This is a genomic window from uncultured Dialister sp. (assembly GCA_900314595.1).
Lineage (GTDB): Bacteria > Bacillota > Negativicutes > Veillonellales > Dialisteraceae > Dialister.
This window is the reverse complement of the sequence record OMVW01000003.1, coordinates 57672-115342: the sequence shown is the minus strand read 5'-3', so window position 1 is coordinate 115342 and position 57671 is coordinate 57672. Positions and strand designations below refer to the sequence as shown.

The 57671-nt window shown below is 47.0% G+C and carries 56 protein-coding genes, 1 riboswitch and 1 other annotated feature (2 of these 58 cut by a window edge); of the genes, 49 read left to right on the top strand and 7 right to left on the bottom strand.

Annotated elements, in window-relative coordinates; all coding sequences use genetic code 11:
• On the bottom strand, positions 1 to 151 hold the 5' portion of the coding sequence (locus tag QZN42_RS02400; RefSeq protein ID WP_296954133.1) for a homocysteine S-methyltransferase family protein. Its footprint begins 2231 nt before the window's first position; the window shows 151 of its 2382 coding nt (coding positions 1-151); it begins with the start codon at positions 149 to 151; its stop codon lies off the left edge, out of view.
• Positions 152 to 196: 45 nt separating this feature from the next.
• The gene (locus tag QZN42_RS02395; protein WP_296954132.1) at positions 197 to 859 is read right to left on the bottom strand and encodes a vitamin B12 dependent-methionine synthase activation domain-containing protein; all 663 of its coding nucleotides are present in this window, start codon (positions 857 to 859) and stop codon (positions 197 to 199) included.
• Positions 860 to 893: 34 nt separating this feature from the next.
• Positions 894 to 1135, bottom strand: a binding site (T-box leader).
• Positions 1136 to 1333: 198 nt separating this feature from the next.
• Here QZN42_RS02395 and QZN42_RS02390 point away from each other — a divergent pair.
• The 8 genes from QZN42_RS02390 (at position 1334) to QZN42_RS02355 (ending at position 11792) form a co-directional block, all read left to right on the top strand.
• Positions 1334 to 1801, top strand: coding sequence for a YhcH/YjgK/YiaL family protein (locus QZN42_RS02390; RefSeq protein ID WP_296954131.1), 468 nt, complete (start codon positions 1334 to 1336; stop codon positions 1799 to 1801).
• 169 nt (positions 1802 to 1970) lie between these two features.
• Positions 1971 to 3155: an efflux RND transporter periplasmic adaptor subunit gene (locus QZN42_RS02385; protein WP_296954130.1), complete on the top strand. Its 1185-nt coding sequence runs from the start codon at positions 1971 to 1973 to the stop codon at positions 3153 to 3155.
• Positions 3156 to 3164: 9 nt separating this feature from the next.
• The gene (locus QZN42_RS02380) at positions 3165 to 6302 is read left to right on the top strand and encodes an efflux RND transporter permease subunit (protein WP_296954129.1); all 3138 of its coding nucleotides are present in this window, start codon (positions 3165 to 3167) and stop codon (positions 6300 to 6302) included.
• 95 nt (positions 6303 to 6397) lie between these two features.
• Complete coding sequence (locus tag QZN42_RS02375) at positions 6398 to 6988, top strand: GDSL-type esterase/lipase family protein (protein WP_296954128.1); 591 nt, start codon at positions 6398 to 6400, stop codon at positions 6986 to 6988.
• Between the two features lie 84 nt (positions 6989 to 7072).
• Entirely contained in the window at positions 7073 to 8056 is a 984-nt protein-coding gene (locus QZN42_RS02370) for an NAD-dependent epimerase (RefSeq protein ID WP_296954127.1), read from the top strand.
• Between the two features lie 11 nt (positions 8057 to 8067).
• Complete coding sequence (locus QZN42_RS02365) at positions 8068 to 9240, top strand: glycosyltransferase (RefSeq protein WP_296954126.1); 1173 nt, start codon at positions 8068 to 8070, stop codon at positions 9238 to 9240.
• 18 nt (positions 9241 to 9258) lie between these two features.
• Positions 9259 to 10713 (top strand): D-glycero-beta-D-manno-heptose 1-phosphate adenylyltransferase, encoded by a 1455-nt coding sequence (gene rfaE2, locus QZN42_RS02360; protein ID WP_296954125.1) that lies wholly within the window; start codon positions 9259 to 9261, stop codon positions 10711 to 10713.
• A gap of 2 nt (positions 10714 to 10715) precedes the next feature.
• Complete coding sequence (locus QZN42_RS02355) at positions 10716 to 11792, top strand: glycosyltransferase family 9 protein (RefSeq protein WP_296954124.1); 1077 nt, start codon at positions 10716 to 10718, stop codon at positions 11790 to 11792.
• Positions 11793 to 11913: 121 nt separating this feature from the next.
• Here QZN42_RS02355 and QZN42_RS02350 read toward each other — a convergent pair whose 3' ends face one another.
• Positions 11914 to 13113: an MFS transporter gene (locus tag QZN42_RS02350; RefSeq protein WP_296954123.1), complete on the bottom strand. Its 1200-nt coding sequence runs from the start codon at positions 13111 to 13113 to the stop codon at positions 11914 to 11916.
• Positions 13114 to 13471: 358 nt separating this feature from the next.
• On the opposite strand from QZN42_RS02350, the gene QZN42_RS02345 reads away from it, so the two are divergent.
• Positions 13472 to 14257 (top strand): gamma-glutamyl-gamma-aminobutyrate hydrolase family protein, encoded by a 786-nt coding sequence (locus QZN42_RS02345; RefSeq protein ID WP_296954122.1) that lies wholly within the window; start codon positions 13472 to 13474, stop codon positions 14255 to 14257.
• Between the two features lie 98 nt (positions 14258 to 14355).
• On the opposite strand, the gene QZN42_RS02340 is transcribed toward QZN42_RS02345, so the two are convergent.
• From QZN42_RS02340 to QZN42_RS02330, 3 genes are all read right to left on the bottom strand, one after another.
• Positions 14356 to 15198: a MetQ/NlpA family ABC transporter substrate-binding protein gene (locus QZN42_RS02340; protein ID WP_296954121.1), complete on the bottom strand. Its 843-nt coding sequence runs from the start codon at positions 15196 to 15198 to the stop codon at positions 14356 to 14358.
• A gap of 86 nt (positions 15199 to 15284) precedes the next feature.
• On the bottom strand, positions 15285 to 15938 hold the full coding sequence (locus QZN42_RS02335) for a methionine ABC transporter permease (protein WP_296954120.1): 654 nt from the start codon (positions 15936 to 15938) through the stop codon (positions 15285 to 15287).
• Positions 15919 to 16956: a methionine ABC transporter ATP-binding protein gene (locus tag QZN42_RS02330; protein WP_296954119.1), complete on the bottom strand. Its 1038-nt coding sequence runs from the start codon at positions 16954 to 16956 to the stop codon at positions 15919 to 15921. The genes QZN42_RS02335 and QZN42_RS02330 overlap by 20 nt, the downstream gene beginning before the upstream one ends.
• A 50-nt stretch (positions 16957 to 17006) precedes the next feature.
• Positions 17007 to 17106: riboswitch (SAM riboswitch) on the bottom strand.
• A gap of 286 nt (positions 17107 to 17392) precedes the next feature.
• Here QZN42_RS02330 and QZN42_RS02325 point away from each other — a divergent pair.
• The 25 genes from QZN42_RS02325 to nth all read left to right on the top strand — a co-directional run bounded on the left by QZN42_RS02325 (position 17393) and on the right by nth (position 45357).
• On the top strand, positions 17393 to 17698 hold the full coding sequence (locus QZN42_RS02325; RefSeq protein WP_296954118.1) for a YerC/YecD family TrpR-related protein: 306 nt from the start codon (positions 17393 to 17395) through the stop codon (positions 17696 to 17698).
• The gene (locus QZN42_RS02320) at positions 17695 to 19062 is read left to right on the top strand and encodes a phosphomannomutase (protein WP_296954117.1); all 1368 of its coding nucleotides are present in this window, start codon (positions 17695 to 17697) and stop codon (positions 19060 to 19062) included. The genes QZN42_RS02325 and QZN42_RS02320 overlap by 4 nt, the downstream gene beginning before the upstream one ends.
• A gap of 168 nt (positions 19063 to 19230) precedes the next feature.
• Positions 19231 to 20619, top strand: a complete 1389-nt coding sequence (gene fumC / locus QZN42_RS02315; RefSeq protein WP_296954116.1) for a class II fumarate hydratase — start codon at positions 19231 to 19233, stop codon at positions 20617 to 20619.
• Positions 20620 to 20938: 319 nt separating this feature from the next.
• Positions 20939 to 21829, top strand: coding sequence for a ribokinase (gene rbsK / locus QZN42_RS02310; protein ID WP_296954115.1), 891 nt, complete (start codon positions 20939 to 20941; stop codon positions 21827 to 21829).
• Entirely contained in the window at positions 21817 to 22221 is a 405-nt protein-coding gene (rbsD, locus tag QZN42_RS02305) for a D-ribose pyranase (RefSeq protein WP_296954114.1), read from the top strand. The genes rbsK and rbsD overlap by 13 nt, the downstream gene beginning before the upstream one ends.
• 12 nt (positions 22222 to 22233) lie before the next feature.
• Entirely contained in the window at positions 22234 to 23715 is a 1482-nt protein-coding gene (locus tag QZN42_RS02300) for a sugar ABC transporter ATP-binding protein (RefSeq protein WP_296954113.1), read from the top strand.
• 2 nt (positions 23716 to 23717) lie between these two features.
• On the top strand, positions 23718 to 24656 hold the full coding sequence (gene rbsC, locus QZN42_RS02295) for an ABC transporter permease (RefSeq protein ID WP_296954112.1): 939 nt from the start codon (positions 23718 to 23720) through the stop codon (positions 24654 to 24656).
• A gap of 12 nt (positions 24657 to 24668) precedes the next feature.
• Positions 24669 to 25589, top strand: a complete 921-nt coding sequence (rbsB, locus tag QZN42_RS02290; protein WP_296954111.1) for a ribose ABC transporter substrate-binding protein RbsB — start codon at positions 24669 to 24671, stop codon at positions 25587 to 25589.
• Positions 25590 to 25776: 187 nt separating this feature from the next.
• Positions 25777 to 26685: a UDP-N-acetylmuramate dehydrogenase gene (murB, locus tag QZN42_RS02285; protein WP_296954110.1), complete on the top strand. Its 909-nt coding sequence runs from the start codon at positions 25777 to 25779 to the stop codon at positions 26683 to 26685.
• A gap of 113 nt (positions 26686 to 26798) precedes the next feature.
• Entirely contained in the window at positions 26799 to 27635 is an 837-nt protein-coding gene (locus QZN42_RS02280) for a hypothetical protein (RefSeq protein WP_296954109.1), read from the top strand.
• A gap of 43 nt (positions 27636 to 27678) precedes the next feature.
• Positions 27679 to 28284 (top strand): phosphoribosylanthranilate isomerase, encoded by a 606-nt coding sequence (locus tag QZN42_RS02275; protein WP_296954108.1) that lies wholly within the window; start codon positions 27679 to 27681, stop codon positions 28282 to 28284.
• 526 nt (positions 28285 to 28810) lie between these two features.
• A complete protein-coding gene (locus QZN42_RS02270; RefSeq protein ID WP_296954107.1) occupies positions 28811 to 30094 on the top strand; it encodes an O-acetylhomoserine aminocarboxypropyltransferase/cysteine synthase family protein in 1284 nt (427 codons plus the stop codon).
• A 178-nt stretch (positions 30095 to 30272) separates the two neighbouring features.
• A complete protein-coding gene (gene hslV / locus QZN42_RS02265; protein ID WP_296954106.1) occupies positions 30273 to 30803 on the top strand; it encodes an ATP-dependent protease subunit HslV in 531 nt (176 codons plus the stop codon).
• A complete protein-coding gene (hslU, locus tag QZN42_RS02260; protein ID WP_296954105.1) occupies positions 30803 to 32155 on the top strand; it encodes an ATP-dependent protease ATPase subunit HslU in 1353 nt (450 codons plus the stop codon). Before hslV ends, hslU begins: the two co-directional genes overlap by 1 nt.
• A gap of 181 nt (positions 32156 to 32336) precedes the next feature.
• Positions 32337 to 33326, top strand: a complete 990-nt coding sequence (locus QZN42_RS02255) for a biotin--[acetyl-CoA-carboxylase] ligase (RefSeq protein ID WP_296954104.1) — start codon at positions 32337 to 32339, stop codon at positions 33324 to 33326.
• Positions 33327 to 33416: 90 nt separating this feature from the next.
• Positions 33417 to 33986: a biotin transporter BioY gene (locus tag QZN42_RS02250; RefSeq protein WP_296954103.1), complete on the top strand. Its 570-nt coding sequence runs from the start codon at positions 33417 to 33419 to the stop codon at positions 33984 to 33986.
• Between the two features lie 204 nt (positions 33987 to 34190).
• Entirely contained in the window at positions 34191 to 34970 is a 780-nt protein-coding gene (locus QZN42_RS02245; protein WP_296954102.1) for a type III pantothenate kinase, read from the top strand.
• 214 nt (positions 34971 to 35184) lie between these two features.
• Complete coding sequence (locus QZN42_RS02240) at positions 35185 to 36033, top strand: transporter substrate-binding domain-containing protein (RefSeq protein WP_296954101.1); 849 nt, start codon at positions 35185 to 35187, stop codon at positions 36031 to 36033.
• 203 nt (positions 36034 to 36236) lie between these two features.
• The gene (locus QZN42_RS02235; RefSeq protein ID WP_296954100.1) at positions 36237 to 37103 is read left to right on the top strand and encodes a transporter substrate-binding domain-containing protein; all 867 of its coding nucleotides are present in this window, start codon (positions 36237 to 36239) and stop codon (positions 37101 to 37103) included.
• Between the two features lie 170 nt (positions 37104 to 37273).
• Entirely contained in the window at positions 37274 to 38548 is a 1275-nt protein-coding gene (locus QZN42_RS02230) for a diaminopimelate decarboxylase (protein WP_296954099.1), read from the top strand.
• A 141-nt stretch (positions 38549 to 38689) separates the two neighbouring features.
• Positions 38690 to 39247 carry a gamma carbonic anhydrase family protein gene (locus QZN42_RS02225; RefSeq protein ID WP_296954098.1) on the top strand — a complete coding sequence of 186 codons (558 nt, stop codon included), beginning with the start codon at positions 38690 to 38692 and terminating at the stop codon, positions 39245 to 39247.
• A gap of 193 nt (positions 39248 to 39440) precedes the next feature.
• On the top strand, positions 39441 to 41909 hold the full coding sequence (leuS, locus tag QZN42_RS02220; protein WP_296954097.1) for a leucine--tRNA ligase: 2469 nt from the start codon (positions 39441 to 39443) through the stop codon (positions 41907 to 41909).
• A 127-nt stretch (positions 41910 to 42036) separates the two neighbouring features.
• Positions 42037 to 43686: a nucleoside kinase gene (locus QZN42_RS02215; protein WP_296954096.1), complete on the top strand. Its 1650-nt coding sequence runs from the start codon at positions 42037 to 42039 to the stop codon at positions 43684 to 43686.
• An 85-nt stretch (positions 43687 to 43771) separates the two neighbouring features.
• Positions 43772 to 44680 carry an NAD(P)/FAD-dependent oxidoreductase gene (locus tag QZN42_RS02210; RefSeq protein WP_296954095.1) on the top strand — a complete coding sequence of 303 codons (909 nt, stop codon included), beginning with the start codon at positions 43772 to 43774 and terminating at the stop codon, positions 44678 to 44680.
• Complete coding sequence (gene nth, locus QZN42_RS02205) at positions 44680 to 45357, top strand: endonuclease III (RefSeq protein WP_296954172.1); 678 nt, start codon at positions 44680 to 44682, stop codon at positions 45355 to 45357. The genes QZN42_RS02210 and nth overlap by 1 nt, the downstream gene beginning before the upstream one ends.
• 56 nt (positions 45358 to 45413) lie before the next feature.
• Here nth and QZN42_RS02200 read toward each other — a convergent pair whose 3' ends face one another.
• The gene (locus QZN42_RS02200; protein WP_296954094.1) at positions 45414 to 46388 is read right to left on the bottom strand and encodes a hypothetical protein; all 975 of its coding nucleotides are present in this window, start codon (positions 46386 to 46388) and stop codon (positions 45414 to 45416) included.
• 205 nt (positions 46389 to 46593) lie between these two features.
• Here QZN42_RS02200 and QZN42_RS02195 point away from each other — a divergent pair, with 205 nt between their 5' ends.
• The 15 genes from QZN42_RS02195 to folK all read left to right on the top strand — a co-directional run.
• Positions 46594 to 47148, top strand: coding sequence for an isochorismatase family protein (locus QZN42_RS02195; protein ID WP_296954093.1), 555 nt, complete (start codon positions 46594 to 46596; stop codon positions 47146 to 47148).
• Between the two features lie 9 nt (positions 47149 to 47157).
• Positions 47158 to 48144, top strand: coding sequence for a thiamine-phosphate kinase (gene thiL / locus QZN42_RS02190; protein WP_296954092.1), 987 nt, complete (start codon positions 47158 to 47160; stop codon positions 48142 to 48144).
• A gap of 12 nt (positions 48145 to 48156) precedes the next feature.
• A complete protein-coding gene (gene gpmA, locus QZN42_RS02185) occupies positions 48157 to 48915 on the top strand; it encodes a 2,3-diphosphoglycerate-dependent phosphoglycerate mutase (protein ID WP_296954091.1) in 759 nt (252 codons plus the stop codon).
• Positions 48916 to 48967: 52 nt separating this feature from the next.
• Positions 48968 to 49867, top strand: a complete 900-nt coding sequence (locus QZN42_RS02180; protein WP_296954090.1) for a patatin family protein — start codon at positions 48968 to 48970, stop codon at positions 49865 to 49867.
• Entirely contained in the window at positions 49860 to 50333 is a 474-nt protein-coding gene (gene tsaE / locus QZN42_RS02175) for a tRNA (adenosine(37)-N6)-threonylcarbamoyltransferase complex ATPase subunit type 1 TsaE (protein ID WP_296954089.1), read from the top strand. The genes QZN42_RS02180 and tsaE overlap by 8 nt, the downstream gene beginning before the upstream one ends.
• Positions 50317 to 51009 carry a tRNA (adenosine(37)-N6)-threonylcarbamoyltransferase complex dimerization subunit type 1 TsaB gene (gene tsaB, locus QZN42_RS02170; RefSeq protein ID WP_296954088.1) on the top strand — a complete coding sequence of 231 codons (693 nt, stop codon included), beginning with the start codon at positions 50317 to 50319 and terminating at the stop codon, positions 51007 to 51009. Before tsaE ends, tsaB begins: the two co-directional genes overlap by 17 nt.
• Positions 50982 to 51437, top strand: coding sequence for a ribosomal protein S18-alanine N-acetyltransferase (gene rimI / locus QZN42_RS02165; RefSeq protein WP_296954087.1), 456 nt, complete (start codon positions 50982 to 50984; stop codon positions 51435 to 51437). Before tsaB ends, rimI begins: the two co-directional genes overlap by 28 nt.
• Positions 51438 to 51446: 9 nt before the next feature.
• Positions 51447 to 52469 (top strand): tRNA (adenosine(37)-N6)-threonylcarbamoyltransferase complex transferase subunit TsaD, encoded by a 1023-nt coding sequence (gene tsaD, locus QZN42_RS02160; RefSeq protein WP_296954086.1) that lies wholly within the window; start codon positions 51447 to 51449, stop codon positions 52467 to 52469.
• 38 nt (positions 52470 to 52507) lie between these two features.
• Positions 52508 to 53926, top strand: coding sequence for a sensor histidine kinase (locus tag QZN42_RS02155; protein WP_296954085.1), 1419 nt, complete (start codon positions 52508 to 52510; stop codon positions 53924 to 53926).
• A gap of 1 nt (position 53927) precedes the next feature.
• The gene (locus tag QZN42_RS02150) at positions 53928 to 54518 is read left to right on the top strand and encodes an ANTAR domain-containing response regulator (protein ID WP_296954084.1); all 591 of its coding nucleotides are present in this window, start codon (positions 53928 to 53930) and stop codon (positions 54516 to 54518) included.
• A 57-nt stretch (positions 54519 to 54575) separates the two neighbouring features.
• Positions 54576 to 55241 carry a metal-dependent hydrolase gene (locus QZN42_RS02145; protein ID WP_296954083.1) on the top strand — a complete coding sequence of 222 codons (666 nt, stop codon included), beginning with the start codon at positions 54576 to 54578 and terminating at the stop codon, positions 55239 to 55241.
• 139 nt (positions 55242 to 55380) lie between these two features.
• Complete coding sequence (locus QZN42_RS02140; protein WP_296954082.1) at positions 55381 to 55989, top strand: DUF47 domain-containing protein; 609 nt, start codon at positions 55381 to 55383, stop codon at positions 55987 to 55989.
• Positions 55990 to 56336: 347 nt separating this feature from the next.
• Entirely contained in the window at positions 56337 to 57182 is an 846-nt protein-coding gene (gene folP, locus QZN42_RS02135) for a dihydropteroate synthase (protein WP_296954081.1), read from the top strand.
• Between the two features lie 13 nt (positions 57183 to 57195).
• Positions 57196 to 57555, top strand: coding sequence for a dihydroneopterin aldolase (gene folB / locus QZN42_RS02130; protein WP_296954080.1), 360 nt, complete (start codon positions 57196 to 57198; stop codon positions 57553 to 57555).
• A gap of 49 nt (positions 57556 to 57604) precedes the next feature.
• Positions 57605 to 57671 carry the start of a 2-amino-4-hydroxy-6-hydroxymethyldihydropteridine diphosphokinase gene (gene folK, locus QZN42_RS02125; protein WP_296954079.1) on the top strand. The gene runs 449 nt beyond the window's last position, so the window shows 67 of its 516 coding nt (coding positions 1-67); it begins with the start codon at positions 57605 to 57607; its stop codon lies off the right edge, out of view.

The window sequence follows — 57671 nt, the reverse complement described above, 5'->3', positions numbered from 1 at the left end:
TGGTGATGTAATGGGCTCCGGCTTCCGCATAAGCTTTATGAATGGATTGAACGATTTCAGGATGGCTTATATTGTAATAGTCCGGGCAGCCGCCGGTGGGAAGTCCGGCTTTCTGAAGCATGGTGCCCATGCCTCCGTCAAATAAAATCATACAGATTCTCCTTTATAAAAATATTTTTCTTCTTATTATAGACATTTAATGCCGGAATGGGCAGGTCACAAGGGAACAGGTCCTGCACTTGGCCGGCGCCGGGCGCTGGCTGCATTTGGAAATACCGATAATGGCAGTAACTGATTTTCTTGGAAACAGCATGGAATGGTCCGTTACGGAAATACCGATTTGATCTGTTTCTATGATACGGGCAAACTCTTTTTGTGCCGTAACCGGCCAGTCCCCGTAGCCCGGGGAAAAGCGCCAGGCCGTTTTCTGTCCGTCTTTTTCCGCTTCTTTCTGAATGAGCCGGTCTACCTGGTCTGCCAGATGTTCCGTGGCCGTAGTCGCGGCGGCATCAAGAAGAAGCCCTTCTACATACCGGCCATTTCTGAAAGCATCATCAGAAGCTTTTTCTATTTCATCTCCTACAGTGACAGCCATGACGGCCACGGAGAAAGAGGAAGAAAGGTGATGACGGATGCTGTTTCCTGTAAGCTGGAGAGGCGGTCTGCCCTCTATGAGTCCTTTTTCCGGATCGTAGGGGAGGACTTTCCAAATGCCCTTCGGCTCCGCCAGGGCCAGGGCCTCTTCGATGGCCTCATCCACCATTTCTGTTGGGAAGTCAGGCGCCTTTGGATTCATGCCCGCATAGCGGAGCATTTCTTTTCTGTCAATCATGAACAGTGTTCCATTATAGAAAGGCATACAACCTCCTTTGAAAATAAAAAATCTTTCCTCCCAAAGGGACGAAAGATTCGTGTTACCACCCAATTTTATCTCTTCATTGCTGAAGAAACCTCTATAGGTACGCCGGCAGATGCCTTGATACTTGAGCGCTGTATCGGGCGCACCCGGGAGACTTCATGATTCGGCCATCCCTGCTCGGAGTCCATCTTCTGCAGAATCTTCCGCACCCTTTTTCACCAGACGGGGCTCTCTTTGCCGGTCCTTTCCGCATACTCTTCTCTTCATCGCAAATCTGTGATTAACTGAAACTATACCATAGATTGTGGGCAGTGTCAATTCAGAGGGACAGATAGAAATTCAATTGACAGTGTATGTATAACAGGCATATTCATTCTGGCAGGTGAGCATCTATTACCTCTGAAAAATTGAGGACTTCCTTCAAATTGTGGTATGATAAAAACAAAAACATTTTTCATTATAAGGAGGATCATCATGATTGCCGGTGATATCAACCATCTGGATGCCTATAAAAAACAGATTCCCTCATTTCTTCTGCTTTGCCTCGAGGCGGTGAAAGATTTTCCCTTTGCGGAAAAAAAGGATGGCAAATATGACATTCTTGGCTGCCAGATGTCTGTAGAGTCCCCATGCACGGAACCGAAAGAAGACAGGAAACTGGAAGGTCATAAAAAATTCGTCGACATCCAGTTTGAAATCAAAGGAAATGAGGAGTGGATCGGCGTCCATCCGGCTTCCGGAAAGGAAGAAATCATCGAGGCCCATGAGGACAGGGATCTTTATTTCTTTAAATCCAATGAAAAAGAATCATCCATCTATTTCACCACCGGCCGCTTTGCCATTTTCTTCCCCGCCGATCTTCATCGTCCTCTCTGCATGGGAGAAAAGGGACCAGAAAAACTGCGTAAAGCAGTCGTCAAGGTACCGGTGGACAGGATATAAAAGAGGGGACAGAATTCAAAAAAAATTTTCTATCATTTTGGAGGTATTGTTTTACCATTTATATTGACTTAAAGTCAACTGTTTGCTAAAATAAGTAAGATTAAAAAGAGAGAAAGGTTTCAAGGAGGAAGGGCTGACCTTCCCACTTTCTTTTGCAAGGGGGTACCTTATGAAATATAAGAAGATTGCAGCCGCAGTACTGGCGGCAGGATTGCTGTTTTCCGCCGCTGCCGTGACCGGAGGCTGCGGGTCATCCAAAAACGCCTCTGCTCAGCAGCAGGCCATGAAGGTGACCACATTCAAACCGTTCAGGTCCGATACGCCGATTATGCGTGAATACACCGGGTCCGTACTGGCTCTGCAGGAAGTGCCGGTACGGGCCAAGGTTTCCGGTACGGTAACGGAAAAGTTCATTTCCGGCGGTGAAAGAGTCACAGCCGGCCAGCCTCTTTTCCGTCTGGATACGAGAAACTATCAGTCCACTCTCGCCGCTGCCCAGGCACAGACTGCCCAGGCCGCTGCCAACTATGAAAATGCCAACCGGGATCTGGCCCGCTATGAAAAGCTGATTGCCACCGGCGCCATTTCCCGTCAGGCTTATGACAGCCAGAAGGCGGCTACCGAAGCATACCGGGGAGTCCTCGAAGCTTCTCAGGCCCAGGTGGAAATTGCTTCCCACAACCTGAACGATACCATCGTGACAGCTCCTTTCAGCGGTACCCTTTCCATGGATGACGTAAACGTCGGGACTTTTGCCGCAGCCGGCACGACTCCTCTCGTCACGATTTCCAATTCGGACCCCATTTACGTGCAGTTCGATATGTCTGAAAATGAATACCTCTCCCTGAATAAAGATGGCAATGCCACCGGCAGGCTGGGGGATGCCCTGAAAATCCGCCTTTCCGACGGTTCCATTTATGGACACACCGGCAAGATCGTACAGGTCAATCCGACTTTGACCGGCGGCCAGCTCTCCCTCAAAGCTTCCTTCCCGAACCCGGATAACATCCTTGTCCCGGGCATGTATGCAGCCCTTGTTTCTGATAATGAAATTGCAAAGAATTCCATCCTCGTTCCGACAAAGGCTCTGATCCAGCTCCTGGCCAAGGATATGCTTGACGTCGTAGTCGATGGAAAAGTAGCCCAGAAAGCCGTGAAGCTTGGCGGCACTTATGGTATTTATACCATCATCACCAGTGGTATTGATGAAAACGATGTCATCATCGTAGAAGGCCAGAATAAAGTCCAGGTAGGACAGCCTGTGGATCCAAGTGAAACTACGAAGGAAGCCCTCGAAGCGTCTGCTGCCGATTCCATCAAGGATCAGGGCGGCACCAAGGAATCACAGAAGTAAGGAGGGACTATGGCTAATTTCTTTATTAAACGTCCTATCTTCGCCATCGTTGTGGCACTGGTCATTTCCATTGCCGGTATTCTTTCCTGTTTCAGTCTTCCAATTGACCGTTATCCGAAAATCACGCCTCCCCAGGTTTCCGTAAGAGCAACTTATCCAGGCGCTGATGCAGAAGTCGTGGCCCAGACGGTGGCAGAAGTCATAGAAAAGAACGTCGTCGGTGTCGAAGGTTTCGACAGTATGTCATCCTCCAGTAACTCCACCGGTAACTACTCTTTGACAGTACAGTTCCTGACGGGTACGGACTCCGATATGGCAACAGTCCGTGTACAGAACGGGGTTACCGCATCTGACGCAGGTCTTCCGGAGACAGTTAGAAAGATCGGTGTTACTACCAGAAAGTCCTCTGGCGATATGGCACTCGTAGTCAGCCTGATTTCACCAAATGGTACATACAACGATACGTTCCTTAAAAACTATTTCAGTATCAACTACCTGGATGAGTTGAAATCTATTCCCGGTGTCGGCACGGTTCAGGAATTCGGTTCCGATTATGCCATGCGTGTATGGCTCGACCCGACCCGGATGGCCCAGAACAATATGACTGCCGGCGAAGTCATTGCAGCCATCACGAACCAGAACCAGCAGATTGCAGCCGGTCATATCGGTGCGGCTCCGGTCACCAAGGATCAGCCTTTCCAGTATGTCATCACCGCCAAAGGCCGTCTCGTGACGGAAGCGGAATTCGGGGATATCGTTCTTCGGACCAACAGTGACGGCAGCCTTCTTCATCTGAAAGATGTGGCCAGAATCCAGCTGGCGGCAAAGGGATTTGACTTTATCGCCCGTGCCGGTGAAAAAGAAGCCGCTACCGTTGCTTTCTCCCTGACCGATGATGCCAATGCCGTAGAAACCATCGGTGCCATCAAGGCAAAACTGGCAGAAGATGCCAAGACTTTCCCCGATGACATGACTTACGTCATCAATGCGGATAATACGGATTTCATCTTCGCCTCTATCAATGAAGTTATTCATACTTTCGTAGAAGCTCTCGTTATCGTAGCAATCATTGTATATATCTTCCTGCAGAACTGGCGCTCTACCATCATCCCGATGATTGCCGTACCGGTATCTTTGCTGGGTACCATTGCAGCTTTCAACGTCCTTGGTTTTACAATCAATACACTGACCCTCTTTGCCATGGTTCTGGCAATCGGGCTGGTCGTCGATGATGCTATCGTCGTCATTGAAGCCGTGGAATATGAAATGCGGTATAACAATCTGCAGCCGAGAGAAGCCACTGTCGCAGCTATGGCGAAGGTACAGAGCCCGGTAATCGGCGTCGCCGTCGTTCTGGCTGCCGTATTCGTGCCAGTTGCTTTCCTGGGCGGCATTATGGGTATCCTGTATAAACAGTTCGCCTTGACCATTGCGGTTTCCGTACTGCTTTCTGCATTTACCGCACTTTCCCTGACCCCGGCTCTCTGCGCCGGCCTCCTGAAACCGGCAAAGAAGAAAGCCGACAAAGGTCGGTTTGACCGCATGTGGGACAAGTTCAATGATGGCTTTGATCATATGATTGAAGTGTATGGTGCTATCCTTGAAAAACTGGCTCATGCCATTGTGTTCCCAATTGGTACCCTGGTAGTCCTCTTCGTGCTCGCAGTTTTCATGTTTATCAAACTGCCGACCGCATTTATTCCACAGGAAGATAACGGGTATTTCCTGAATGCATTCTCCCTGCCCGAAGGCTCTGCCAACGTCCGTACGGCCCAGTATGTCACGGAATTCCTTAATTTCATGAAGGAAGATCCTGCTGTAGATACGACCCAGGGTGTTGTAGGTTTTGATATTCTTTCCGATGGACAGAAACCAAATGCCGGCCTGTCTTTCATCAAGCTGAAACCCTGGGATGACCGCAAGGCTCCAAGTGAACAGATCAATGCCGTCATGGCCAAGGGCTTTGCCTTCAATGCCACCCATCCTGGCGTATCCCTGATGCCTCTGAACCCGTCTCCAATTCCGGGCCTTGGCAACTCCGGCGGTTTCTCTCTGTACATTCAGAATAAGAACGGCGATTCCAACGAAAACATGCAGGCCATTATCGGTGAATTCCTGGCTGCTGCCAACCAGCGTCCTGAAATCCAGATGGCTTACACCACGTTCCGTATGGATACTCCTTCTTATAATTTCAATATTGACCGTGAAAAAGCAGCCAAGAATGGTGTCAACGTGGGCGATATCTTCACAGCCCTTCAGACTTACTATGGTTCTATCCAGGTCAACGATTTTACCACTTTCGGCCGTAACTACAAGGTTATCGTTCAGGCAGACACGGAATACCGTATGAGCGTGAATGACAACAAGTTCCTTACCGTTCGTGACAATAATGGCAATATGGTTCCGATTTCCAACTTCATTACCCCGAAGAGATCGAATGCCGTAGCTGTCATTACCCGTTATAACAACTTCCCGGCTGTCAAGATTGGCGGTAACCAGGCAGATGGTTATTCCTCTGGCCAGGCACTGGATGCGCTGGAAGAAGTGGCGAAGCAGACTCTTCCAAATGGTTATTCTTATGCTTTCGCTGAATCTTCTGCACAGGAACGCGAAGCCGGCGGCAAGACAGTTTATGCACTGGCCTTCGGTATGCTCTTCGTATTCCTGTCCCTGGCAGCTCTCTACGAAAGCTGGAAAGTCCCATTCTCCGTCATCCTTGGTATCCCGACCGGGTTCTTTGGAGCCTGCCTTGGTGCCTTTGCCTTCAATGTGTATAACGATATTTATTTCCAGATTGGTCTTCTCACTATCATCGGTCTGGCCGCAAAGAACGCCATCCTGATCGTCGAATATGCGAAAGTCCGTACCGACGCAGGAATGGAAGTCGTCAAAGCATCCATTGAAGCATCGAAGATTCGTCTCCGCCCGATCCTGATGACCTCCTTTGCCTTCATCCTTGGTAACGTACCGTTGGCCCTCTCTACGGGCGCAGGTTCCAATTCTCGTTCCGAAATGGGTATTGCCGTTGTATTCGGTGTGCTCTCTGCCACCTTCTTCCAGGTATTCATTGTACCTATGCTTTACATCGTCATTGAACGAATCCATGGGTTCAAGAAACCAAGAAAGAATATAACAGTGGAAGAATAATCAAAGAACAGCTTCTCTCCGGAGAGGCTGTTTTTTTATGGAAACAGATATGAAAAAGTTCTTTCTGTGATATGATGGACATGAGGTGAAGGGTTATGACTAAAAGCTGGAATCAAAAGGAAATTAAAATCATCCACTGCTTTGGAGACAGCCTGACGGCGGGCTTTGGCGTCCTTCCCGGACAGGGATGGGTGGAACTGCTGGATAAAAGAATACAGGGAATCTCTTTCTATAACCATGGTGCCTGCGGGACAGGGGTGAGGGATATTTTTGACCTCATGGAAGGTTTTACGACCCGCCCGGGGAAAGCGGAAGGATTCTTTTTCATGGGCGGGACCAATGATATCCTTTGTGGTCTCCGCCTTGACGTACTGGAAAGAATTGTAGAGATAGAAGTTGGAAATATTTCAGAAAAAGTGCCCCTGACTTTGGGCATTCCCATTCCGGCTACGGAGAAAAGCATTTACACCGGCTGGCAGCAGGAAGATTTCTTTGAGGCCAATCAGAAAGATCTTGAGAAGTATGGCGAATTCCTGAGGAGCCTGTCTGCAGAACTTTTCCTTCCTTTCATTGATTTTCAGAAAGCTCTTCCTGCAGATGACCGTTATTATTCGGATGGCATTCATCCAAACCGCACTGGCTATGAACGCATGGCAGACTGCGCGGAAAAGCTTTGGAAATCGTGAGTCCCTTTTTTGAAACGGGTCCCATGGAAGCGGCCGATTTGGTATAATAAGGAATAATATCATTGAATTACAGGAGTGAACCCTATGAAAAAAATTCTTGTCACCGGCGGTGCCGGCTTTATTGGCTATCATCTGAGTAAAAAACTGCTGGAAAAAGGGTATGAAGTCATCGGCTTCGATAATATGAATGATTATTATGATCCGAAACTGAAGGAAGACCGCCTGGCAGACCTGAAGTGCAAAGGGGGCCCCTATACCTTTATCAAAGGCGACCTGGCCGACAAAGAGGCAGTGACTGGAGTTTTTACTGCCTTTCATCCGGATATTGTGGTCAATCTGGCTGCCCAGGCAGGGGTGCGCTACAGCATTGATCATCCCGATTCCTACATCCAGTCCAATATCGTTGGTTTTTTCCATATCCTCGAAGCCTGCCGTCATTACCCTGTGGAAAATCTTCTCTTTGCTTCCAGTTCCTCTGTCTATGGGAATCAGGAAAAAGTTCCTTTCTCTACCGACGATTTCGTGGATCATCCCATCAGTCTTTATGCGGCAACAAAGAAATCGGACGAACTCATGGCCTATACTTATGCCCATCTCTATAAAATCCCGGCCACGGGGCTCCGTTTCTTTACCGTCTATGGACCTTTTGGACGTCCGGATATGGCTTATTTCAAATTTACCAATAAAATTGTGAGAAATGAGACGATTCAGGTCTATAACAACGGCGATATGCTCCGTGACTTCACCTATGTGGATGATATCGTAAACGGCATCTGCTGCATGCTGGAATCTCCGGCAAAGCCGAATCAGGATAGCGATCCTTACAAAGTCTATAATATCGGAAATAATCATCCTGTGCGGCTCATGAAATTCATTGAAATCCTTGAGGATGCCATCGGTAGAAAGGCAAAGAAGGAATTCCTGCCCATGCAGCCCGGCGACGTCTATCAGACCTATGCGGATATCAGCGAACTGGAAAAGGATTTCGGTTTCAAGCCTTCCACTTCGCTGAAAGAGGGACTGTCTCATTTCGCAGCCTGGTATAAAGATTATTACCATGTGAAATAACGGGTGTTACTATGAAGGTATTACTGGCCAACTTGCATAAGTATGTGGGCTACAGCGGCGGTATTGAGCATGTCCTTTCCCGCATGGCTTCTGCCCTGAAAGACAGAAATTATGAAGTTTCCGTCGTCATGGCTGACGAAAAAGAAGGATTTCCTTTCTATCCTCTGCCGGATGGCGTCGAACTGTACAATCTTTTCCATATGAAGGGCATGAAAGCCATCCAAGTCGGCACCTTTGACATGATTATGCGTGAAGTGACCCGCGCCTTCAGTAAGGAAGGGGCAAGAAACAGGAATTATGAAATCCTCCTCAAGGGGAAGAAGGCGCTTCAGAAGGTGCTGGAAGAAACAGAACCGGATGTCATTGTTTCATTCCGCGAACCTACGGGCCGTCTTCTTCTGGATTGTATTTCCACAAAGATTCCTGTGATTTCCATGCTTCATAATGATCCCGATGAAATATTTCTTCATTCCCCGAAAGAAGAAAAAAGCGCATTGAAAAAGAGCCGCTATATTCAGGCCCTCATGCCTTCCTTTATCGGTAAGGCGGAAAAGTATCTGGATTACGACCATTTCGTCTATATCCCCAATGCCGTCAATATCCCGGATCTCGTTGCGGATCCCGGGCAGGACAGGGACGTCCATGTGATTACCAATGTGGGAAGGGTCACGGGACGGACCAAGCGTCAGCATCTTCTGGTAGAGGCTTTCAGCCTCATCGCCAGGGATTCCCCGGACTGGCAGGTCCATATCTGGGGTGATACCTATGACAAGGCTTATGTGACTGCCCTGAAGAGCCTTATTAAGAAGAAAGGCCTCACGGACCGGGTCTTCCTTAAAGGAACGACGAAGGATATGAAGGGCGTTTGGGAAGGGACGGATATCTTTGCCTTCCCCAGCCATCATGAGGGATTCCCGCTGGCTCTTTCTGAAGCCATGGGAGTCGGGATACCGGCAGTGGGCTATAAGTCCTGTTCATCGGTGAATGAACTGATAAAAAGCGACGTAAACGGATATCTTGTAGAGGAAGGACCGGAACCCTTCAGCAAGGCCCTCGCAGCTCTCATGAAGGATGAAGAGCTTCGGAGAAAGCTGGGGAAAGGAGCCAGGGAATCCATGGAGTCTTTCCGCCCGGAAGTGGTGTGGAATTCCTGGGACGAGCTCCTTCAGAAAGCAGCAAAATGAAGAAAGACAGGAGAACCTATGCAGCAGGCTGGTGAAAATTTTTTGAAAAATGAAATCACTCATATCAAGGTTGCCGTCATTGGCGACCTTATGACGGATCGTTATATCACAGGGAAAGTAAACCGTATTTCCCCGGAAGCCCCGGTACCGGTGAATCTTGTCCAGTCACAGAGAGACGTATTAGGCGGGGCTGCCAATACGGCAGCGAACCTGGCGTCTCTTGGCTGCCTTGTCTATGCGGCGGGCATGAAAGGCAATGATGGAGATGGCGCCATTCTGTCTGAACTCCTTCAGAAGGCGGGCATCGATACGTCCGGTATCATTACGGATAATGATTACCATACTACGGCCAAAATCCGTATTCTTGGCGCTCGGCAGCAGATGATGCGGCTGGATTATGAAGAAAAGAAATCGCTCTCGGAAGAGGAAACGGAAAAGCTCCTCGGCTGGCTGGAAAATCTGCTTCGCCAGGGATTGGGCAGCATCGTGATTTCCGATTATGGCAAAGGCATGATTACGGATGCCCTTTCTGAGAAAATCATCAGTCTTGGGAAGAAATATTCGGTTCTTGTACTGGTGGATCCCAAAGGAAGCGACTGGACCAAGTATACCGGAGCCTATGGCATTACGCCCAATATCAAGGAAATATCGGACTGCCTGGGAAGGGACGTGCCCAATGAGGATGAGGCCATCCTGAAAGCGGGACAAGAGGTACGGGAGAAATTCCAGCTCACCCATCTCTTCGTGACCCGTTCGGAAAAGGGCATTACCTGTATTTCCGAAAATAAAGCCATTCATCGCGCTTCCGTGGCCCAGGACGTATTCGATGTGTCCGGCGCAGGAGATACGGTTATGGCAGTCATTGCGGCTTCATCGGCAGCCCAAATGGATATGGAGACCATCCTGGAGCTGGCCAATAAAGCGGCAGGCATTGCGGTTTCCAAAGTCGGAACCTATCAGGTGAAAAGGGATGAACTGATTCAGGCCTGGCTGGGACGGAGGGATGTACGCCTTTCCTACCTGCCACTTTCCCGGGAAGAAGCGGAGGAAAAGGTAAAACGGTGGAAAGCCCATGGGGAAACGGTCGTCTTCACCAACGGCTGTTTCGATATCCTTCACCGGGGGCATATTACCTACCTCCAGCAGGCGGCCTCTCTGGGGCAGCATCTCATCATCGGCCTCAATTCAGACCGCTCTGTGAGGGCTTTGAAGGGTCCCGAAAGACCGGTGAACAATGAAGAAGACCGGAGTTTCATGCTGGCAGCGCTGCGCTGTGTGGATGAAGTGGTCATTTTTGATGAAGATACGCCGGAAGAACTTCTTTCCCATCTGAAACCGGATATCCTTGTCAAGGGCGGGGACTATAAAGTGGAAGAAGTGGCAGGACGGCAGTATGCGGGAAAAGTGGAAATCCTTCCATTCGTGGACGGCTATTCTACCACTTCCCTGATTCATAAGATACGTAAGGAATAGGCATGAGCGATTTAAAAGTACAGGCAGATTTGAGAAATAAGACAATCGTCATCATATACATGCTTTATTTCGGGGATATGGTCTCCATTACCCCTTTCCTTGAAGTGCTCCGGAGGGAAGCAAAGGGATCCAAAATCGTGCTTGTCATGGATGCGAGGTTCCTGGAGTCGGTAAAATACAATCCGGATATCGACGTCCTCATTCCTTTTGACCGTCATGGAAAGGAAAAAGGGCTGGCCGCCACCTGGAAAGTGGGAAAGAAGATCGGCGCTCTTCATCCGGATATCCTTCTCACCCTTCATGGGACTACAAGAAGCACCATGCTGGCCCTCGCCATGCATCCGAAGCACTGGGGCGGGGAAGCTGGTACGCGGATTGATAAGCTTTTTATGGACTGGCCCATGACCATTGAGACTTACAATTCCCATGCCGTGGACAAGTACCTCAAAGTGCTGGAGAGGCTGGGCGTGAAGGATCTTTCTCATCATGGTATGCGGACCTACACGTCTCCGGAATGGGAAAAGAAGGCGGATGAATTTTTTGCTTCTGAAGGTATTACGGAAAATGACCGCCTTGTGGGCCTTTCCGTAGGAAGTTCTACAAAGGAAAAGAACTGGCCGGCGAAAAATTACGGAAAAGTGGCAGACCATTTTGCTGAAAAAGGGCTGATTCCTGTTTTCTTCGGGGTTCCTTCGGAGCGGCCCCTCATCGATGAAGCGGTTTCCGTGATGAAGTCAAAGAAATATATCATTGCGGCCGGCCATTTTTCCATGGGAGAATTCATGGCGGCCGCCGGGCGCTGCAATCTGGCTTTTACGAATGACAGCGGTCCCATGTATGTCTTTGACAGCCGGGGCGTGCCTACGATTGCCATGTTCGGTCCCAGCAATGCGAAATTCCATCATCCCTTGGGGCCCTGTTCGAAAGCCCTTTCTTCCTGTGACATGCCCATGGGACCGGAACATGTGAATAAGACCATTGCATCCGGTAAATATACCCCCATTTCTGAAATTACCGTGAAAGAAGTCATTGAAGCGGGAGAAGAAGCATTAAGAAAGGCAGAAAAGCTGGAAAAATAACGCTTTGGGAGCTTTGTATTTCTGCCATAAAAAAGCAGTGAAGGCTTGCGCTTTCACTGCTTTTTTATGGGGATGAAACTATTTTAAAATGAAGATTTTTGATAGGTTTTGTTATTTTTCATCACTTTTTCTCATCAGGCCGGGCGAAGATGGAAAGGAGTCCTATTTCCAAAGCTCCTACTACGAGGAGTCCCATGGATGTTCCGATGAATTCGATAATCGTGGATACGAGAAGAGATCCAAAAGGAGCACTTCCGAGGAATACAAAGGTATAAAGTCCCATGATGCGTCCCAGGTATTCTTTGGGAGAGGCCATCTGGATGGAGGCATTGCAGTTGATGAGGAAAAGAGTCAGTGAAAAGCCAAGGATACCGAATATGGTGAGAGCAGGAATTTGGAAACTGACGTGACTGACTGCCATAAGAGTAAGACCGCAGGCGATGGCATTTCCAAAAATGAATTTCCGGGAGAACTGGCGGCTCGCCATAGCCGAGAGGACGCCGCAGATCATGGAGCCTGTGCCTGCGGCAAAAAGAATGGATCCGAACCCATTGATACCCGCATGAAGAACTCTGTCTGCAAAGAGAGGCCCATAGGTCCCCAGGTTTAATATCAGGCCGCTCACCAGACCGGCAGCAATGAGGTTTTTGAATATAACGGGATTTTTATGCGCCTGGAGAAGACCTTCCCTGATTTCCTTCAGCGGGTGGCTTTCCGGCTTTTCCTCAACCACCGAATTGACATTCATCCGGGTGTAGGCGATGACGATGGGGATGAGGGAGAGGGCATTGAGGAAGAAAATGGAACTGTAGGAAATATAATTGAGCAGGAATGCGGCAAGCAGCGGTCCGATCATGCGGGTGAGGTTGAAATTGGCAGAATTCAGGCTGATGGCGCTGTGAAGGGCTTTTTTCCCTACCAGTTCCGGCATGAAGGCCATGCGGGCAGGCATATCAAAGGCATCGATGGAACCGACGAAAAAAGCAAAAAACAGAATCCAGAGGTAAGTTTCATTTCCTGTCCAGAGAAGCAGCCCGAGAAGAGCGGCCTGCGCTATGTAGGTGCACTGGGTGCCCAGAAGGATTTTTCTTTTGTTGTGCCGGTCAATCCAGAAGCCTGTAAAAAGAGTAAATAACAGGCTGGGAGCAAACTGGCAGGCTGAAAGAAGGCCTAGAAGGAAAGCAGAATCGGTCATGGTGTACACCAGCCACTGCTGGGCCGTGAGCTGGAGCCAGAAACCAATGAGGGCCACCCACTGGGTGATCCAGAAGATTCTGTAATTTTTTACCGTAAGAGCAGGAAATAGCTGCAATAGACGCATAAGATGGTCCTTTACTATGCAATATAGATTAAACACTAATATTATATCATAGGGGTGTAAAAATGATTTTAGTCGGTTAAATCATTTGTATATCGTTATAGATTAATTTTAGACAGGGAATCATTTGACAAAGGAGTAGAAATCAAATATAATTCAGGCATAGAAATTCATAAAAGCAAAGGCGCTGCTCATGTAGCAGCGTCTTTTGCTTAAAAAGGTCAGTAACGGCGCTGCTCTCCCGGGCAGGTGCCGCTATTTTTTAGGAAGGAAATGGGTTTATAGTTTTTATTTCATTCTGATTTCGGCGGATTGAGCTTCCGGCAGAGGCTTTCCGCCATCGTTACTGGAGGTGCTTACTATGCGAAAGCCAAAGATTGGAGTTATGCCGTTGTGGGATGAAAAGAAGGACAGTATATGGATGCTGCCGGGCTACATGGATGGGGTCCGTGAAGCGGGCGGAATACCAGTCATCCTTCCCCTGCACCTTTCTGAAGAGGATTTTAAAGAGATTCGTGATGATTTTGATGGCTTCCTCTTCACCGGTGGTCCCGATATTTCCCCCGCCCTTTATGGAGAGAAGAAATCCGACCGCTGCGGATATGTATGTGAGGCCAGAGATAAACTGGAAACCATGGTGTTCCGTTACTGCTGGGAACATGATGTACCAGTCCTCGGTATCTGCAGAGGACTCCAGCTGTTCAATGTGATGATGGGAGGCACTCTGTATCAGGATATCCATTCTGAACGTCCGTCTCTTCATGCACTGGAACACAATATGGATTTCTCCTATGACTGGGTGGCTCATCTCAATACCATTATTCCGGGAACTCCGATGCATGACCGTCTGGGCGTGTCCTGCATGGGCGTCAATTCCCTTCATCATCAGGCTATCAAAAAACTGGCTTCCGGGCTCGTTCCTATGGCCTATTCCGAAGATGAGCTGATCGAGGCGGTTTACGCACCGTCCAAAAAATTCCTGTGGGCAGTCCAGTGGCACCCTGAATGCTCCTATGTCTATGATGGTCTGGATATGGCTATTTTTGAAGCATTCACGGAAACGGCCTCTGCATCGTCTACGGACAATATCAAGCCGTTTCTGCCAACCGATTTTTCCTTTTCCGATGGAAGTGAAAAACTGGGCTGAAAATACCATTTCTGATCTGAAGACATTCCGGGAGCATCTGCCAGTAAAAAAAGCAGTCCGCAAAAGCGGGCTGCTTTTCTGTTTCCTGAGCGATTAAATTACTTCCAGGATGGAACGATGGTGCCTTTGTATTTTTCAGCGATGAATTTCTTGACGGAATCAGACTGGTAATACTTGACGAATTTCTGATAGGCCGGCTGATCCTTGTCTTTGTTTCTTGCGGCGATAATCATGACAGCCAGCGGAGTATTTTCATCTTCCCAGAAGAGGCCCTGGTCTTTCGGGGAAAGACCAGCGCTCATGACATAGTTCATGGTGATGACGGAAAGGTCCACATCATCCAGGGATCTTGGCAGCTGGGCAGCTTCAAGTTCTTTGAATTTCAGATGTTTCGGGTTTTCAACCACGTCTGCCGGAGTAGCTTTCATGCCGACTCCTTCTTTCAGCTTCAGGAGACCTGCTTTTTCAAGAAGTTCCAGGCCGCGGCCTTCATTGGTGGGGTCGTTAGGAATGGAAACGACGGCACCGTCCGGAATGGCTTTCAGATCGCGGTATTTGTTGGAATAGATGCCCATGCGCATGAGGATGGCTTTGCCGATGGCTACAAGGTCGGTATTATGCTGTTTGTTGAAATTCTTCAGGAACGGTTCATGCTGGTATACGACGAGATCGATATCGCCATCAGCCAGGGCCTGGTCAGGGGTGATGTAGTCAGAGAATTCCTTGACATTCACTTTGAGTCCGTTCTTTTCGGCTTCTTTTGCAGCGGCTTCAACGACTTCCGCGTGGGGGCCTGCGGTCGCGCCTACGGTGATTTCTTTCTTTTCCTGCGGTGCAGCGGCTGCAGAAGAAGCTGCCGGTTTCTGGCTGGAACCGCAGCCGGTGATGATTGCTGCTGCGGAGAGTGCGCAAAGGCCGGCAATTGCTAATTTTTTCAACATATTAAGACTTCCTTTCTCTTTTGAAAATGAGCCGCATGTAAGGATGCGGTTTATATAAAGAGCGAAACGCTCATTTACATACTGCATTACCGTTTATCCATTTTCTTGGCCAGATTGCTGCCAATGAACTGGATGAGCTGTACTACGATGACCAGAACTACGATGGTAGCAATCATTACATCTGCCTGGAAACGCTGATAACCATAGCGGATGGCCAGATCACCAAGGCCGCCGCCGCCAATGGTACCTGCCATGGCAGATGCACCGATGAGGGATACGATGACTACAGTCAAACTTTCAATAATGGAAGGGAGAGCTTCCGGAATAAGGACTTTCCAGATAATCTGGAGTGGGGAAGCACCCATAGATTCAGCAGCTTCAATAAGACCGGACGGTATTTCACGGATGGATGTTTCTACCATACGTGCTGTATAGGGGATAGCGGCAAGCGTCAAGGGAACGATGGCAGCAGTTGTACCTATGGAGGTCCCTGCAATCAGTCTGGTGAATGGAATGATGGCAACCATGAGGATGATAAATGGAATGGAACGAACCATATTGATAATGAAGGCCAGAGGCTTATTGAGCACCGGACAGGCTAGAATTCCATTCTTTTCAGTGACTACAAGAAGAATACCGAGTGGTATGCCTACAAGAGCGGAAATGAGGGAGGAGAAAACCAGCATGTAAATGGTTTCGGCCAGGGATTTTAAAAGAAGATTAGTTATCACCGCGGACATATCCGATCACCTCGCTTGTAATTGGTAATTCTTTCAGATGGCTGAGAGCATCATTCATGTTTCTTTCATCGCCGTCAATCATAATGATGAGTCGTCCGAAGGATACATTCTGGATATAATCGATGGATCCATAAAGAATGCTGACATCCAGATTATATTTGCGAATAAGATTGGCAATGATTGGCTCATTGGCTACATCGCCGCGGAATTTTAGGGAAACAACAGTCTGGTCGGAGTCAGATTCCTTCTTTGCAGTGATATTCATATGGGAAAGCTGTTCCGGTACATCGGAGGACATAACAGAACCTACGAATTTCTTCAACGTTTCAGTCTGAGGATTTGTGAAGAGATCCACAACAGAACCTTCTTCGATGATTTTCCCTTTTTCAATAACTGCTACCCGTTCTGCTATTTCCTTGATTACTTCCATCTGATGGGTGATGAGGATAATCGTGATGCCCAGTTTTTTATTGATATCTCTCAAAAGGGAGAGAATAGATTTTACGGTTTCCGGATCAAGGGCGCTTGTGGCTTCATCGGAGAGAAGTACATTTGGATTGGAAACAATGGCGCGTGCAATGCCTACACGCTGTTTCTGTCCGCCGGAGAGTTGGGCCGGATATTTGTCTTTATATTCTGTTAAACCTACTACATCAAGGATGTCATCAATCCTTTTTTTCTGCTCAGTTTTTGGTACGCCGGAAAGTTCCAGAGGAAAAGCTACGTTTCCTGCTACAGTGCGATTGGCGAGCAGGTTGAAATGCTGGAAAATCATGCCGATTTTCTTTCGTTCCTCCCGAAGCTGGCTTTTAGAAAGTTTCATCATATCCTTGCCGTTGATGAGTACTTCTCCGGAAGTCGGGGGTTCCAGCATATTGATGCAGCGGACCAGGGTGGATTTGCCGGCACCCGACTGCCCGACGATACCGAAGATTTCTCCGTCTTTAATGGTCAGGTTGATGTCGTCCAGTGCCTTGAAATTGCCATATAATTTCGTTATATGCTTTAATTCAATCATTGCGACTCCTTATAATAAAAAAACCTTCATGAAAGATGAAGGGGATTTTTGCATCATCTTTCGGATAAAATCCGCTGGAATTGGCACCGTTTCCTGAGAATGGTTGCCGTGGTTTCTTAGGGCCAGTCCCTCCGCCACTCATGATGAGTCTATATGAAGATAAACTGCATTTATGCGGTTTAAATTATAGTACTCTTAATAATTAGTAATGTCAATAGATATTTTGAAAAAAGGCGACATTCTTTACGGTTTCCTTAAAAAACAAACGGGTTTTAGAGGAATATAACCGGCACATCCTGTTTTCAAAATTTCTATATAAAATTGATACTTATTAGAATAATAACTCTTTGCACCATTCAGACGCTAATGCTATAATATACTAAAGCAAATGACACCGCCCTGAGAAGGACGGGATTCTTTCATAGAGGAGGTATGTATGAGCGTGAATCAGAGACTGATCAACCCTTTGGCAGATAATCTCTTTGACGGCATTCTTCAACTCAAGACGAGAGAGGAATGCTATGAATTTTTTGAAGACCTCTGCACCATCAACGAACTTCGCGATATGTCCCAGCGCCTGGAAGTAGCCAGAATGCTGGAAGCCGGAGAAAAATATGACCAGATAGAGAAGAAGACCGGTGCCAGCACCGCCACGATTTCCCGGGTGAAACGGTGTCTGAAATATGGCGCTGACGGATATGCCACGGTCCTGAAAAGGCTTGCTGAAAAGGAGGGGAAATGATGGAGCCCCTCAAGCTTTCCCATGAAGGCTTCAAGGCCTATGATATCCGGGGCATTGTGCCCACGGAAGTGAATGAAGAGCTTGCCTACCGTGTAGGCCGCGCCTACGCTTCCCTTTTTCATCCCCGGACGATGTGCATCGGCTGTGATGTCCGTCCAAGTTCAGAAAGTATAAAGGCAGCTGCGGCAAAAGGACTGATGGATGGTGGGGCGGATGTCTATGATATAGGGCTCTGCGGTACGGAAATGATGTACTTCGGTACCTTCTACTATGGCATGGACGGCGGCTTTATGATTACTGCCAGCCATAATCCTTCCAATTATAACGGTATCAAGATCGTCCGCCAGGAAGGCATTCCGGTCAGTGCGGATACGGGTCTGAAGGATATCGAGTGCCTTGCTTTCTCCGGTGATTTTGAAGGTGCACCGTTCAAGGGAAAACTTTTTGCAAAAGAAATCCTGGATGATTATATAGAGACAGTCCTTTCCTTCGTAGACATAGAGAAAATTAAGCCTTTTCATATCGTGGTGAATGGCGGTAATGGCTGTGCCAATGTGGTTTTTGAAAAACTGAAAACCCGGCTGCCCTTCAAATTTACGGAACTCAATATGGAGCCTGACGGATCATTTCCCCATGGTGTTCCAAATCCCATGCTGGAAGAATGCAGGAAGCCTCTGGTGGATGAAGTACTGAAGGAAAAAGCAGATCTCGGTATCGCCTGGGATGGTGACTTTGACCGCTGTTTCTTCATTGATGAAAATGGTCATTTCGTGGAAGGCTACTACATGGTGGGGCTTCTTTCCGAATATTTCCTGAAGAAAAATCCAGGAGAAACCATTGTCCATGATCCCCGCGTATTCTGGTGCACCGGGAAAATCTGCCGGGACCTTGGCGGAAGAGGTGTGGAATCAAAGGGAGGCCATGCCTTTATGAAAGAAACCCTGAGGAAGGTCAAAGCCATTTACGGCGCTGAAAATTCGGCTCATCACTTTTTCCGCGATTTTTCCTACTGCGATTCCGGTATGATTCCCTGGCTCATTGTGACCCAGATTATGAGTGAGAAGGGAAAGCATCTGGGCGAGCTCGTGGCAGCCATGGAAGAAGAATTCCCCTGCAGCGGTGAAATCAATCTGACGGTGAACGACAGCAGGTATGTCATTGAGAAGGTAAGGGAAAAGTACGGGAAGGACGCTGTCCATATCGACCTTACCGATGGCATAGGAGTGGAATTTGACAACTGGCGGTTCAACCTCCGCCCGTCCAACACAGAGCCCCTCATCCGTTTCAATATGGAAACGGAACATGATCGGCCTCTTCTGGAAGAAAAGAAAAAGGAAATAATCGATTTCATCAAATCTTTGTGATTGAAGCGCCGGGGATGATCCCGGCGCTTTTGCGTGGGCCGGAAATACTATGGCAGCCTATAAATATAATCTTTATATTGGCTCTTGAAAAAACGAATACAATACTGTGGGTCTGTGGTAAAATAATAATAGTAGTTCTTGTATCATTTTCTGCAAAGGAGTATGACTATGGAATATCGTATCGAGCATGATTCCCTTGGTGAAGTGAAGGTACCTGCCAACCATATGTGGGGCGCCCAGACCCAGCGGTCTTTTGAAAATTTCAAAATCGGCAATCTGGAAATGCCCCGTGAAATCATCCGGGCTTTTGCCATTCTGAAGAAGAGCGCTGCTGCCGTCAATATGGAAGAAGGCGAGCTGGATCCAGAGAAGGCAAAAGTCATCATGGAAGCCTGCGATGAAATCCTTGATGGCAAATGGCCCAATGAATTCCCGCTGAAAATTTACCAGACCGGTTCCGGTACCCAGAGCAATATGAATATGAACGAAGTAGTTGCTCATATTGCCAATGCAAAATTGGAAAAGGCAGGAAGCTCCAAACGGGTTCATCCGAATGACGACGTCAACCATGGCCAGTCCTCCAATGATACATTCCCCACGGCTTCCCATGTAGCTGCCGTCCAGGTGCTTCATGAAAGACTGTATAAACAGCTGGATGAGCTGATTGCCACCCTTGATCAGAAGAGTGAAGATTTCATGCATATTGTCAAAATCGGCCGTACCCACTGCCAGGATGCCGTGCCCCTTACACTTGGCCAGGAAATTTCCGGCTGGGCTGAAATGCTGAAGAAATCCAAAGCCATGATCCAGCAGGCAGAAACCCATCTCCATGGACTTGCCATTGGTGGGACTGCCGTTGGTACGGGTCTCAATGCGACGAAGGGTTTCGGCGAAAAAGTCGCTGCTGCCATCAGCAAAGAAACGGGAATCGACTTCTACTCCGAACCCAATAAATTCTATGCTTTGACCGGCCGTGACGATTTCGTATTCTGTCATGGTGCTTTGGAAGCCCTGGCTACGGATGCCATGAAGATGGTGGATGATCTCCGCCTCCTCGCCGCAGGCCCCCGCGCAGGCCTTGGAGAACTTTCCATTCCTGCCAATGAACCGGGATCTTCCATCATGCCGGGCAAGGTCAATCCGACCCAGTGTGAAGCGGTGACCATGGTGGCCTGCCGTGTCCATGGCAACCAGGCCTGCATTTCCCTCGCTTCTTCCCAGGGCCGTTTCGAACTGAACGTATATGCGCCGATCATTGCCCATTCCTTCATCCAGTCCGTACGCCTTCTAGGCGATGTGCTCCATTCCTTCGATATCCACTGCGCCGTAGGCATCGAACCGAACCTGGAACGGATCAATGAACTGGTCAATAAATCGCTCATGCTCGTTACCGCTCTTTCCCCACATATCGGCTATGAAAAATCTGCCACCATCGCCAAGACCGCTTTCAAGGACAAGAGTTCCCTCAAGGAAGCTGCTTTGAAGCTTGGCTATGTGACGGAAGAAGAATTCGATGCCTGGGTGGTACCGAAAGACATGACCAATGTAGACAGATAAATAAAAGCAAATATAAAACAGGGTGGATCGAATCCATCCTGTTTTATATTTGCTTTTTGTTTCATGATGGGAAATAAAATATTTTATTTCATGTTTTACATTTCCTTTACAGAACCGGCCTTAACGGGTCCGGTTTTATTTTATATAATAAAAGAAACCTCACTCTTTGGTCATTATAAAGATATTTTATTTCCATTATGTTATATTTTCGTGAAGAAAAAATTGGTCCGTCCCCCATTTGAACCCGTTTTGTGCTAGAATAGTAACGTTCACTTGTTATAAAATAGATAAGATTATATTTTTATATACAGGAGGTTGTATGGGTCATATATCTGTAATCGGCAGCTGCAATATGGACCTTACCGTAGAAGCGGACCGAAGGCCTCTGGCCGGTGAAACCGTCATGGGAAAGAGACTCGTTGTTTCTCCCGGCGGAAAGGGTGCCAACCAGGCCGTCGCCGCATCCAGACTGGGTGAAGAAGTATACATGATTGGATGCGTGGGCAATGATGCTTACGGGAAAGGTATGCTGGAAGCTCTCAGAAACAGCGGGGTAAAGACTGATTATGTATCCGTGCTGGATGATGTGAATACCGGCACGGCCCACATCATTCTCGCTGAAGGGGATAACAGTATCATTGTCCTCAAGGGGGCCAATGACCGGGTGACGAGGAAAGTTGTAGATGATGCTTTTGATACTATCCGGACTTCGGATCTGGTCATGCTGCAGCATGAAATTCCTTTAGATACCATCGGCTATATCATTGACCGATGTTTTGAGGAAAAAGTGCCGGTCATGCTGAATCCGGCTCCTTATATGGACATCCCGTCTGACTGGATTGACAAGGTGACTTACATCACCCCTAATGAGCACGAAGCGGCTCTCATGTTCCATGGTATGGACCGGGATGAAATCCTGAAATCTCATGCGGGCAAAGTCATCATGACCGTGGGAAGCGAAGGCGTGGTTTACGGGGAAGAAAATGAAGTCATTCATGTACCGGGATTTCATGTTTCAGTAGTAGATACGACCGGAGCAGGTGATACTTTTAATGGCGCTTTTGCGGCGGGACGCTGTGATGGCCTTTCCATAAAGGAAGCCATTCGTTTTGCCAATGCTGCTGCAGCGCTTTCTGTCGGAAAGATTGGTGCTCAGGGAGGAATGCCCTGGCGTAAAGAAGTGGAGGAAATGCTTACATGCAGAAAGTAGGAATTCTGAACAGTCATATCGCCAAAGTGCTGGCAGACCTGGGCCATACAGATAAGATCTGCGTCGGTGATTGCGGCCTGCCGGTACCGGCAGGAGTACCGAAGATTGACCTTGCTCTCCGGTTCAGGGAGCCTCTTTTCATTGAAGTGGTTAAAGAGATGGCTAAATACATGCAGATCGAAAAAATCTATCTGGCGCCGGAGACAAAGGAAAAGAATCCGGCCCAGTGGAAGGCGCTGCAGGAAGTCTTCCCGGAAGACAAGGTGGAATGGGTCCTGTTGAAGGATCATGAAGAACTGAAAGCCTGGGAAAAGGACTGTAAAGCGGTGATCCGCACCGGTGAAGTCACTCCTTTTTCCAATATCATTCTCCAGTCCGGAGTCATCTTCTAAAGAGGAGTATCTATGGAAATCAATATGACAGGGATTTGCAAGTCCTTTGGTACGAACAAAGTACTGGGCGGTGTCAATTTGCACATACGTCCCGGTGAAGTTCATGCCCTTATGGGCGAAAACGGGGCCGGCAAATCCACTTTGATGAATATTCTGACCGGTATCCATAAAGCCGATGCCGGAAAGATCATGGTAGATGGTAAGGAAGTGACTTTCCGCAACAATAAAGATGCAGAGGAACACGGCATTGCCTTCATCCATCAGGAACTGAACATCTGGCCGAACCTGACGGTACTGGAAAATCTTTTCCTTACCAATCAGCCCAAAACAAGATTTGGCCTTATTGATTATAAAAAAATGAGAAAAATGGCGGAGGATAAATGCAAAGAAGTGGGCATTGACCTTCCCCTCGATGAAATTGCCGGTGAATGCTCCGTGGGCCAGCAGCAGATGACTGAAATTACCCGAAGCCTCATGCTGGATGCGAAAACGGTCATCATGGATGAACCGACAGCAGCACTGACAGAACGTGAAACGGACCGCCTTTTTGAGGTCATGAGGAAACTCAAGTCAAAAGGGGTTTCCATCATCTATATTTCCCACCGTATGGAAGAGGTATTTGCCAATTGTGATACTATTACGGTCATGCGTGATGGTCAGACCATCAGCTCCCGGCCCACAGAAGAGACAAATATGGACCAGATTGTAGGGGATATGGTAGGCCGCGTGATGAGCGAATATTATCCCGCCCGTACCAATGTCCCAGGGGATGAAGTATTCCGGGTGGAACATTTCAATCAGCCTGGAGTTTTCAAGGATATCAGCTTCAATCTTCGCAAAGGGGAAATCCTCGGCGTGGCAGGACTTATGGGGGCCGGACGTACAGAAATCATGCGTGCCATCTTCGGCGTGGATCCTCATGAATCGGGGAAACTTTATCTGGAGGGCAAGGAAATCACCATCAAAAATCCTCTTGATGCCATTCGTCATGATTTCGGTTTCATCACGGAAAACAGAAAGACCGAAGGACTCATCCTTGATTTCTCTATTGAAAGAAATATTGCCCTTCCCAGTGAGGAAAGACTGGCTAAAGGCCATGTGATCAATGATAAAGAGGAATTCAATTTCTCACAGGAACTGTCAAAAAGACTTGGTGTTAAGGCTCAGGATATTAATCTTGCGGCAAGCACCCTTTCCGGCGGGAACCAGCAGAAAGTGGTTATCGCCAAATGGGTGGGCATGAAGCCAAAGCTCCTGATTCTTGATGAACCGACAAGGGGCATTGATATCGGCGCAAAAAAAGATATTTATGATCTGATGAATGAACTCACCGCTCGGGGCGTGTCCATCATCATGGTTTCGTCCGAACTTCCTGAAGTTATCGGCATGAGCGACAGAATCCTTGTCATTCATGAAGGTAAAGTGGCAGGCATCGTAGAACATAAAGATGCTACCCAGACACGAATTATGACACTTGCAACCGGAGGAGAATAAGCATGAGTTCCGAAAAAATTAAAAATATGGTAAGAGAAATGGGTCCGCTCATCGGCCTGATTCTTCTCTTCATTGTCATTTCCGCATTAAATGACAGCTTTATCGATCCATCAAATCTTAAGAATCTGGCACGCCAGATTTCCATCAATGCCTTGATTGCCTTCGGCATGACTTTTGTCATTTTGACAGGCGGTATCGATCTTTCCGTAGGCAGTATCCTTGCTCTTTCCAGTGCCCTTATGGCAAGCATGATTGCCAAAGGTACGAATCCGGAATTGGCTATCGTATTTTCTGCTTTTATCGGTATCCTGCTGGGTGCCATCAATGGTATCATTATTTCCTATGGCAAGGTGGCTCCTTTCATAGCCACTTTGGCAACGATGACTATTTATCGCGGCAGTACTCTCGTATATACCCATGGTAACCCGATTTCCGGCCTTTCTGAGGATCCTATTTTCACTGCTTTTGGACAGGGGTTTATCCTGGATATCCCGGTACCGGCTATTGTCATGCTCATTGCCTTCTTCATCCTGTACTTCATCCTGAAGAAAACTCCTCTTGGCCGCCAGACTTATGCGGTAGGGGGGAATGAAAAGGTATCCTATATTTCCGGGATCAAGATTGACAGAATCAAGATTTTCGCTTATGCTCTTACAGGATGTCTCTGTGCCATCGCAGGTGCCATCCTTACAGCCCGCCTGAACAGTGCCCAGCCGACAGCCGGTATGGGTTATGAACTTGATGCTATTGCGGCAGTTGTTTTGGGCGGCACATCTCTTTCCGGCGGCAAAGGCCGTATTTCCGGTACGCTGATTGGTGCACTCATCATTGGTACCCTGAATAATGGCCTCAACATACTGAATGTATCCAGCTTCTATCAGCAGGTTGTCAAAGGTATCGTTATTTTGCTCGCAGTACTTATGGACCGCAAGAAAAACTAAGGAGGAAAACAAGTGTTAAAGAAAATCGCATTGGCTGCTATGATCGGTGCAGCCCTTATTTCCGCAGCAGGCTGCGGCGGATCTTCTGACAAAAAAGCAGCAAGTGCTGCATCCGGTTCCAAAAAGGTAACCATTGGCTTCTCCGTATCCACCCAGAATAACCCGTTCTTCGTAACCATGGCAAACAGTGTAAAGGCAGCTGCTGAAAAAGCAGGTGTTGTTGTTAAAATTGTTGATGCCCAGAATGACCCGGCAAAACAGTCCAATGATATTGCCGATCTGCTTCAGGGAAATATCAGCGTCCTTATCGTTAACCCGGTAGACTCCGCTGCAGTTTCCAACTCCGTACTGGCAGCCAACAAGGCAAAGATTCCGGTTATCACCATTGACCGCTCCGCTGACAAAGGTGAAGTGGCAGCTCACATCGCTTCCAATAACGTTAAAGGCGGCGAAATGGCAGCCGAATACATCGCTTCCAAACTGGGTGAACAGACTCCGGTAGCCGAGCTGGAAGGCATTCCCGGTGCATCTGCAACCCGTGAACGCGGACAGGGTTTCCATAATGTAGCTGACAAGAAGCTGAAAGTCCTCGCAAAACAGAATGCAGACTTCGATCGTGGTAAAGGTCTGACGGTTGCTGAAAACATTCTCCAGGGCAACCCGGATGTAAAGGCTATTTTCGCACAGAATGATGAAATGGCTCTTGGCGCAGTAAGCGCTGCCAAAGCTGCCAATAAGCAGATTTTCATTATCGGATTCGATGGCACTGACGATGGCGTAAAGGCTGTCAACGATGGCTCCATGGCTGCCACCATTGCCCAGCAGCCGGACAAGATGGGTGAAATCGGTGTAGATACCGCTCTCAAACTGGCTAAAGGCGAAAATGTGGAAAAGAACATTGCCGTAGATCTGAAACTGGTAGAAAAGAAATAATTCTAGCAATTTGACAACCTGAAAAAGCCGCAGGCATTGGCCTGCGGCTTTTCTGCGCGAGAGAGGGAAGTCCTCAAAAAGCAGTCATGTGATAAAATTCATGGGTATAGGTTGATTTCCATTGACGCGGGAACGTGGCTTTTTTATAATAATAAAAGTAATTGATTCGTTGGAAAAAGGAACATATATGGATAATCAATATGCAGAATTTTTCACCTCCGTGCTTGGTGAAAATCAGATAAAAATCAATGAACCCATGAGCCGCCACACCACTTTCGGTATCGGCGGGCCCGCGGATTGTTTTTTAATGCCGAAAACATCGGAAGAGCTCAGGATTGTCACCCGAATAGCCCATAAAAACCATATCCCCATTTTTATCCTTGGTGGAGGAGCTAATCTGCTTGTCCGGGATAAGGGTATTCGCGGGGTAGTAGTATTTACAGGGCATCTTCAGAATATTGAAAGAGGCGGGAACCTTCTCAAGGTTTCCAGCGGAGTTTCCACAGCGCGGGCAGCAAAGGCTGCTTATGAATTTGGCCTTTCCGGTATGGAATTTGCCAGTGGTATTCCGGGATCCATTGGTGGTGCGGCTTATATGAATGCCGGGGCCTATGGTGGTGAAATGTCAAAAATCATCGTTTCTGCCACTACTGTTGATGACCGGGGAGATTTTATTTCCTACCGTGCAAAAGATCTGGGCTATTCCTATCGTCACAGCCGGTTTATGGAAAACGGAGAAGTTATTGTAGACATCACCCTGTCTTTAAGATATGGAAACCAGAAAGATATTAAAGCGCTTATGGATGACCTGAATCATCGAAGACGTACAAAACAGCCTTTGGAGAAGAAAAGTGCAGGCAGTACTTTCAAGAGGCCGGCTGGGCACTTTGTCGGTCAGATGATTGAAGAACTGGGCCTCAAAGGGTATGGGTACGGTGATGCACAGGTATCTGAAAAACACGCCGGTTTTCTCATCAATAATGGCCATGCCAGCTGTGAGGATATGCTTGCCCTGATTCATGATGTGCAGGATAAGGTAAAGAAAAACTATGGCGTGGACCTGAATACGGAAGTACAGATTGTGGGCGAAGAATAATTTTGTGAGATTGAATTGCCGGGACCTGCTATGCCCGGAACTATTGAAAAGGCAGGTGGCGGCACCTGTCTTTTTGTGTATCTTCGAAGGGCTTATGTCCGGAAAGGAAAACCATGGAAGTGATTGGATTTTATGGCCCACCCGGTACTGGCAAAAGTGACCGGGCCCTGGTGGTGGCTTATGAAAATAAAGCGTCCTGCATTATTGATGATGGGATTCTGATTTACCATAGCCGTATTGTAGCGGGAAAATCAGCGAAGCGGGAAGAAAGCCGGCTGAAAGCAGTACGTCGTGCTATTTTCTGGGACAAAGAGCAGAAAGAAGAGGTAAAGGCTGCTCTTATTAAAATCAATCCTGCCAGAGTACTTATTCTTGGTACTTCGGACCGTATGGTCAATACCATAGCCAAAGCACTGGGACTTCCGGCACCGGCCAGGTATATCCGTATCGAAGATGTGGCAAGGCCGGAAGATATGCTGAAGGCCAGCGAAGCAAGGCATAAGGAAGGAAAACATGTCATCCCTGTGCCCACTATGGAACTCAAGCCATATTTCAAGGGTTATCTGGTGGATCCGCTGCGGTTCCTTCGAAACAGGAAAAAAGAATCGAAACGGTTCAGCGAATGGGATGAACGGTCCGTGGTTCGTCCTGTATTCAGTTATTATGGAAAACTGACTTTTTCAGATAAAGTGATTGAAGATCTGGTTCGCTATTCCGTACGTAAAATGAAGAAGATCAAACTTCGCCGGATTAGCAGCAAGAAAAGCGAAAGTCAGGTAAACGGGCTCATTCTTTACCTTGATGTGACAGTTCGCACGGGGACTCCTATGGAAATCAGGAAGATTATCCATGGTATGCGGGATGCGGTACAGAAGGAAATAGAATATACTACAGGCATGTCTGTGGAAACCATGAAACTTACCATAGTCACCGGTGTCACTCAGGATTAATGATTGGCTGCCGGAGTCCATATTTTAAATCGAGGCGGTATGTATGAGAACGAAGATTAAAATCTGCGGCTTTAAAACGCCGGATGAAGTGAAGCATCTCAAACCGGCGGAAGTCGACTTCATGGGCATCGTGCTGTTTTTTTCGAAAAGCAGAAGGTCCGTATCCGTCGAGCAGGCAGAAAAAATCCTTACGGCCGTGCCTTCGGGAATCAAAAAGACGGCTGTCACTGTCTCGCCGACTCCGGAACAGGTGAAAATTATTGAAAAGGCGGGATTTGATTTTCTGCAGGTACACGGAAACCTTTCTCCGGAAGTTCTTTCAGATACATCGATTCCCATCATTCGGGCTGTCAACATCAAAAACGGTTTGCCTGAACTGGAAAAACATAGCCGTATCAAAGCATGGCTTTTTGATGCGGCGGAGCCGGGAAGCGGGAAACCCTTCGACTGGAATGCCCTTTCCGGTATACCCAGGAATGGCATGAAATGGGTCCTTGCCGGCGGTCTGAATCCTTTCAATGTTGGAGATGCCATCCGTCAGATTCATCCGGATATGGTGGATGTTTCATCTTCTGTGGAAAGACCTGAAGGAGGAAAAGATTTTCATAAAATCAATGCCTTCATAGAGGCAGTTTGTAAAGCGGACTGATAGATGGACAGCAGGCGCCTCTTCACGATATTTTAAAATTTCTGACTTGACAGTACCTTATGACTCGTGGTAAAGTTATCACAACTCCAAACAGGGAAGAAAAGAGTAGGTTTCCCAAATACGGTAAAGCGAGCCCGGCCGGTGAGAGCGGGTGCGGATAGGGAGCTGAAGTGCATTTCTGAGTTTGGGAGGCTGAAACCAGAGTAGGCTTTCCCGGGAGCTCCCGATACAGGGCTGGGGTATTGAATTTTATACCTGCAGAGCTGCATATGGTAACATACGCATGAAAATTAGGTGGAAACACGAATCTCTCGTCCTGATAGGGACGGGAGTTTTTTTATCCTTACCGGAATTCGTGGGAAATCGGGAGACGCCCGTTACAGCGCGGAGGCATACAGGACATGCCTTTACATCCTTGCAATCAGGAAGAGGAGGAAATGGGATATGATAGATTTTCGATGTAGGATGTTGAAATCGCTATAAACTTAAATTCACATATAAAATTTAAAAATAAGGAGAAATAATTATGGCAGACAAAAAATATCGCTTTGAAACCCTTCAGCAGCATGCAGGCCAGGTGGCTGATCCCACTACGGGAGCCAGGGCTGTCCCGATTTACCAGACCTCTGCTTATCTTTTCCACGATGCACAGGAAGGGGAAGACCTTTTTGCATTAAGGAAATCGGGCTTTATTTACAGCCGTCTCACCAATCCGACCCAGGAAGTATTTGAAAAGCGGATTGCCGCTCTTGAAGGTGGTACGGCAGGACTTGCCGTGGCAAGTGGGGCTGCAGCTGTCACTTATTCTATCTTAAATATTGCAGGCGCCGGAGATGAAATTATTGCCGCATCCACCCTCTATGGTGGTACTTATGAGCTTTTCACCGATACACTTCCGCAGCTGGGCATTCATACTCATTTCGTAAACCCTGACCATCCGGAAGAAATTGAAGGATTTATCAACGAAAAAACAAAAGCTGTTTATATTGAAACCTTAGGGAACCCGGCGATCAATATTCCGGACTTTGATGCTATCCGGGATATTGCTCATGCTCATAATCTTCCTGTGATTATTGATAATACTTTTGCCACTCCCTATCTCTTCCGCCCGCTGGAACACGGACTTGATGTAGTCGTTCATTCGGCAACCAAATTCATTGGCGGTCATGGTACGACTCTGGGCGGGGCCATTGTCGAAAATGGAAAGTTTAACTGGAATCAGCCTGAAAGATACCCACATTTTGCCACTCCTGATGCATCTTATCATGGCATCAACTTTGCTACCGATATACCGGGAGCAGGTTTTGTAACCCGGATTCGGGCTAAAGTCCTTCGTGATACCGGGGCGGCTATCAGCCCGATTGCCGCATGGTTCCTGCTTCAGGGGACCGAAACACTGTCCCTCCGCATGGAACGTCATACGGCAAATGCCCAGAAACTGGCGGAATATCTGGAAAATCATTCGAAGGTGTCCAAGGTCAACTATCCGGGACTGGAATCCTCCCCATACCACAAGCTGCAACTGAAATACCTGCCCAAAGGTGCAGGCTCCATCTTCTCAATTGAACTGAAAGATGGATACAAGGCAGCAAGAGGATTTATTGACAGTTTGGAAATTTTCTCTGATCTGGCAAATGTTGGTGATTCCAAGTCTCTCGTCGTTCATCCCGCTTCTACCACCCATCAGCAGCTGGATGAAGAAGCACAGCGAGCAGCCGGCATTACTCCTGGTACTGTCCGTATTTCTGTCGGCATTGAAAACATTAATGACCTTCTCGAAGATGTGGAACAGGCACTTGCAAAGATTTGATTTTCCTGCTTAAACCGGATATTGCATGATTAAGAGAGTGAAGAATCAGGCCCGTTTCTTCACTCTTTTATATTGGCCCCTTTAGGGCAGTTGTTTAAAAGTGCTTCAGTAACGTATAATAAATAAGGAATTTTCCCTGCCTTGGGCAGAAATGACGGATACAATTCAAGGAGGAAATATGTTTACAGCGACAACGATACTGGCAGTCCGCAAGGACGGCCATACTGCCATGGCCGGTGACGGTCAGGTCACCATGGGCAATGCGGTCATTATGAAAAATACGGCCAGAAAAGTGCGGCGGCTGTATCATGGAAAGATTATTGCCGGTTTTGCAGGCTCCGTGGCCGATGCATTTTCTCTTTTTGATAAATTTGAATCAAAACTGAAGGACTGCAACGGGAACCTGGTGCGGGCAGCTGTTGAATTTGCCAAGGACTGGCGGAGCGACCGGGTATTGCAGAAACTGGAAGCTCTTCTTATTCTTACCGATGGAGACCATTTATTCCTCGTATCAGGCAGCGGCGAAGTTATTGAGCCGGATGATGGAATACTGGCAATCGGAAGCGGAGGCAATTATGCCCTGGCAGCAGCCCGGGCTCTTTCTCAGAATACGGCTATGTCCGCCAGGGAAATTGCAGAGAAATCACTTCATATAGCAGCGGATATCTGCGTGTATACAAATCATAATGTGATCGTGGAGGAAATCTGATGGAAGAACTGACACCCCGTAAAATCGTGGCCTATCTGGACCAGTACATTATCGGACAGGATGAAGCCAAGCGTTCCGTGGCCGTAGCTCTTCGCAATCGCTGGCGTGCGGGAAGGCTTCCTGCAGAATTGAAAAAAGAGGTGAGCCCGAAAAACATCCTGCTCATCGGTCCCACCGGTGTGGGAAAGACGGAAATCGCAAGGCGTATCGCATCTCTCACAAATGCCCCTTTTGTAAAGGTGGAAGCTACAAAATACACAGAAGTCGGTTACGTGGGCAGGGATGTGGAATCCATGGTCCGGGATCTGGCGGAAGAAGCTGTTCGTCTTGTTAAGAAGCAAGAATCTTCCCGCCATGGAAGAGACGCAGAGGAAGAAGCGGTCCGCCGAGTGGCGGAAGCCATGTGGCCTTCGAAAAAGCCGGAGACAAGAAGCCCCATGGATATTATCTTTGGAGAAAAGAAAGAAGAATTAAAACCGGCTGAAGGGGATAAGCAGAGGAGGAAAGAGCTGGAACACCGCATCCGCACGGGCGAGCTGGATGACCGTATGGTGGAAATTGAAGTGGAAGATAAAGGCGGAGCGCCGGAATCGGATAACGAGCAGGCCAACCAGATTTCCATTATGATTGCCGGCATGATGCCCAAAAAGATGAAAAAGAAAAAAGTCACCGTTGCAGATGCAAAGAAAATATTTGCTGAAGAAGCGGCCGACGAAATGGTGGACATGGAAGTAGTGAAGGATAAGGCCATCCATTATGCCGAAGAACGGGGCATCATTTTCATTGATGAAATTGATAAAATAGCGGGTCGGGGGCATGGCGGCTCGCCAGACGTATCCCGGGAAGGGGTACAGCGGGATATTCTTCCTATCGTGGAAGGTGCCACCGTGAAGACGAAATATGGACAGATGAAGACAGACCATATCCTCTTTATGGCTGCCGGTGCCTTTCATGTATCAAAGCCAAGCGACCTGATTCCGGAGCTTCAGGGCCGCTTTCCTATCCGGGTGGAGCTTTCCAGCCTTACAAAGGATGACCTTCGTAAAATCCTGACAGAACCAAGGCAGGCGCTCATCCGCCAGTATACAGCCCTTCTGGAAACAGAGGGGGTTTCTATCCACTTTACCGATAATGCCCTGGATACCATAGCATCCATTGCTTCGAGGGTAAATTCAGAAACCGAGGATATAGGTGCCAGAAGACTTTATACCATTCTGGAACGGGTGCTGGAAGAACTTTCCTTTGATGCCCCGGATCTGGACGATAAAAATATCACCATTGACAGCAGGTATGTGGAAGAAAGGCTTGGACAGATTACGGAAAATATTGATATTTCCAATTACATTCTGTAAATCATAATGAATGATTCAGGAGCTTTTGCGATAAAGTCGGCAAGGCTCCTTTTTAATTCGTCTGATTATATGTCAAGCAAATTTATAATTCAAGTTGACCAATGGTTTACAACTGTTTATAATTAAATACAGTATCAAAAGGATTGCACAATTCCGTCATTATTCATTTAGGAGGCTCTTTATGCGAAACGAAATCCTGGATTATTTCAGGAAAGCAAACGGAGAATTCGTCTCCGGGCAGCAGATTTCGAAAGACCTGCATGTATCCCGGACGGCTATCTGGAAACATATCAATATATTGAAGGAACGGGGCTATATTTTCGAATCCAGCACCAGGAAAGGATACAGGCTTATTTATGCGCCAAACCTTCTGACACCGCTTGAAATCGAAGGAGCTCTTCACACGGATACTTTTGGCCGTCATGTGGTGTACATGGAATCCACCCAGTCCACCAATGAGGAAGCCAAGAAGATTGCCAGGGAAGGAGCAGAAGAGGGGACCATCGTAGTAGCTGAAGAACAGACTACGGGACATGGCCGGCTGACCCGCGGATTCTACAGTCCTTTCGCCAAGGGCATCTGGTTCTCCCTGATCCTTCGGCCGAAGTTCTTCCCCATGGAAGCTGCCAAGTGTACTCTCCTTGCCGCTATAGGCGTATGCAAGGGAATCCGTCGGCTTGGACTTACGGACGCCGGTATTAAATGGCCGAATGATATCCTTTTCCATGGAAAGAAACTGGTAGGTATCCTCACGGAAATGTCTGCCTCTATGGAAAAAATAGATTACATTGTCATGGGAATCGGTATTAATACGGGGATGAAGAAAAATGAATTCCCCGAAGATTTCCGCGAAGGTGCAACCTCCTTCCTGAATGAGGGAATTGACGTTTCCAGAAAAGACCTGCTCGCGGCCATTCTGTACGAACTGGAAAAGGAATATGCTATTGCACAGAATGCGGGATTTGGTAAGGTGCTGGAAGACTGGAAGACCCTTTCCGTTACCATTGGACAGGAAGTCCGGGTCATCATGGGTAATGAAAGTTATACAGGTAAAGCTATCGATATTGATAAAGACGGATGCCTCCTGGTAGATACAGGAAAAGGTATCAACCGTGTCCTTGCCGGAGATGTTTCTATCCGTCCGGCAAACGCACCGCTACCGAAAAGATAACTTCGGGAGAAATAAGCAATAACCGTTCCGGGCATTTCACTCTTCATGTCTGAACCACGGACGGCCATTTGAAAGGAGAAGAGATTTCCTATGGAAAAAGAAAAATTGCACAATATCATCAGTGCAGCTATTTTTGCTGGTATTATGGCGATTCTTTCGCAATTCATATTTCCCATCGGACCGGTACCCATTACGCTGCAGAGCTTTGTATGCGCATTGGCCGGCGGTGTGCTGGGACGAAAATGGGGAGCTATTTCCATAGGTGTCTGGCTCATTCTTGGGCTTATGGGCATCCCGATCCTTACGATGGGTAAAGCGGGAGCCGGCATTTTCTTCTCTCCTGTAGGCGGCTACTATGTGGGATTTGTCATTATGGCCTGGATTTCCGGTTTCCGTCTGGCTGAAAAAGGACATTTCCTTCGTCAGGTTTCTTCTGCCGTGCTGGGACTTATCTGCTGCTATGCCCTGGGGCTTATATGGTTTGTGACTTATTTCCATTTCGGTCTGGGAAAGGATATGTCCCTATGGACAGCTCTCACTCTTACCGTATTCCCATTTGTTGCTTTTGATCTCATCAAAGTGGTGTTGGGTGTCATCAGCGGTACAAGAATCCGTCAATCCCTCAATCAGGCCGGCTTCTATCCATCCACGGAACATTAATCCGAAAGCAGCTGCAGGAGATCTGTTGCTGCTTTTTGCGTGGAAATATAACTTTTAGACTATAAAATTTTGGCGTTGTATATATATTTGAAATAACTTTAGGAATCTGTCATGATTTCCCTTGACAGAATGCCAACTTTGTAGCATTATACTTTTGATGTAATTCACCCTCGACTTTCAGTCATTATGTTGGAGGAAATTTAGATGCTTCTTGCTTTTGATGTAGGAAATACAAATATTGTTTGCGGCGTGTACAAAGACAGGAAACTGATCAGGCACTGGCGTGTGGCTACCGATACACTGCAGACTGCTGACGGCTATGCAGCTCTTCTTGGGACCCTGTTTACATTGAATGGTCTCAGCTTCAAGGACGTGGAAGACGCTATTATTTCTACCGTCGTTCCTCCAATTATCCCGATTTTGGAAACCATGTGCCAGCGTTATTTCCATGTGAAGCCGATAATGGTTGGCCCCGGGATCAAGACTGGACTGAATATCCTTTATGATAATCCCAAGGAACTGGGAGCTGACCGCATCGTCAATGCCGTTGCGGCAGTTGCTGAATATGACTGTCCCCTGATCATCATCGATATGGGTACGGCTACCACATTCTGCGCTATTGATGCGAAAGGGAATTATCTGGGTGGTGCCGTGGCACCGGGTATCGGTATTTCCATGGAAGCCCTTTTCCAGCGTGCGTCCAAGCTGCCCCGTATCGAACTGGTGAAGACTCCGAAAATCATCTGCCGTAATACGGTCTCTGCTATGCAGGCCGGAATTTACTACGGATTTGTTGGGCAGATTGATGAAATCGTAAGTCGGATTAAAGAAGAACTGAATGAACCAAATGTAAAAGTCATCGCCACGGGTGGGCTGGCTACCCTGATTGCCAAGTCCTCTCGCACTATTGATGTGGTAGATCCTATGCTTACTTTAAAGGGCCTTCTCGTACTTTATGAAAAGAACAGGAATGAAAAAAGATAATGTATTAAAAAGATGAAATTCCGGTTTCATCTTTTTTTGTGCGGTAAAATTACATATGTTGCATTTTAATTTATAAAAGCGTATATTTATAGATAACAGAATTGATATTTGAAAACTGTGAATGTGCTGGCAAAGAAAATAACAGATGGTCGTATTGGGTATTGCTATGGTATGGGCAGAAATACCAATGATTTTACCCAGGGGAGGTTATCATATGAAAAAATCTTTAAAAATTCTACTATTTGGTGCAGCTCTCATTGGCGCTTTGACTGCTTCTGGCTGCGGCAGCTCTTCTGCTCCTGCAAAAAGTGATGCTGCGAAATCAACTGCTCAAGGCAGTCTTATGGAAACCATCAAAAAACGTGGCAAGCTTATAGTAGGTACATCCTCCGGTTATCCACCTTATGTTTTTGTAGATTCCGAATCTCCGGACAAGAGCGTTATCGGTCTGGATATGGAAATGAGCAAACAGATTGCTGATAAACTGGGCGTGAAGATGGAAGTACAGGATATGGGCTTCTCAGCTCTCTTGTCTTCCGTAACTACCGGCAAGGTGGATATTGCCGTAGGCGGGGTATCTCCTACCCCTGAAAGAGAAAAAGTTATGGCGTTCTCAGATCGATACTTGCCTACGGAACAGAAATTACTGGTTCTCAAAAAAAACCAGCATGTTTATAAATCTATGGCAGACCTTAAAGGGAAGACCATTGGCGCAGAAAAATCTACCACACAGGAAGCGACAGCCCAGAAAGTGGAAGGGGCAAAAGCTCTCGGACTTTCCAGTGTGCCGGATGCTATACTTCAGTTGAAAAATGAGAAACTGGATGGCATAGTTCTCGAAGGAGTTGTTGCTAAACAATATCTCATTTTCAATGATGATCTGGCTCTCGCAGATGTCCAGTTTAAAGATGCAAAGAAAATCTCTGCGGTAGCTTTGAAACAGGGGAATGATGATCTTGTGAAAATCATCAATGAGATTATCAAAAAGGACACAGAATCAGGCCAGTTCGAAAAATGGGTAGATGAATACAGTCGTATTGCTGTAGAAAAGGCAAAGAAATAAGGAAAATTTCAGCTATTTAATAAAAAAGATGCTCTTATGAGCATCTTTTTCATTGTAAGAGATAAATCAGGTTTTCAGGAAATCATTAATATATTTTCCAAAAGTAATGAATAAATATTGACATATATGTATAAATATGCTAATATTTATGCAATCGATTCAAGGAATAAAAATCCTGGCATATATTAGTGAAGAGGTGCAATATGATGATTAAAAGTAGAAAGGCATTAAAATTTCTGGCAATCGGTATGGCAGCTGCGGCTGCATTGACTATGGCAGGGTGCGGAGGAGGAAGTCAGAGCGCTAAATCTTCTTCTCAGCCATCACAGAAGGAAAGCGCTCTTATGCAGAAAATTAAGAAGAACGGAAAAATTGTTGTAGGTACAGCTTCTGGCTATCCGCCTTATGAATTTGTAGATACTTCTCAGGGCGATAAGAAAGTCATTGGTATCGATATGGAACTGGCGCAGAAGGTGGCTGATAAGCTGGGGGTCAAACTGGAAGTACAGGATATGAATTTCCAGGCTCTTTTATCATCTCTGACCGGTGGCAAAGTGGATGTGGCTATCGCTGGTATTAATCCAACGGATGAACGCAGAAAATCCATGGATTTCTCGGATAATTATCTTCCGACGGAACAGAAGGTTATCATCAGAAAGGCAGATGCAGATAAATATAAAAAAGTAGAAGATCTCTACGGCAAGACTATCGGCGTACAGAAATCCACTACGCAGGAAGCACTGGCAAAGGAAAAGATTAAAGATGCAAAGATTGTAGGACTGGCTCATGTACCGGAGGTGGTACTGGAACTGAAACAGGGCAAGGTAGATGGCCTTGTGGTGGAAGGCATCGTTGGCGAGCAGTATGTCATTTTTAATGACGATCTTATGTTCTCTGAAATCAAATTCCCGAATGCCGTCAAGAATTCCGCTGCAGCTATTCAGAAGGGTAACGAAGATGTAGTAGCCGTAATTAATGCAGTCATCAAGGAAAATACGGATAACGGAAATTTCAAGAAATGGACGGAGGAATACAGCAAGAAAGCTGTGGCCAATGCAAACAAGAAATAATCATCTGTTATTTATTTCTGTTAAAAACGCTGTGGGGTAGTGCTCCACAGCGTTTTTGTGAAAGAATTTCCGATAAAATTTTTTGATAAGCTCATATAGTCAGCCTTTAGTGCGTATGTTATAATGAATCAACTATTGAAAGTAATCCTTTCAGAAAGAGGGGCTTCTCCATGAACAAAAAAACCATTCCGTTTTCTGATAAACTGATTCAGGATATTGCCGCAAAGTATGGTACGCCTTTTCATATTTATGATGAAAAGGGTATTCTGGACAACGTAAAACGACTCCAGAAAGCTTTTTCCTGGAGTCCTGATTTCCATGAATATTTCGCAGTCAAAGCGACTCCGAATCCCTGGCTGATGAAAAGTCTGAAAACTCTTAATGTAGGTGCTGACTGTTCCTCCATGGCAGAACTGGTGCTTTCTGAGACCGTAGGACTTAAAGCTGATGATATTGTATTTTCTTCCAATGATACGCCGGATGAAGAATTTCTGAAAGCCAATGAGCTGGGAGCCATCATCAATCTTGATGACATTTCCAATTTGGACGATCTGGAAAGACTTCATATCGTTCCAAATAAAATCTGTTTCCGTTACAATCCGGGACCGGAACTGGCAAGAGGCAATGCGATTATCGGTACACCGGAAGAAGCAAAGTACGGAATGACCTATGACCAACTTATGAAATGCGTGGACTGGGCGAAGAATAAAGGAATTTCCTACATAGGCATTCATACCATGATCATTTCCGCGGAACTGGAACTCCCGGGGCTTCTGGGTACTATTTCCATGATGTTTGATCTGGCCAATGATATTCGTGATAAAAAAGGCGTCACCGTAAGCTTCATTGATTTTGGCGGCGGCATTGGTATTCCCTACCGTCCTGAGCAAACGGCAGTGGATCTGGAAGGTCTTGGTGAAGGGGCCAGAAAGCTTTATGAAGAAAAGATGAAGGGATTTGACCATACAAGAATCTGCTTTGAATGCGGACGCGCCATTACCGGTCCTTACGGATTCCTTGTAACGAAGGCCATTCATTATAAGCATATTTATCGGGATTATATCGGTGTGGATGCCTGCATGGCAGACCTTATGCGCCCGGGCATGTATGGTGCTTACCATCATATTACAGTTCTTGGTAAAGCTGATGCGCCGAAGGATCATGTGTATGATGTGACGGGTTCTCTTTGCGAAAATTGTGACAAATTTGCTATCCAGAGAGAACTGCCCGAAATCAGGACCGGCGACCTTATTATAATTCATGATACTGGTGCCCATGGTCACAGCATGGGATATAACTACAATGGCCGGCTCCGCCATCAGGAAATCCTGGTTCATGAAGATGGTTCAATTCAGCAGATACGGAGAAATGAAACTCTTTATAATCTCTTTGCCACTCTGGATTTTCCGCAGTTAAAAGAGAATACGTCAAAAGTGGAAAAATAAATTTTTATTGTATTATTTCTTATACGTTTTTGTTCTATAAAGAGCTTTTAATCTAAAAAAATCATAGAAAATCCAAAGGATATATAGTATAATAAACACGTAAGTTTGTCTATGATTATTATATGAGTTCAGGAGGATGAAATGTATACTTTAAAAACTGTTGAATTCAATGGAAAAACTCCACAAATCGATGAAAACGCATTTGTTGCGCCTCATACATTCCTTTCAGGTGATGTCAGGATCGGAAAATATTCCAGCATCTGGCCGGGCGTTGTTGCCAGAGGTGATGTGAATTATATTTCTGTAGGCGAATGTTCCAATGTGCAGGATCTCTGCTGCCTTCATGTGGCAGATAATCATCCCTGTATCATCGGTGATTATGTAACTATCGGACATAGTGCTGTAGTCCATGCCTGCACTATTGAAGATCATGTCCTCATCGGTATGCATGCTACCGTTATGGATGGAGCGGTCATCGGCAGAGGCTCCATCGTGGCAGCTGGTGCCCTGGTTCTTGGCGGTACCAAGGTTCCTCCGAATTCTCTTGTTGCCGGCGTCCCGGCAAAAGTGATAAAGACAATAGACCGTATGAAGAATATTCATGCACAGGCTCTCAAATATAAATGCGAGTGGGCCATCGGTTATGGAGTACATCCTGATATCGAAGGCGAGCTTTATCATGGCGAAAAGATTGTGTAATGCATACTAAATAAATGAATAAAAGTCACCTCATAAAGGATTCCTTTGTGGGGTGACTTTTATATCTTGGGCTATATTCGGATAGATCGTTATGGGAACATTTGACTACAATCCCATCGGGCTATATAATAAAGAGCAACTATTATATAAAGATAATGTTTAACATATATCTTTGGTTTTGGAAGGTGAAATTATGCGAGAAAAGTATGTTCCTCAGCAGATTGAAAAAAAGTGGCAGAAAATCTGGGAGGATACCAAAGCATTTGAGACTCATTCTGACCTGAACAAGAAGAAATACTATGTACTGGAAATGTTTCCTTATCCTTCCGGTAATCTTCATATGGGCCATGTCAGAAACTATTCTATTGGTGATGTAGTAGCCCGTTTCAAAAAGATGCAGGGTTTCAATGTCATTCACCCCATGGGCTTTGATGCCTTTGGCATGCCGGCTGAAAATGCGGCTATTAAACATGGTACTCCGCCGGCTGAATGGACTTATTCCAATATTGATAATATGACTCGTCAGCAGAAGGAACTGGGGCTGTCTTATGATTGGGACCGCAAAGTCCTGACCTGCCGGGAAGATTATTACAAGCATACCCAGAAACTCTTCGAAATTTTCTACAAACGTGGTCTGGCTTACAAAAAGGAAGCTAAGGTTAACTGGTGCAATACCTGCCATACTGTTCTTGCTAATGAACAGGTAGAAGAAGGGCGCTGCTGGCGCTGCAAAAATCCGGTAGTTAAGAAGGATCTTTCCCAGTGGTTCCTCAAGATTACTGATTATGCTGATCGTCTGCTGGCAGATCTGGACCACATGCCGGGCTGGCCGGAAAGAGTTAAAATCATGCAGAGAAACTGGATCGGCCGTTCTACCGGTACTCAGTTCTCCTTCAAGGTAGAAGGAATGGATGCAGACATCCCTGTTTATACTACCCGTGTGGATACCGTTTATGGCGTGACTTACATGGTACTGGCTCCGGAGCATCCGCTGGTTCCAAAACTCATTGCAAATAATCCGGAAAAGGCTAAACTGGAATCTTTTATCGAAGAGATGAGAAACCAGAATGATATCGTCCGTACCGCTGAAGATGCGCCGAAACTTGGTATGTTTACCGGCAGTTATGCGATTCATCCGCTTACCGGTGAAAAAGTGCCGATCTGGATTGCAAACTATGTCCTCTATGAATATGGTACCGGTGCTGTTATGGCAGTTCCAACCCATGACCAGCGCGATTTTGACTTTGCAAAGAAATACAGCCTGCCTATGAAACTGGTAGTCCAGAATAAGGCGCACAGTCTGAAACTGGAAGACATGGAAAAGGCCTATGATGCTGATGGATACCTTGTAAATTCCGGCGAATTTGACGGCCTTACTTCTGAAGAAGGCCGCAAAGCCATTACGAAGAAATTTGAAGACATGGGTATTGGTCAGGGTAAAGTCAACTATCGTCTCCGGGACTGGCTTATTTCTCGCCAGCGTTACTGGGGCTGCCCGATTCCGATCATTCACTGCCCTCACTGCGGTAATGTGCTTGTACCGGAAAAAGATCTCCCTGTAGTCCTTCCGACGGACGTCAATTTTGTCGCCGGTGCCACGTCTCCTCTGGAAACATCCGAGTCCTTCCTCCATGTAAAATGCCCGCAGTGTGGTGCTGATGCTACTCGTGAAACGGATACCATGGATACTTTCATTGATTCTTCCTGGTACTTCCTCCGCTACTGCGATCCCCATAATGAAAACGAACCATTCGATAAAAACAAGGCCAACTACTGGATGCCTGTAGATCAGTACATCGGAGGCATTGAACATGCAATCCTCCATCTGCTCTATTCCCGCTTCTTCATGAAAGTCCTTCAGGATGAAGGCATGGTCAATTATCCGGAACCTTTCACCAACCTTCTCTGTCAGGGGATGGTGCTGAAAGATGGCGGCAAGATGAGTAAGTCCGTGGGCAACGTGGTTTCCCCGGAGGAAATCGTAGGGAAATATGGTGCTGATACGGCCCGTCTCTTCATTCTCTTTGCGGCTCCGCCAGAGAAGGATCTGGAATGGTCCGACCAGGGCGTGGAAGGGTCTTATCGTTTCCTGAAACGTGTCTGGGCTATTGTGGGAAAATTCCAGGACATGGACAAGGAAGAAAAGGGCAAGCTTTCTTCTGAAGAATTTGCGCTGAGAAGAAAGCTGCACCAGACAATCCAGAAAGTCACGGAAGATCTTGACGGCAAGTTTGCCTTCAATACCGCAATTTCCTCCATCATGGAACTGGTTAACGAAATGTACCACTATGTGGAAGGCCATAAAGTGGTAGAAAAAGACCTTGCTCATGAACTGCTGAGAAACCTTCTTATCCTTCTGGCTCCTTTCGTTCCTCATATGACGGAAGAACTGTGGCAGGGCATGGATGAAGCGGAAAAGAGCGTTCATGAAGCTTCCTGGCCGGAAGTGGATAAAGAAGCTCTCGTGGTAGATGAAGTGGAGCTGGGCGTGCAGGTAAACGGAAAAGTCCGTGCAACTATTTCTGTTCCGGTCTCCATGAGCCGTGAAGAAATCGGCGCTAAAGCACAGGAACTTCCGGAAGTGAAGAAATTCACCGATGGAAAGAAGATTGTAAAAGTCATCGTCGTTCCAAAGAGAATCGTAAACATCGTAGTGAAATAAATAAGTCTTTAAAAGCTGTGAAGCTAATGGCTTCACAGCTTTTTTTCGTGAATACCGGAGAAGGGGAAATTTTATTTCTTCTTTGTGTTAAAATTAAATAAGAGAGAATTCTGACAAGGAGGTCCCCATGCATATAACCTGTGAAGGAAGAAGTTTTGATTTTTTTGACGGAGCCACTCCCCAGAATCTTTGGAATATCGTTCGCGGAAGGCGGGACAGCGGGGAAGCGGTCCTGGCCGACTGTGATGGCGATATTATTGATTTCCAGACACCCTTTAAGAAAGAGTGCACAGTAAAATGGATACCCCTGAAGGCGCCCGAATCATACCAGGCTTACCGCCGGACGGCTATCATGCTTCTCATCTGCGCGGTCAAGGAAATCTATGGAGAAAATGGAGATGTAAAAGTCAAGCATTCCCTTGGGAAATCCATTTATTGCGAATTCAGGGATGGTCACATTCCGCTGCAGAAGGAACTGAATCATCTGGCAGAACGGATGAAGGCGATTGTTAATGAGAAAAGGGATATCACCAAGCTCATCGTAGGAAAGAACCGGGCCATTGCATTCCTCCGTATGAAAGGGCGAATGGAGGATGCTGAACTTCTGTCGCAGCTGGAGGTTTCACAGCTGGATGTTGACCAGTGCGGCCGGTTCATTGATTATTTCTTTGGCCCCATGCTGCCGGATATGGGATTTGTCCAGTGTTTCGGCCTTCATTCCTATGCACCGGGATTTCTCCTTCAGCTGCCCGGTCCCGGGGAAATGACATTGTCTCCCCAGAAGGATGATCCTCTTTTTGCCAGGGTATTCCTGGAATCCCAGCGGTGGAGCGAGCTTATTGGCTGCCATAATCTGGCGGAGCTTAACAAATCCATTGATAAAGGTTCTATTTATGATTTAGTGGCCACGGCAGAAGCGCTGCAGGAAAAGAAGCTGGCAGAATTGGCAGATCTCATCTGCGGCCAGAAACCATCTATCCGCCTTGTGTGTATAGCAGGGCCCTCATCTTCTGGTAAGACTACATTCATGAAGAAACTTATCGTACAGCTCTGGGTAAATGGCGTTCGGCCCGTCATGCTGTCCCTGGATGATTATTTCAGAAACAGGGACGAAATGAAAGGAGAAAACTGGGAAAACCTGGAGGCTCTGGATCTCTCCCTTTTTGAAGAAACCGTATCCTCTCTCCTGGAGGGTAAGCCGGTCCATCTGCCTCATTTCAATTTCATTACAGGAAAAAAGGAATGGGGAGAGGAAACGGTGATCCTGGGAGAAGGCCAGCCTATCCTGGTCGAAGGACTTCATGCACTGAATCCTGAACTGACCTACTTCGTCCCTGGCTATCAGTGCCTTCGGGTGTACCTTTCTGCCCTGACCCAGCTTACAATCAATGATCATAACCGTATCTCCACTTCAGACAGTCGTCTGCTGCGCCGTCTGGTGAGGGATTTCCAGTTCCGCGGGAATGGTCCTGAACATACACTGACGGTATGGGATAATGTGCGGCAGGGAGAAGAAAAAAATATATTCCAGTTCCAGGACAGGGCCAATGTGGTCTTTAATTCTGCCCTTCTCTATGAAATCCCTGTACTGAAAAAATTGGCCCAGCCTCTTCTGGAAAGCATTCAGCCTGATAGTCCGGCTTATGGGGAGGCAAAGAGACTTCTTTATTTCCTCCAGCCATTCCGCGAACTGGACGCTTCCGTGGTCCCTGATCAATCACTGCTTCGTGAATTTGTGGGTTATAAAGGTCTTGGCAAATCGTTCCTGAACCGTTGAATGATTTTAGAAAAACGGGATTTGAACGAAGCGAAAATTTTAGATATAATAAGGCATAATCGATATGTATGAAGGGGTTGATTGAATGACAGATATTCTGATAATAGGGGCCGGCCCGGCGGGGCTCAATGCTGCCCTTTATGCAGCCCGAAAGGAACTGACCGTTAAAATTGTGACCACCGATATCGGTGGTCAGATGATGCTTACGAAAGATATTGAGAACTACCTGGGGTTTCCCTCCATTTCCGGTTTTGAACTGGCTGACAAAATGGAAGCCCACGTGCGTCAGTATCCCGTAGATATCATTTATTCCGGTGTCAAATCCCTGGTCAAAGAAAATGGTCATTTCAAAGTCATTTTAGACGATGGAAAAGAGATGACCGGAAAGACCTGTATTGTGACAGCCGGAAAGCACAGCCGTACTTTAGGAATTCCTGGAGAAAAGGAATTTACCGGCCGGGGAGTCAGCTACTGCGCCACCTGTGATGCCCCTTTCTATAGAAAAAAGACAGTTGCCATCGTAGGCGGTGGAGACAGTGCTGTTCAGGCGGCTATTGAGCTTTCAAAGATTTGTCCGAAGGTTTATCTTCTCGTGAGAAGCCGGATCCGGGCTCAGGAAATCCTTGTCCGCCGAATGAGGGCGCTGGACAATGTGGAAGTCCTTATGGGCTGGACACCGGAAAAAGTGCTGGGGGAAAAGAAAGTAACATCTCTGATTGCCCAAAATAAGGCAGATGGAAGTCTCCATGAAATCAAAGTGGATGGAGTCTTTGTGGAAGCTGGGGGAATTCCGAATATTTCCTTCCTCCCGGAAGAAGTGAAAAGAAACAGCCTGGGTGAGATTATAACTGATAAAGAAGGAGCCACGAATGTGCCCGGCCTTTTTGCGGCGGGCGATGTGACGGACTGTCGGAATAAACAGATTATCATTGCGGCTGGAGAAGGGGCAGCGGCTGCTCTCGCAGCTCATGAGTATATGCTGGCAGGTGAATGATGAGGGTAACGAAAAAAATCAAGGCTGAGCAGCTCAGGCGTCTGTCGGAAGTCTATAAAAATGATGGCACCATGCTTCATTTCTCAAGTCCATTTACACTACTGGTGGCTGTGTTGCTTTCCGCCCAGTGTACGGACAAAAGGGTCAATATCATTACGCAGCGTATTTTCCCCAGGCTCGATACGCCAGCCAAAATGGCAGAGCTTTCCCAGGAGCAGCTGGAAATGGAAATCCATGACTGCGGACTTTATAAAGCAAAGGCAAAGAATCTTCTCGGCATGTGCCATATGCTTATGGAAAACTATCATGGGGAAGTGCCGGAAGATTTTGATGAGCTGGTGAAACTGCCCGGAGTCGGGAGGAAAACGGCCAATGTAGTGCGGAGTGTAGCTTTCGGGTATCCGGCCATTGCGGTGGATACCCATGTGTTCCGCGTTTCGAACCGGCTGAAACTTTCCGTGGGTAAGACACCGAATGAAGTGGAGGAAGGATTGAAAAAGGCCATTCCCATGAAAGACTGGTCATCGGCCCACCACTGGCTCATCTGGCATGGAAGGAGAGTGTGCCATGCCAGGCGTCCTGACTGTGAAACCTGTTTCCTCCAAAATGTGTGTCCCTCCTGCACAGTAAATGTGGAACCCTGGAAACCGGGCGAAAAGACGGAATCTGAAAAATAATATTTCCAAAATAAAAAGCTGTGATCTTTCGACCACAGCTTTTTATTGTCTCGTTATCAGAACATATTGAGGAGGCCCTTGAATCCGTAGGAGGCTACAGGAAGGATAGCATCCACGGTTTTGGAAATACCGGTCGGTTCCGGAGCAGTAATGAGGAGCAGCAGGACGGCCAGAATGGTGATGCCCAGGGAAAGCAGATTGGCCTTGCCTTTGCGAGACATTTCATAATAACCGAAGAGACGCAGGCCGATAGCCCCAAAGAAGGTAATAATCAGGCCGGAAATGGAGAAGATTCCAAAGAGCAGGTTGGCCATGACAAAGGCAACGAAGAAGACCGGCAGGAAAATGAATGGGAAATTGTAAGCAATCTTTGTACGATTCACGTTGCGGCGCATATCGTCCAGCCAGTCGCCCATATCGAAGCCAAAGAGCCCGGAAAGCAGGAAAGAAAGAAGGACGATCTTTTCCCAGCAGTCGGAGAGGCGATCGCGGTTCTGGCCGAGCCACCAGAAGAGAACACACACCAGAAGACCAAGAATTCCGCCGACGATATAGTAAAGGCCGGAAGGAATGAATTTCACGATAATCATGCCGATAGTGGCAAGGATGGAACCGATGACGATCCATTTCGTCAGTTCTCCGGAAGAAGCCCGCTGATTTTCAGGCATATTTGCCCACCGTTTGTAAAGGACTTCTGTCATGAAGACAAGAAGGAAAATAGCCAGAGCTCCAAACGGGTATACAAAGACACAGAGCAGAATGAGGAGAATCGGGAGGAAAATCCTAAAACCTTTGAAGAAATGAAGTTTCTTGAAATTCAGCTTTTCATTCTGCGTATAAATCGTGAGGCGCATAAATACCAGGTAAGTCAGCATGACGCCTACCGCCTCTATGGGGTCGCAACCCGTATACAGAAGGGCACAGAATACGAGGATTGACATGTTGGCACCGGTAAAACGGCTGACCAGGGAACCGAAAAGGCCTATATTCAGGAAGGCCACAATTGCATCAGCAAAATTCAAAACATCCATCTCCTTTTAATGAAAACATACTACAATAGTATACCTGTTAGGACCATTTGGCGCAAGGTGGTTCGTTACAGGAAAATTTTATTTAAATATAAAAGTATAAAAGTATAAAAGCATTAAGGCCGGGGCTCTATGGGAAATGTCTTTTACATATATGGTAAAAACTGATAAAATAAATAAAAACCATAGTTTTCAGGAGGAATATTTCATGGATGATCTGATTATCGTTGACTGCCAGCATGACTTCATTGACGGTTCACTGGCCTGCGGACACAGCCATGAGGCGGTTTCATGGCTCATCGAGTTTATCAATACCCATGAGGTGCGCTGCCTCTATACGTCGGACTGGCACAGTAAAACTAATGGCTCTTTCAAAGTAAATGGAGGCATCTGGCCTGTCCACTGTGTGGCGGGTACTAAAGGGGCCTCTCTGGATGAATCGTTTGCAGAGGAAATCAAAGAACCTTCCAACCGGCCTTCCGCCAAAAATCTTTTTCTGAAAGGAAAAGATGACAAAGTGGAACAATATTCTGCTTTTAATGGAACCAGTGAAAAAGGAGAAGTTCTTGGAAATATCGCTTCACCCCATGTCTATGTGGGTGGTATTGCATCCGAATACTGCGTGAAGGAAACGGTCCTTGCCCTTCTCTCAGCAGGAAGGAAAGTAACCCTTCTGGCATCTGGACTGGGTTACGTATCTGAAGCGGACCATATGAAAGCACTGAAAGAACTGGAAGAAAAGGGTGTGGAAATCCTTAAATAAGGAGACCTTATGAGTGAAGTCAGGATAGGGGATATAGGGGAATTCGGGCTCATCTGCCGTCTTACGCACGATTTCATTTACCGGCCGGAACTGGTTCGGCTGGGAGTCGGCGATGACGGGGCGGTCTATCACCTGCCGGAAGGCTTTGATGAAGTCATTTCCACGGATACCATGGTGGAAGGGATTCATTTCACCAGAGATACCATGGGACCGGAAGATGTGGGATACCATCTGGCAGCTTCCAATTTCAGTGATATGGCTGCCATGGGAGCTGACGTTCATGGATTTGTCCTTTCCATTGCGCTTCCTGATGAACTTCCTGTTGAATGGGTGGAAAAACTGTATGATGGCATCCGCCTCTGCTGTAAAAAATACCGTGTCAATCTTCTTGGCGGAGATGTCACAGGATCTCCGAGAGGAATCATTCTCACCGGGACTGTGCTGGGGATCGTTCCTGAAGGGAAAGCAGTACCCCGGAGCGGGGCCGAAGAAGGGGACCTGGTTTTCGTGACGGAAACCATTGGTGATTCTGCCGCAGGACTTTATGCCATTCTTCATGGAAAGGGAAAAGACTGGCCCTTTCTTGTCAAAAGGCATCGACGTCCGGAGCCCCAGATTGAAAAAGGAATTCTTCTGCGGAAAGCGGGAGCCCATTCTTTAAATGATATTTCTGATGGCCTTTCAAGGGAATTAAATGAGATTGCTTCGGCATCGCAGGTGGAAATAGAAATCAATCCTTCTCTTATTCCTCTTTCTAAAGAAGCGAGAAAGCTGGCAGCAGAAGCTCATATGGATCCTCTTTCCTGGGCTTTCAACGGGGGAGAAGATTATGAACTGACGGGTACCATTTCCCCTGAATCTTTTGATACAATAGAAAGTAAAGACGGAATCATCGTCATTGGCAGGGTTACTGGCCGGGGTCAGGGCGTTTATTTGAAAAACAATGAAAAAAGGAAAGTTCTGGAAATTCATGGTTATGATCATTTTGTTAAATAATGGGAGGAAACTATGTACACACTTGTAGTCATCAGACATGGTGAAAGCGAATGGAATAAACTCAACCTTTTCTGCGGCTGGACGGATGTCGAGCTCTCCGATAAGGGCTTTGAAGAAGCAAAGGAAGCAGGCCGCCTGATGAAGGAAGAAGGGCTGACTTTTGACTCCTGCTATACATCCGTACTGAAAAGAGCAATCCATACGGCCTATACTGCTCTTGATGTGATGGACCTGAACTGGATTCCGGTGATTAAGGATTATCATCTGAATGAACGCCATTACGGGGCCCTTCAGGGACTGAACAAGACGGAAACAGCCGATAAATATGGGGAGAAACAGGTTCATCTCTGGAGGCGTTCCTACGATGTCCGCCCTCCGGCACTCTCTGCTGAGGATCCGAGAAATCCTGTGAACCAGGCTCCCTATCAGAAATTTAAAGACGAAGTGGAACTGCCGCTTACGGAATGCCTGAAAGATACGGTGGCCCGTGTGGCACCCTATTTTGAAGAAGTCATCCGTCCGCAGATTGAAAAAGGCGAAAAAATCCTCATTGCGGCTCATGGCAATTCTATCCGTGCCCTGAGAAAACACCTGGAACATATTTCCGACAGTGAAATCGCCGGCATGAATATTCCTACCGGTATTCCCCTCGTTTACCATATCAATCCTGACTTTACCATTCATGATGTGGGATACCTGGGCGATCAGGAGGCGATTCAGGCCAAGATCAATGCGGTGAAAAACCAGTCTGCCGCTTCTGCAAAAAAATAAGGAGGTGCCGGGAGGCTTCCGGGGTATCCGGAAGCTTTCCTTATAATGAAATATGATACATCTGATTCAAAGAAATGAAGATTCCAACCGGGCTCCCATCCTCGTACTCGAGGGAGGGGCCATGCGGGGTATCTTTACTTCCGGTGTCCTTGATGCGTTCATGGACAGGAATTTCTATTTTCCAAAAGTCATCGGTATATCGGCCGGCTGCCTTCAGGGGCTCTGCTATATCTCCAGACAGCGGGGCAGGAACAGGAAAGTCAATACAACTTACTGCTCTGATTCCCGGTATATGGGACTTTCTCATATGCTGAAAGGAGGGTCCTTCTTTAACTGGGAGTTCATGTTCGGCGATCTGGCCCATGAACTGGTGCCCTTTGATTATGAAACTTTCAGCAGGGCAAAGGAGACACTTTATACTGTCATTACTGATGCGGAAAATGGAGAACCCTGCTTTATTTCCAGCCATTCCATGGATGTGGACGAATATATGAAAGTCTGTGAAGCCAGCTGTTCCATTCCGCTGGTTTCAAGGCCTGTGAAATGGCGTGATAAGCATTATGTGGACGGAGGCGTCAGCCTGCCGCTGGTGCCCATGCCGGAGGAAATCCCTTTTCCCCATGGCAAAATCGTTTATGTTCTCACAAGGGATATTGTGTATCGTAAGAAACCGGTTCCCTTCTGGTTTCATGGCCTTCTTGATTTCAAATATGGCAAGGAGTTCCCTTCCGTGGTGGAGGAGATGTGCTCCATCCCGCCGAGATACAATGAAAAAGTGGAACGGGTCCTTGAAATGGAAAAATCAGGAGATGTCTTCGTCATCCGGCCTGAAAAACCGGTGACCGTATCCAGAACGGAACGGAATGCGGCAAAGCTTCGTGAGCTTCACGGAGAAGGTTACCGGATTGGACAGGAAAATTTTGATGGAATGATGAGGTGGCTTTATGAGTGAAGTGGTGATTCAAAGCGGGAACGTAAAGGAGACCATGGATCTGGGCCGTTTCTTCGGACGTCATGCGGCAGATGGACTTTTCATCGCCCTCACGGGAGATCTGGGAGCAGGAAAGACCCATTTTGTCCAGGGCCTTGCGGAAGGCATGGGTATAAAGGGAGTCGTAGGAAGTCCCACATTTACCATCATGAATTATTATGATGGCCCCATTCCGCTCAAGCATTTTGATTTCTACCGCCTTCACAGTGAAGATGATCTCTGGAATATCGGCTGGGAAGAATACGGACAGGGCGGCGTCGTGGTGGTGGAATGGGCGGACATGTTTCCATCCCTTATTCCTGAAGAAAGTATACAGATTGAAATCACCCTTTCCGGAGAATGGGAAAGAAATATACGGATTCACTGGGGCGAAGAGGCTCCGGAAGATATTGTAAAGGAGATTAAAGAATATGCTGCTTGCCATTGATACATCATCACTGGTATTAAGCTGTGCCCTGGCAGAGGAAGACCGGCTGGTCGCCGAATGGACAGTTCAGAGAAAATTGACTCATTCCGAACAGCTCATCCCCCATATGGATACGATGATGAGGGAAGCGGGTGTTTCCAAAAGTGAAATCGAAGCCATTGCTGTATCTGTCGGTCCCGGGTCATTTACGGGGCTCCGGATCGGCCTTGCTACTGCAAAAATGGCTTCCTATATATGGAAAGTGCCCCTGATGGGAGTGGATACCCTGGAAGCCCTGGCCTGGAATATGGCCGGCGCCCGGGCATTTATCCTTCCTCTTCTGGATGCCCAGAGAGGAAATGTGTATGCAGCCCTCTATGGCGCATTTGATGAAATGTGGCAGGAAGAAAAAGAAGAAGTGGCGCCCATCGATGAAGTCATTGCGGCAGCCGTCAAACATGGTGGCCCGCTTATTGCCGTGGGAGAATGTGCCGATAAATATAAAGACAAACTGCTCGCGGCAGGCATAATGCCTGCCCCTCCTCACAGCCGTCTCTCCAGGGCAGGGAGTGTGGCTCTTGCAGGATTTGGGAAATTGAAATCCGGCAGGATAGATAATCCTTTGAGCATTCTTCCCAACTATATTCGTCGAAGTGAGGCAGAAGTATTATGGGAGAAAAGGCATCCGGAGTCCTGATTCGTCCGGCATCCGCCGAAGATACGGACAGCATTTATGAAATAGGCACCCTCTGTTTTCCAGATGCCTGGAGGAGGAAAACCGTTGCTCATGACATGGAGGGGGACCACAGTGAATATTTTGTGGCTGACCTGAACGGTGAGGTCGTGGGGTATGGCTGCTTCTGGTTCGTGGTGGACGAAGGACAGCTAGTCAATATTGGTGTTCGTCCGGAATGCAGGAAACGGGGGTATGCCGAGGCCATCCTGAAAAGAGGACTGGAAGAATGCAAAGCCAGAAATATGAAAACCATATTTCTGGAAGTCCGGGTCAGCAACAGCTCGGCCCTGGCACTCTATAAGAAATATAATTTCCGCTCCCTGGGGGTGCGGAAAGGGGTATATGACCTTCCCAGAGAGGACGGCTATATTATGTCCCGTGAAATATAAGGAGTCATTATGAAAATATTATCCTTTGAATCGAGTTGTGATGAAACATCCTGCGCGGTCATCGAGGATGGGAGGAAAATCCTTTCTGATGTGATTTCCACACAGGTACCGATTCACAAGAAATTTGGCGGAGTGGTGCCGGAAATCGCATCCCGTCACCATATTGAAGATGTGCTTCCCGTAGCCATTGAAGCTTTGGAAGAAGCCCATTGCACCTGGCAGGATATGGATGCCATTGCAGTCACCCAGGGACCGGGACTCGTGGGAGCTCTTCTGGTAGGCGTAGCTGCAGCCAAAGCGGCAGCCTGGGCACTAGATAAACCTCTGATTGCGGTCAATCATATGGAAGGCCATATCTTTGCGAATCTTCTCCAGTATCCTGATCTGGAACCTCCATTTTTGTCTCTTGTCGTTTCCGGCGGTCATACCATGATTGTCATCGTAAAAGATTACAATACTTTCCAGCTGCTTGGACAGACCAGGGATGATGCGGCAGGAGAAGCATTTGATAAAATCGCAAGGGTCATGGGGTATCCCTATCCGGGCGGACCCCATATCGACCGGCTGGCACAGGATGGAAATCCTGATGCCGTAACCTTTCCTATGGGACTTGGTAAGGAACACAACTTTGATTTTTCTTTTAGTGGGCTGAAATCAGCTGTAATCAATTATCTTAATACGGCGAAGATGAAAAAAATTGAAGTGAATTATAATGATATCGCTGCCTCTTTCCAAAAGGCGGTGGTTGAAGTGCTGGTAGAAAAAGCAATGAAGGCCAGTGATCTGACAGGATTAAAGACGATAGCTCTTGCAGGGGGTGTAGCAGCAAATAGCGGTCTGCGTAAAACACTGAAGGCGGAATGTGATAAACGGAAAATCCGCATGTGTCGGCCAGATCCGGTGCTCTGCACTGACAATGGAGCCATGATTGGCTGCAGAGCCTATTATATGGCGCTTGCCGGCAATTATGCATCCATGAATCTGAACGCTGACCCACGTCTGCCATTTTTGGCAGACCAGATCAGTCTCTGATTATTCTCTGAAGAATCGGGGAGGATGGGAGGCTCTTTATGCAGACACGGGGATTGGAAATGAGCCAACTTTATACGTTGGTTCGTGATACGACAAATTTGACCGACGTACAGGCAAAAATACTGGATCATATGCAGGCGGCGCTTCAATTGGCCAGCGATGTTTCCAGAAACCAGGTTTATTTATGCGCCAGAGGGAAAAATAACGATATTTCTGTCATACTGACAGCGGTGAAGCCTTCCTATACACATGGATCTACATTTTTCAGATCTGGGGATACATTTATGGAAGGGGAACTGGCACTCATAGAAAATGTATTTACCACTGGCAGAAAAGTAGTAGGCCGTAAAAGGCTTGATCAGGGACTGGAGGTAGCGGCTACTGCGTATCCGGTAGTTGATAATGCCGGTCAGCCTTTTGCTGCAGTCTGCTTCCTGTCAAATTCCCTTCGGCAGCAGCAGGTACTTACGGATACAGCCAATCTGGCTCTTCAGGTACCTTTCAGCACAGCTGATTATTACAGCATACGCCCGCAGGATGGAATGATTGTGCTGGATTCCATGGGACGCATCATTTATGCCAATGATATGGCTGATGACCTGTACTTTGTTCTTGATAAGGAAGCGGTAGAGAAGCGGGAAATTGTAGGGCATACCATTGTCCATTTTCCTCTTGTAGAAAAAGTCATGAAAACGGGACGCCCGGCCTATGGCGATGAGGTGTCTGAAAATATGACTCTCTCCGCATGGGGACTCCCCATCATTTCCGGCGGCAGGGTGTCAAGGACTGTCCTGGTTCTGACAGATGTGACTGCTATCAGGGAAAAAGAAAGACAGATTCTCGTCAAGGACTCCGTTATAAAAGAAATTCACCACAGGGTAAAGAATAGTCTGAATACGATTGCGGGAATGCTTCGAATGCAGGCAAGGAGAGCAAAGGACGAAGATACAAAAGAGGCCCTGAAAAGGGCGGTAAGCAGGATTCTTGGCATTTCCCAGATTCACGATATCCTTGCCAATCAGAGTGGTGATAAAATAGATCTGGATATACTGCTGGATAAAATCACAAAATTATCGGTAGACAGTCTTGCTCTTATTCCGGTGACAATCCTCCGGGAAAAGACAGGACGGGGACTCATTGTGGATTCCGAGAAAGCGGTTCCTTTAGCTATTGCGACTAATGAACTGATTCATAATGCTATTGATCATGGGTTTCGGGATAAGGAAAAGGGCAGCCTTACGGTAGGAACAAAAATCGAAGGGACCTGGATTCACGTGTATATCAGGAATGATGGAAATCCGCTGCCTGAAGATTTCAGTACCAGAACCTTCAATCTGGGGCTTCAGATTGTAAGGAACCTGGCTGAGATCGAACTTAAAGGGAAGTTTTCCGTACAGAATGAAGGCGGATTCGTGGTGGCAGATATTTACTGTCCTATATCATTAATGGAGGGGTAAAATGGCAGAACGATATAGAATTGTAATTGCAGACGATGAATCATTGAGTTCCATGGATTTGAAAGAAATGCTGGAAGAGTCGGGTCATGAGGTGGTAGGAGTTGGATCAGATGGCGTGGAGGCTCTGGATCTGGTAAAGGAAAAACATCCGGATTTAGTCATTTTGGATGTGAAAATGCCCCGCCTTGACGGTATCCAGGCTGCCAAAATGATTGCCCATGATAATTTGGCCCCGGTTGTACTCCTGACGGCTTTTGGCGATGAGGATATGATTGAAAAGGCAAAGAAATCTATGGTATTTGGTTATGTCATGAAGCCGGTGGAAGAAAAAACATTGTTTCCTGCCATTCAGATTGCGGTCAGTCAGTACCGCCTGAAACGGGATATGGTAGACCGGGTTAAAAATATGGAGCGGGAACTGGCTGCCCGTAAGATTGTGGACAGGGCTAAAGGCCTGCTTATGGATTATTATCATATTACGGAAGAGGATGCATACCGCCGCATGCAGCAGACCAGTATGAAACGGGGAATAACCATCGCTGATGTGGCCCAGCGGGTAGTCAAAGAAATCATGGCCAGAAAAAACAAGTGATTTCAGCTGTTATGCCGGTGCTGCCGGCTGGATTATATGATTTAAGGAGGAATTACGATGAAGTACACATTTTTAGGACACGCATGCTTTAAAATCGATACGGGGAATGAAAGACTTCTTTTCGATCCCTTCCTCACAGGAAACAGTCAGGCGGCAGTGAAGGCAGATAAAGTCAGATGTGAATATATCCTTTTGTCCCATGCTCATGGCGATCACTTTGGTGATGCCAATGAAATCGCGCTCCGCACCGGGGCACTGGTAGTCGCTATTCCGGAAGTCATCAGCCTTTTCTCCGATTCCGTATCCAATTTCCAGCCCATGAACCTGGGGGGACAGTTCAAAGCGGATTTCGGAACTGTGAAAATGGTCCAGGCCTGGCATAGCTGCGGTGCAGCAGGCGGCATTCCCTGCGGATTCATCATCAAATTCAATGAAGGTCCTACCGTTTACTATTCCGGGGATACGGCTCTCTTTGGGGATATGAAACTCTTTGGAGAACTTTTTGATATTGATTACGCAATCATGCCCATTGGCGATAATTACACCATGGGACCGGAAGACGCGCTGCTGGCGGCAGAATTCCTCAAGGCAAAGCACGTGATTCCTCTTCACTACAACACCTGGCCGGTTATAGCCCAGAATGCGGAGGATTTCAAAAAAGCGGCTGCCGCGAAGGGTATCGATGTCATTATTGTAAAACCGGGTGAAACCATTGAACTCTAAAAAGTGAACCTTATGAGAAAGCGCCTTCCTTCCGGGGCGCTTTTTCTTGTGAAATATTTCCACAGGCCTGTTCCTTTCATTTAAATATGTTAAAATGAATAAAGTATGAAATAAGGATATTGAAACCAAGGAGAAATTCATGAGTAAGGAAGATAAATTTTTTGAAGCCCTTCGGGAATTCGTTAAATCTATCAGCGAAGCCGGCATGGTCCTGAATGAAGTGGCAGAAGGACATATGGATCCCTCCGAAGGATATAAAAGGGTATCTGAAATCAAAAGAATCTGCAGGGACAGTCACGGCCGACTGACGGAGAAAATGTATAAGACTTATAAAAATCCCGGCGAACTGGACCTCGTCAGAGGCATAATCGATCGGGGATATTCCATTGTGGGTACGGTTAAGGATATCCTTTCCCGGTTGGATATGGTCCAGGTAGGTGAAGCTCCGGAAGAATTCGGCCTTTTTTCCCGGCTCGTCTGCTCGTCCCTTGTGGAATTGAAGAAAACCATGGACTATACAGTAGATATCAGACAGAATTATATGAAGATGGAAGCTCGCTGCAGCAGGATCTATAATTATGAGGAACGGGGCGATGAATGCTTCAGGAGCTGCATGAGAAGGCTCTTTGGCGCAGAAGATGCCAAATACCTGATATACTGGAAAGCTGTTTTTCATGATCTGGAGGAGGCGCAGGACAAAGCGGCCGGCATGGTGCCCCTTCTCCAGAAACTCATTACGGGCATGTGAGAATGACTTATGGGGCAGTTAGCCGGTTTTCCATAAGATAATTGAAAAAATAAAGAACAAAGAGAATTTTATAAATTTCTTCTCTTTTCAGTGGATTTTTTATAAAAATCATGTATAATAAAAATACATGGAGGAAATGCCATGGGATGGTTTATCCATCCGGCTCTATTGATGATTATTTCCCTGATTATCAATCCGGCTGCGGACTGATCATACTCCTCAATGATCGTCGTGCACAAGAAAGCGGTGTAGTACCGCTTTTTTTGTTGGCTTTGCAGGGCTTAAGGCTTCTGTTCGTGTTATAATGGGGCAGTACTCTAAAAATATTCCGAAAAGGGGATTTGAAAATGAAACGACCGGTTCGCAATTATCAGTGGAAGGATGGGAAAAAACTTTCCCTTGGTGACAAGTCCCTGGTGATGGGGATTCTCAATGTGACACCCGATTCCTTCTCTGATGGAGGAAACTGGAACAGTCCGGAAAAAGCCATTTCCCACACCCATGCCATGATAGAAGAAGGGGCTGCCATGATTGATGTGGGTGCGGAATCCACCCGTCCCGGCTCTCTCCCCCTTACGTCAGAAGAAGAAATAAAAAGGCTTATGATTTTTCTTCCCTCCGTATTGAGAGAAAGCCGTGTCCCTGTATCCATTGATTCCTACCATTATGAAACCATGGAAAAAGCGCTTTCCGCCGGGGCCCATATGGTCAATGATATCTGGGGATTTCAGCAGGATGATGGCAGTATGGCATCCGTATCCGCATCTTTTGATGTGCCCGTTATCCTTATGCATAACAGGGAAAATCATGATTATGAAGAAGATATCCTGGAAAGTATGAAGCATTTCTTTGAGAAATCCATTGAAATCGCATTGAAAGCTGGTGTCAGGGAAGAAAATATCATTCTGGATCCGGGAATTGGCTTCGGGAAGACTGCAGAACAGAATATGGTAGTCCTTTCCCGGCTTGATGAACTTGTTCATTTTTTCCCCTGTCCCTGGCTCTTGGGGGTAAGCCGCAAACGGTTTATCGGTTCCATCCTGGACCTTCCGGCGGCAGAACGGGATGAAGGTACAGCTGCAGTTAATCTCTTTGGGGCGGAAAAGGGATGTACCATTTTCCGGGTTCATAATGTACGAATGACGGCCCGGGCTCTGAAAGTATGGGATGCTCTTCGAAGCATAAATCAGTAACAGGAGGCTTTTTATGGATTGTATCAGACTGACAGGAATGGCCTTCTTCGGCTATCACGGTGATGAACCGGAAGAGACGAAACTGGGCCAGCGGTTTTATATAGATATGGAAATGGAACTGGATCTTTCGAAAGTGGGAGAAAGTGACAATCTTGAAGATTCGGTCAATTATGTGGCAGTTTATGAGCTTGTGAAAAGACGCGCAGAAGGGGGGCCCTTCAAACTGCTTGAGAAACTGGCAGGTATTATCAATGACGATGTCCTGTCTACATTTCCCAAAGTTTACAAGGTGACGACCACAGTCCATAAGCCGGGATCGCCGATTCCGGGAATCCTGGATGATGTTTCTGTTACACTCAGTAAGGAAAGGTAAACAGAATAGAACCCCGCTGGAATGATGTACGGAGTTCTATCAGACTACGATGAATAAAAACGATTATATTATTTCCCTGGGATCAAATCTTGGAGATTCCGGAGAAATCCTACGGG

What these genes read in the sequence shown, in the direction of transcription:
- QZN42_RS02395 (WP_296954132.1), bottom strand. Translation starts at nt 859, where the DNA reads ATGCCTTTCTATAATGGAACACTGTTCATGATTGACAGAAAAGAAATG.
- QZN42_RS02390 (WP_296954131.1), top strand. Translation starts at nt 1,334, where the DNA reads ATGATTGCCGGTGATATCAACCATCTGGATGCCTATAAAAAACAGATT.
- QZN42_RS02385 (WP_296954130.1), top strand. Translation starts at nt 1,971, where the DNA reads ATGAAATATAAGAAGATTGCAGCCGCAGTACTGGCGGCAGGATTGCTG.
- QZN42_RS02380 (WP_296954129.1), top strand. Translation starts at nt 3,165, where the DNA reads ATGGCTAATTTCTTTATTAAACGTCCTATCTTCGCCATCGTTGTGGCA.
- QZN42_RS02375 (WP_296954128.1), top strand. Translation starts at nt 6,398, where the DNA reads ATGACTAAAAGCTGGAATCAAAAGGAAATTAAAATCATCCACTGCTTT.
- QZN42_RS02370 (WP_296954127.1), top strand. Translation starts at nt 7,073, where the DNA reads ATGAAAAAAATTCTTGTCACCGGCGGTGCCGGCTTTATTGGCTATCAT.
- QZN42_RS02365 (WP_296954126.1), top strand. Translation starts at nt 8,068, where the DNA reads ATGAAGGTATTACTGGCCAACTTGCATAAGTATGTGGGCTACAGCGGC.
- rfaE2 (WP_296954125.1), top strand. Translation starts at nt 9,259, where the DNA reads ATGCAGCAGGCTGGTGAAAATTTTTTGAAAAATGAAATCACTCATATC.
- QZN42_RS02355 (WP_296954124.1), top strand. Translation starts at nt 10,716, where the DNA reads ATGAGCGATTTAAAAGTACAGGCAGATTTGAGAAATAAGACAATCGTC.
- QZN42_RS02350 (WP_296954123.1), bottom strand. Translation starts at nt 13,113, where the DNA reads ATGCGTCTATTGCAGCTATTTCCTGCTCTTACGGTAAAAAATTACAGA.
- QZN42_RS02345 (WP_296954122.1), top strand. Translation starts at nt 13,472, where the DNA reads ATGCGAAAGCCAAAGATTGGAGTTATGCCGTTGTGGGATGAAAAGAAG.
- QZN42_RS02340 (WP_296954121.1), bottom strand. Translation starts at nt 15,198, where the DNA reads ATGTTGAAAAAATTAGCAATTGCCGGCCTTTGCGCACTCTCCGCAGCA.
- QZN42_RS02335 (WP_296954120.1), bottom strand. Translation starts at nt 15,938, where the DNA reads ATGTCCGCGGTGATAACTAATCTTCTTTTAAAATCCCTGGCCGAAACC.
- QZN42_RS02330 (WP_296954119.1), bottom strand. Translation starts at nt 16,956, where the DNA reads ATGATTGAATTAAAGCATATAACGAAATTATATGGCAATTTCAAGGCA.
- QZN42_RS02325 (WP_296954118.1), top strand. Translation starts at nt 17,393, where the DNA reads ATGAGCGTGAATCAGAGACTGATCAACCCTTTGGCAGATAATCTCTTT.
- QZN42_RS02320 (WP_296954117.1), top strand. Translation starts at nt 17,695, where the DNA reads ATGATGGAGCCCCTCAAGCTTTCCCATGAAGGCTTCAAGGCCTATGAT.
- fumC (WP_296954116.1), top strand. Translation starts at nt 19,231, where the DNA reads ATGGAATATCGTATCGAGCATGATTCCCTTGGTGAAGTGAAGGTACCT.
- rbsK (WP_296954115.1), top strand. Translation starts at nt 20,939, where the DNA reads ATGGGTCATATATCTGTAATCGGCAGCTGCAATATGGACCTTACCGTA.
- rbsD (WP_296954114.1), top strand. Translation starts at nt 21,817, where the DNA reads ATGCAGAAAGTAGGAATTCTGAACAGTCATATCGCCAAAGTGCTGGCA.
- QZN42_RS02300 (WP_296954113.1), top strand. Translation starts at nt 22,234, where the DNA reads ATGGAAATCAATATGACAGGGATTTGCAAGTCCTTTGGTACGAACAAA.
- rbsC (WP_296954112.1), top strand. Translation starts at nt 23,718, where the DNA reads ATGAGTTCCGAAAAAATTAAAAATATGGTAAGAGAAATGGGTCCGCTC.
- murB (WP_296954110.1), top strand. Translation starts at nt 25,777, where the DNA reads ATGGATAATCAATATGCAGAATTTTTCACCTCCGTGCTTGGTGAAAAT.
- QZN42_RS02280 (WP_296954109.1), top strand. Translation starts at nt 26,799, where the DNA reads ATGGAAGTGATTGGATTTTATGGCCCACCCGGTACTGGCAAAAGTGAC.
- QZN42_RS02275 (WP_296954108.1), top strand. Translation starts at nt 27,679, where the DNA reads ATGAGAACGAAGATTAAAATCTGCGGCTTTAAAACGCCGGATGAAGTG.
- QZN42_RS02270 (WP_296954107.1), top strand. Translation starts at nt 28,811, where the DNA reads ATGGCAGACAAAAAATATCGCTTTGAAACCCTTCAGCAGCATGCAGGC.
- hslV (WP_296954106.1), top strand. Translation starts at nt 30,273, where the DNA reads ATGTTTACAGCGACAACGATACTGGCAGTCCGCAAGGACGGCCATACT.
- hslU (WP_296954105.1), top strand. Translation starts at nt 30,803, where the DNA reads ATGGAAGAACTGACACCCCGTAAAATCGTGGCCTATCTGGACCAGTAC.
- QZN42_RS02255 (WP_296954104.1), top strand. Translation starts at nt 32,337, where the DNA reads ATGCGAAACGAAATCCTGGATTATTTCAGGAAAGCAAACGGAGAATTC.
- QZN42_RS02250 (WP_296954103.1), top strand. Translation starts at nt 33,417, where the DNA reads ATGGAAAAAGAAAAATTGCACAATATCATCAGTGCAGCTATTTTTGCT.
- QZN42_RS02245 (WP_296954102.1), top strand. Translation starts at nt 34,191, where the DNA reads ATGCTTCTTGCTTTTGATGTAGGAAATACAAATATTGTTTGCGGCGTG.
- QZN42_RS02240 (WP_296954101.1), top strand. Translation starts at nt 35,185, where the DNA reads ATGAAAAAATCTTTAAAAATTCTACTATTTGGTGCAGCTCTCATTGGC.
- QZN42_RS02235 (WP_296954100.1), top strand. Translation starts at nt 36,237, where the DNA reads ATGATGATTAAAAGTAGAAAGGCATTAAAATTTCTGGCAATCGGTATG.
- QZN42_RS02230 (WP_296954099.1), top strand. Translation starts at nt 37,274, where the DNA reads ATGAACAAAAAAACCATTCCGTTTTCTGATAAACTGATTCAGGATATT.
- QZN42_RS02225 (WP_296954098.1), top strand. Translation starts at nt 38,690, where the DNA reads ATGTATACTTTAAAAACTGTTGAATTCAATGGAAAAACTCCACAAATC.
- leuS (WP_296954097.1), top strand. Translation starts at nt 39,441, where the DNA reads ATGCGAGAAAAGTATGTTCCTCAGCAGATTGAAAAAAAGTGGCAGAAA.
- QZN42_RS02215 (WP_296954096.1), top strand. Translation starts at nt 42,037, where the DNA reads ATGCATATAACCTGTGAAGGAAGAAGTTTTGATTTTTTTGACGGAGCC.
- QZN42_RS02210 (WP_296954095.1), top strand. Translation starts at nt 43,772, where the DNA reads ATGACAGATATTCTGATAATAGGGGCCGGCCCGGCGGGGCTCAATGCT.
- nth (WP_296954172.1), top strand. Translation starts at nt 44,680, where the DNA reads ATGAGGGTAACGAAAAAAATCAAGGCTGAGCAGCTCAGGCGTCTGTCG.
- QZN42_RS02200 (WP_296954094.1), bottom strand. Translation starts at nt 46,388, where the DNA reads ATGGATGTTTTGAATTTTGCTGATGCAATTGTGGCCTTCCTGAATATA.
- QZN42_RS02195 (WP_296954093.1), top strand. Translation starts at nt 46,594, where the DNA reads ATGGATGATCTGATTATCGTTGACTGCCAGCATGACTTCATTGACGGT.
- thiL (WP_296954092.1), top strand. Translation starts at nt 47,158, where the DNA reads ATGAGTGAAGTCAGGATAGGGGATATAGGGGAATTCGGGCTCATCTGC.
- gpmA (WP_296954091.1), top strand. Translation starts at nt 48,157, where the DNA reads ATGTACACACTTGTAGTCATCAGACATGGTGAAAGCGAATGGAATAAA.
- QZN42_RS02180 (WP_296954090.1), top strand. Translation starts at nt 48,968, where the DNA reads ATGATACATCTGATTCAAAGAAATGAAGATTCCAACCGGGCTCCCATC.
- tsaE (WP_296954089.1), top strand. Translation starts at nt 49,860, where the DNA reads ATGAGTGAAGTGGTGATTCAAAGCGGGAACGTAAAGGAGACCATGGAT.
- tsaB (WP_296954088.1), top strand. Translation starts at nt 50,317, where the DNA reads ATGCTGCTTGCCATTGATACATCATCACTGGTATTAAGCTGTGCCCTG.
- rimI (WP_296954087.1), top strand. Translation starts at nt 50,982, where the DNA reads ATGGGAGAAAAGGCATCCGGAGTCCTGATTCGTCCGGCATCCGCCGAA.
- tsaD (WP_296954086.1), top strand. Translation starts at nt 51,447, where the DNA reads ATGAAAATATTATCCTTTGAATCGAGTTGTGATGAAACATCCTGCGCG.
- QZN42_RS02155 (WP_296954085.1), top strand. Translation starts at nt 52,508, where the DNA reads ATGCAGACACGGGGATTGGAAATGAGCCAACTTTATACGTTGGTTCGT.
- QZN42_RS02150 (WP_296954084.1), top strand. Translation starts at nt 53,928, where the DNA reads ATGGCAGAACGATATAGAATTGTAATTGCAGACGATGAATCATTGAGT.
- QZN42_RS02145 (WP_296954083.1), top strand. Translation starts at nt 54,576, where the DNA reads ATGAAGTACACATTTTTAGGACACGCATGCTTTAAAATCGATACGGGG.
- QZN42_RS02140 (WP_296954082.1), top strand. Translation starts at nt 55,381, where the DNA reads ATGAGTAAGGAAGATAAATTTTTTGAAGCCCTTCGGGAATTCGTTAAA.
- folP (WP_296954081.1), top strand. Translation starts at nt 56,337, where the DNA reads ATGAAACGACCGGTTCGCAATTATCAGTGGAAGGATGGGAAAAAACTT.
- folB (WP_296954080.1), top strand. Translation starts at nt 57,196, where the DNA reads ATGGATTGTATCAGACTGACAGGAATGGCCTTCTTCGGCTATCACGGT.